We start from the raw sequence: 57,671 nt of genomic DNA on the forward strand, positions 1-57,671 counted from the left end.
CACGGCAGGGGTCGCAGGTTCAAACCCTGCACCGCCCACCAAATAAAATAGCAAGTTACATAACCGGCTCCCAGCCGGTTTTTTATTGAGCGCAGAACTGAGTGCATTTTCCGAAAAAGCACGCTACGGAGCGGCAGATTGCGCCCCCGCTTGCGGGTGCGCTTATCGTCCGGTCATCTTGGTAGACGAGTGCTCAAGAGTATTCGGCTGATGGTGTACTGCGGTGTCCTGACAATAGTGGGCAGTGCTGAGACATGAGGCAAGTGGGGCGCCGTTTGATACTCGGCGGCAAGTGTTTACGTCCGTGAGCGGGCTTTTGCGGCCGATCTCGGCAGGAATTCAAAGCGACGTAGCTGCTTCAAGGTGGCTCACAGCTTAGATTTCGGTTCTGACGTCGGTATATCCTCCTTGGAGGAGGCGCCTTCCGTAGCGATGTACTCCAGAAAAGCCTCAGTAACCGCCGATAGTTGCTTTCCCATAGGATAGACGGCGTACCATTGGCGTAGCAAGGGAAAACCCCGCACATCAAGCACAGCGAACGCGCCGGATGCCACGTCCAGCGCGAGCGTGTGCTGGGACAGCACCGCCAGCCCCAGCCCCCCGGCTACCGTCTGCTTCACCGCTTCGTTGCTGCCAAGTGTCATGCGTACCTTGAGACGAACGCCCTGCTTCTCGAAGAATCGTTCGGCGGCGAGTCGGGTTCCTGACCCTGGCTCGCGCGCAATGAACGGTTCGTCGGCTAACCGCGCGGGGTCAATGTCCCGCTCCCTGGTTAGAGGATGGTCCGCCGGAGCCAGGACGACCAGAGGATTCTCCATGAAAGGTTGCGCGATCACGTTCAGGTTTTCCGGAACTTGGCCCATGATGTAGAGGTCGTCTAGGTTCTGTTTCAGGCGCTCAAGAATGTGATTCCGATTGTCCACATCCAAGGAGATCTCGATACCCGGATGCTGCTTGCAAAAGGCGCCCAGAAGACGGGGGGCGAAATATTTTGCGGTGGTGATGATGGACAATTTCAGGCTGCCGCGATCCAGACCTTGATCCCCGGCCATCTCTATCGATAGTTTTTCCAGCCGTTCAAATACGTCCCGGCAGGCTGCATCGACCAGTCGTCCAGTGGCGGTGAGAAATAGCCGTTTTCCTATTTGCTCGTGTAACGGCGCACCAACGGCTTCCGACAACTGCTTGATCTGGATAGATAAGGCAGCCGGCGTCATGTGCAACGTCTCAGCGGCGCGGGTCATATTCAGATGTCGCGCTAGCGTCGTGAATATCTTCATTTGGTGCAGGGTTGCGTGGCGCAGTGCCATGTTTATATTCTCATATATCGTAACAACAATAATGTTTTACTTAAGTTAACTTGATTGTTGTTGGGATGTAAAGTGACTTTCGTCCCGTTCGTTCAGGAACGCCCATCCAGAGGTTCTTTACCTTAGCGGGATGTTATGGATGGTCAAACGGCACTCTTAAGGGCGAGACATGAACGTCCGCGAAAAAACGCGATGGGTGTTCCGGGCGATCCGGTTATTACCATATAAAAAGACGTTGTTATGTCTAATTATGGCCCCCTTTAAAAAACGACAGGCGCTTTCGCCATAATTTCCCAAGCTGAGAATGATGAAAAACCACGCGGCAAAGAGTAAGGCTTATGCGTTAATAAAATGTAACATTAAATATATTTAGCTTAACTTAATTAATCCAGGTTTGTAGAGTGCATCGGTCCCGCCTGTTTAAGGCGAGCATCCGCCCGATGTTCAACTCAGGAGAACCGTTATGAGTGTAAAAAAATACGAAGCTGGTGTGAAGGAGTACCGGCAAACCTATTGGTCGCCCGAGTATGTACCCTTGGATTCGGATATCCTGGCCTGCTTCAAGATCACCCCGCAACCGGGTGTGGATCGTGAAGAAGCCGCGGCAGCTGTGGCCGCCGAATCCTCGACGGGGACCTGGACCACCGTTTGGACCGATCTCTTGACCGATCTCGATTACTACAAAGGTCGCGCTTACGCCATTGAAGATGTGCCCGGCGACGATACCTGCTTCTATGCCTTTATTGCCTATCCCATTGATCTATTTGAGGAAGGTTCGGTAGTCAACGTGTTCACCTCGTTGGTGGGCAACGTGTTCGGCTTCAAGGCGATCCGGGCCCTGCGCCTGGAAGACGTACGCTTTCCTCTCGCCTATGTAAAAACCTGCGGTGGCCCGCCCAACGGCATCCAGGTCGAACGCGACAAGATGAACAAATATGGCCGACCGCTGTTGGGTTGCACCATCAAGCCGAAGCTCGGCCTATCCGCCAAGAACTACGGCCGTGCCGTGTACGAATGCCTCAGAGGCGGCCTGGATTTCACCAAGGACGACGAAAACGTCAACTCCCAGCCATTCATGCGCTGGCGCGACCGTTTCCTGTTCGTCGCCGATGCGATCCACACCGCCGAGGCCGAAACCGGAGAGCGCAAGGGGCACTATCTCAACGTCACCGCCCCGACTTGCGAGGACATGATGGAACGTGCAGCGTTCGCGAAAGAACTCGGCATGCCCATCGTCATGCATGATTTCCTGACTGGTGGCTTTACCGCCAACACCAGCTTGGCCAATTGGTGCCGCAAGAACGGTGTGCTGCTGCACATCCACCGCGCCATGCACGCCGTAGTGGATCGCAACCCGCACCATGGCATCCACTTCCGCGTGCTGACCAAGGCACTGCGTCTGTCGGGTGGTGATCACCTGCACTCCGGCACCGTGGTGGGCAAGTTAGAAGGGGACCGTGGTGCAACACTGGGCTGGGTAGATTTGATGCGTGAATCCTTTATTCCTGAAGACCGCAGCCGCGGCATTTTCTTCGATCAGGATTGGGGTTCCATGCCCGGCGTATTCCCGGTCGCATCCGGCGGTATTCACGTATGGCACATGCCTGCGTTGGTCAACATCTTCGGTGATGATTCCGTGCTGCAGTTCGGTGGCGGCACGCTGGGCCACCCCTGGGGCAACGCTGCCGGTGCCGCCGCCAATCGCGTTGCACTGGAAGCCTGTGTGGAAGCGCGCAACGAAGGGCGCGATCTGGAGCGTGAAGGCAAGGAGATACTTACCAGTGCCGCGAAGGATAGTCCGGAGCTGAAAATTGCGATGGAAACCTGGAAAGAGATCAAGTTCGAGTTCGACACTGTGGACAAACTGGACGTAGTGAACCGCTGATCCTGGGGCCGCAATTCCCTATGGTGTAAATGAAAATTCTCGCAACGTGTGGCCGAGCGGCCCACCTTGAGATTAAAGGAAAGGAACGAAAATGGCTGATATTCAAGATTACAACTCGGCTCCCAAATACGAAACCTTCTCGTACTTGCCGGCGATGACGCCGGAAAAACTGCGCCGCCAGATTGCTTACGTCGTGAGCCAGGGCTGGAACCCTGGTATCGAGCATGTGGAGCCGGCGCGCGCCTTCACCTATTACTGGTATATGTGGAAACTGCCCATGTTCGGTGAGCAGTCGGTGGATGCCATTCTCGCCGAACTGGAGGCGTGCCACCGCGCGCACCCCGACCACCATGTGCGTCTGATTGGCTACGATAATTACTCCCAGAGTCAGGGCAGCGCCTTTGTGGTGTTTCGCGGGCGCTAAGCAAGGCTGTAAAGAGGCTGTCCAGCAGATGCCCCTGGCGGGGGGCTGGTTGAATACAGAAGGGTAAAATCATGACCGACGCTATGGCAAACAATATGGCAACTCCACGCTCGACACGTGCCGCAGCATTGGAGCGGAGGCGTGCGCTGTCGCACAGCGGCGGTGCCGTGCTTGGTGCGAAGAAGGCTGCACCGGCGCGGGCGGTAAGCAATCCGACCGCGATGGGGGCAACGGCTTCAGTGGCAAACGTTACGGGTAAGTCACTTTCCCGTGCGCGCCGAGAGGCGTTATCGCAAAGAGGGGCAGGTCTGGCGCAGGCTCCAGTCGCGCCGGGCGCTGATAGTCGCGTGACTGCTCCGGTCATGTCTGCGCCCGCACCCCTTCTATGGAAACAGGATCTGCCACCAGCGCAAGACGCGGCTACCCATGAACGGTGTAGCTGCGGGTGCAAGGAGAAAAAGAACGTAACAGAGATTGCTGAGCGTGAGGAAGCGCTGGAAGCGGTATGCGCGGCTTTGGACGACGAGCCGGCAGCGGTGGAGGGACCCATCACCTCGGCAGTACGCAAACTGTGTCGCGAACGGCGTCGCGCGCTTTCTAGTCAGGGCAAAATGGCATTGAGCGCTTCTTCTCCAGGTGGCAAACGTAGCAAGTGCAGCGGATTGAGTGGACGTGACGCGGCTCGATCTCGCCGCGAAGATCTGTGCCAGAGAGGGCGTGGCGATGGCCCCGCATGCCGACCGGCAGGTAGGGCACGCCCCAAGCCTACTGTTCCCGTTAAAGTGGAGACAGGCACCACGCTGCGCGGCACTGGTGTGACGGGTACTCAGGTAGAGCGTAGCGGCAAGGTGACGGGTAATGAGCCGGGTAGTTGCCGCGCCATCACTGGCACCGAATATATCGGTGCTGAACAGTATGGCGAATGGTGTGCCATGGTACCGGAGCCTGCACCCGCCAAGATTAGCCTCAGTAACACCAGCCGTGGTCAGCGTGTGAGCGGCACGGAAGTCGGCCTCAGCGTAAAAGTGACCGGAGACGAACACGGTGCGTGCAAGACGGTGACCGGCATCGAATATCTCAGTGCAGACCACTTCGAGTCTTTCTGCGGGACCAAGTCGGCACCTGCCCCCGCCAAGGTGAGTGTCGTGACGACTGAAGCGGGGCAATCGGTAAGCGGTGCCGAAGCCGGACGCAGCGCCAAAATGACGGGTGATGAAGCTGGTGCCTACAGCAAGCTTACCGGCAGTCAGTATATTCGGCCTGATCTACCTGCCAACCTGTATGGCAGCCGCGCACCGCGCAAAGTGAGCGTGATGCGCACGGTGAAAGAACACACCGTAACCGGCAGTGAAGTGGGTCGCAGTATGAAAGTGACTGGTGATGAACACGGCGCGTGTACTACGGTGACGGGTACCGAATATGCAGGGCTTGAGCAATACCAAGCGTGCAATCGAGTGCAGGTACCTGTGCCGGAAAAAGTCGGCGTGATGAGCACTTGGCACGGCCAGCCGGTGTCCGGCACCGCGGTCGAGCACAGCAGTAAAGTGACCGGTGATGAATATGGCGGCTGCCAGCCGGTATCCGGCACCGAATATATCGGCCCAGATCAGTACGCCGCGCTGTGCGATGATGAACACCAAGCTGCCTCTCGTGCCCTGACAGCGGGGCACGGCGCTACGACTGGCGCGGCGCCAAGCGGTACACGCGTCGCATCCGGCGGCAAAGTGACTGGTGCGGAACGCGGTGAGGCTCTGGTCTTGAGCGGTACGCCGTACTCCAGCCCCCAGCAGCGCGTGTCGCAGCGTGGCATGAACAGCACCCCGCATCCTCTGGCGCGTGCCCCCTTTGATGCGCCTCGCCAGCCCACAGAAGTGCTGTCAGCGGCGCGTGTTCAGGGTGATTTCAGCATTGCCACACCCGCGCGTAGCGCTCAGGGCAGCGACTTAAACCGCATTACGGGCACAGCCTATGGCGCCATAGGGCGCATCACCGGCCCGGTGAATCTAGCCGCTGGCTTGGTATCCGGCACGCCTGAATTTCGCTATCGGGACGAGGCAGTCAGAGGTGCGCCGATGGCCATGGAACGGGTTCAGGCAGTTGATGCAGCGCGTAGCCGTCTCACCGGTGACGGGCGGGAAGGTGGCTTTGCGATTACCGGCGCGGCATGGCGGCGGAATGAAAGCGTGACCGGCACCGAGGGTGTCTCCACGCGGCGCAATCCCACTTTGCGCGGTGATCAGCGCGGTATCGCGATGGGTGCTGCGCAGAACAAGGATCGCGAACGCCCCGAAGTACCGGTCAGCAAGATCACCGGTAGCAGCGGTAATGACGTCAACGGATCCGCCATCACCTATTCCGGCGGCGCGCGGGGATAGATGGAAAACCGGACCGAGCCATCTATAACGGATAGACAGAGATGAATACGAGAAACCGTCCTGGGCGTAGCATCGGCCCGCTGTCTGGAGCACTTCGTCCGCCATACGGCTTAGGTACGCCTGACGGCGCTCTGCAGGCACGCGCCGGTCAGCCAGTATTCCCAGCGCAGCGCGCAGCACTCCGCATTGGAGTAACGGCGGCGGCGGCCAATCCGGCGTGTTTGACCGACAGCGGCCGGCCGTGCCGTCATCCACTCACCAATGTAGCGGAAAACCAGTGCCTGCTGGCGCACGAGCAGACCGTGAAGGGACGCTTCGATGCCATTGTGCCAGTGATGAGGCGGATTGTCGGGCTGCAGCATGAACCCGATTTTATCGAACGCGCGCAGGCCGTCGCCCGCGAACAGCTGGGCTTCGACTTGCCCTCCAGAATTCTGGAGGACGCCTGGATCGGCAGTCTGGACATGCGTGCCCTATATGGTGAGAGCGTAATGCGGACCTTGCGCCTGATGGCGGAGCATGCGCGCGCGGCCAGAACCCAACAAGCGGGCGATGACGTGGTGTCATTTTTTCTCGACTGCGGCTTCCACGCGGTGGACATCACGCCATGTTCGGACGGACGTTTGAAGGGGCTGGTTCGTTACATCCTGCGCTTACCAGACACCGCAGTGCGCAGCCTTAAGGCCTACGCCGGTGCCATGTTTGACGTGGAGGCCAACGTCAAGCGCTGGATCGAAACCGAACTGATGCGCTACCGCGAAAGTCGTCCGGTGGCTGCCGACGCGGGTACACGTTACCTCAAGATCGCTGTGTATCACTGGAGCAGTTCCGATCCGACCCATGAAGGCTGTGCCGCCCACGCTAGCAACGAGCGCCAGGCTGCGGAAGCTGCCCTGCAGCGCCTGCGTGAATTCCGTCAGGCAATCGAAAACAGTTTTTGTTGTGGGGCCTCGGTGGACACGCTGCTGATCGGAGTGGATACCGACACCGACGCGATCAAGGTGCATGTACCCGATGCAGATGGGGAAATGAGTCTGTACCGGGCGGTGGACAACCTGGAGCTGTATCGCCAGACCGTCGGTGACGAACAGAACGACGCTCGGATCAAGGTGTATCAGGCGATTCAGGGAGCCAGCGCCGCCACCGGCTGGGGTGTGGGCAGGGGTGAGCCGCACGAGGGGATGCGGCGATTGATTGCGACGTTATTGATCAACAATCTATCGCAGATCGAGTATGTATGCGGCACGTGGGGTGGTCGCTATCCGGACATCGGTCATGCCGAGCGTTTCATCAGTGTGGGCGACGGCTTCGAGGAATTTCAATTGCGCAACTTGGCTTATTTCGCCCACCTGCACACGGTGGAAGAAGGCGTGCCGGACATTGACGTGGGCATCAAGATTTTCAATAGACTGAATCTAATGCATGGATTACCGGTGCCGCTGGCGATTCACTTCCGCTACGACAGCCGGGTACCGAGCAGTCGCGAACGCACGGTAGAGCGTTGCCGGCGGGTCAAAGCGGCGATTGAATCACGCTACGCAGATCTGGCGCAAAAGGGTTTGCTGGTATGCACCATGACCGTACAGGACGCTCGCTCCGGCAGTCCGATTGAGTTGGTGGCAACTTATAACGGAAGCGACGCGGAATGAACGTCTGCTGGATAGTTGTTTTTCGGAGCAAATGATGAAGATTTGCGAAGTGGAAAAAACGCTGGTTTCGACCAACCGGATCAAGGAACTTGGGCATCGTCCGCTGCTGGTGGTGAGGGAAAAGGCAGGGGGGGCACGTCAGGTGGCGGTCGATATGATCGGCTGCGTCCCTGGTGACTGGGTGATCTGTGTGGGTTCTTCTGCGGCGCGCGAGGCAGCGGGTAGCAAGGATTACCCCAGCGATCTCACCATTGTTGGCATTATTGATCACTGGATGGAAGAGTGATGGATATCATGCGAGTGGTGTCTGATTTGGTGGCGACGCGCCGCATCCCAGGGCTGAAGAACTCTTCGCTCAGAGTGCTCGCCGATGCCAAAGGAAAACTGAACGTGGCGTGCGATCCAGTGGGTGTGCCTCCCGGGAAATGGGTTATTACCGTAAGTGGTTCGGCGGCGCGTTATGCAGCGGGCAATTACAAGATTCTGACCGACCTGACCATCGCGGGGATTATAGACCGATTGGATGATGGAGAAGCTCGAGCTGATAAGTAGCAATTTTTTAAACGCATCTGACGAAGGAGTGTTGAAATGGCGAATGTAACGGGTATTGCACTGGGCATGATCGAGACCCGGGGTTTGGTGCCGGCGATCGAGGCGGCGGACGCGATGACCAAGGCGGCGGAAGTACGTCTGGTGGGCCGCCAATTTGTGGGTGGCGGTTACGTCACGGTGCTGGTGCGTGGCGAGACCGGGGCAGTGAATGCAGCGGTGCGCGCCGGGGCGGATGCCTGCGAGCGCGTCGGTGACGGCTTGGTGGCAGCGCACATCATCGCCCGCGTGCATTCCGAAGTGGAGGGCATCCTGCCCACCGCAGCAAGTGTTTAAGTCAACGGAAATTCAATCGATCTCGCAAAGGGAGTAGTGAAAATGGCAAATGTAAGCGGAGTGGCATTGGGCATGATCGAAACCCGGGGTTTGGTGCCGGCGATCGAGGCGGCGGACGCGATGACCAAGGCGGCGGAAGTACGTCTGGTGGGTCGCCAATTTGTGGGCGGCGGTTACGTCACGGTGCTGGTGCGTGGCGAGACCGGGGCAGTGAATGCAGCGGTGCGCGCCGGGGCGGATGCCTGCGAGCGCGTCGGTGACGGCTTGGTGGCAGCGCACATCATCGCCCGCGTGCATTCCGAAGTGGAGGGCATCCTGCCCACCGCAGCAAGTGTTTAAGTCAACGGAAATTCAATCGATCTCGCAAAGGGAGTAGTGAAAATGGCAAATGTAAGCGGAGTGGCATTGGGCATGATCGAAACCCGGGGTTTGGTGCCGGCGATCGAGGCGGCGGACGCGATGACCAAGGCGGCGGAAGTACGTCTGGTGGGTCGCCAATTTGTGGGCGGCGGTTACGTCACGGTGCTGGTGCGTGGCGAGACCGGGGCAGTGAATGCAGCGGTGCGCGCCGGGGCGGATGCCTGCGAGCGCGTCGGTGACGGCTTGGTGGCGGCGCACATCATCGCCCGCGTGCATTCCGAAGTGGAAAATATCCTGCCCAGTAGCCCCGACGTCGGCGTAGGTGGCCGCGATGGTGAAGTCAGCTAAGCCTGTTGGTGAGGTTTGGCAAAGGAGTTGCCATGCATGCAGATCCACGTTTGACCGGATATCTGACGCGCGCCCTCGGCCACGAACTGGCGGCGGTGCAGCAATATCTGTTGCAGGCCACGTTGGCTGGCCTGTGGGGCTTGTCGAATATCAGCGCGCGTTTGCGTGAGGATGTGAACGAGGAGCTCGTGCATGCCGAACGGCTGATGGCGCGCATGTTGGTATTGGGTATTCCTTCCAATGGCATCCAACTGCCGCCCATCCGTCCGGGGCGCACCCTGGAGGAGATGGTGTTGATTGACCGCGATCTGGAGATCGAAGCGGTTCGCTTGTACGAGGAAGCGGCCCACTACTGCGCCAGGATGCGTGATGGCGAGACGCAAACTTTGTTCGGAGGTCTGCTGCAAGATGAGATTGGTCACTTGCGCGAGTTGGATCGAATGCTAACGGAAAGTCACCAAGGAGCGACGCCATGAGCAATGCGACTGACCCGAAGGCGGACCCTTCCGCGCCACAGGAACGTCTGTCTACGCTGAACCGGCGCTTTGACTTCGGCAGCTACACCGAGATGCGGTGTTTTCTGGATCATCTGGCGGACCTGTCCAAGCGTGAGGAATACTACCCGAACGTGAGTTTCGGTAAAACCTACGTCAACGTCAGCATTGATGGTGAAGGGCAGGCTGTGCTGAGCGAACGCAAATCCACCTTTCTCTCCGAGATGGATGCGCTGGCCACAGTGGACAAGGCGTAGGCTCGATGGGCCGGCAGCAGCGGACAACCATGGATGACAAGATCATCGCGGTAATCAACCAGAAGGGTGGCACTGGCAAGACCACCCTGGCGCTGAATCTGGCGGCGGGCTTGGCGCAACGCGCTTCCACTCACTTGGTGGACGCCGATCCCCAGCGCTCCATCAGCCAGTGGGTTGAAATGGCACCTGACGGTGCCAGCCTGCCGCCGGTGGCGTCGCTTGGCAGCGACCCTATTGCCACGATTGTGCAACTGGCGCGCACCCACCGTTATGTGGTTGTGGACTGCCCACCTGCCGTGCAGGGTGAGGTGGTTACTGCGGTGATGCGCTCGGTTCATGTGGTGTTGATTCCAGTGCTTCCCTCGCCGATGGATCTGTGGGCGAGCGTAGCCATGGCGGCGGCGGTGGGCGGGGCCAGGCAGCTCAACCCCGGCTTGCGTGCCTGCCTGGTACTGAATCAAATGGAATCGCGCAATGCCCTGTCCCGTGATCTGCGCGAGGCTGTGGCGGAGTTCGACGTGCCGGTATTGCAAGCCTGCATGCAGCGGCGTGCGGCTTATCGCAGCGCCGCGGTGGAAGGGACGAGCGTCTACGGACTGGGCAAACGCGCCCAAACTGCCGTGGCGGACATAGAAGCGATTATTGAGGAGGTCTTATGTCTGTGAACAAGATAGGATCAAAACTTGCGCATGGTGTGCGTCAGGTCAAATCGCAACAGATCAAGCCCGGGCAGCCGGAAGCGGACAAACCTGAGGCACTGCCAGCATCCGCGCCAGCCAGCGATGTTGCCAATAAATCGGACCGAGTGCCAGTGGTTAAGCCTTCGGCACCCCGACCTGCACAGCAGGCAGATCAATCTGGCGGCGAACAGGCGCTCAAGGCCGGTGGCAATCTGCACCCGCGTCGGGTCTGGCCTGATTAGGCCCATCGTTCCCGCTGATAGAGGAGTTAAAAAATGCAACCAGCCATCGAACAGTACCTCATTCGTAGTGCGCCTTATTACCGTACTGTAGCCGACGAAGTCGAGCTCTACGAGGCCGCCTACTCGGTGCGCATGCCCATGATGCTCAAGGGTCCCACAGGCTGCGGCAAGACCCGCTTTATCGAACATATGGCGTGGAAGCTGGGCAAACCACTGATTACCGTGGCGTGCAACGAAGACATGACCGCATCCGATCTGGTCGGCCGCTTCCTGCTCGATGCTTCCGGCACTCGCTGGCAGGATGGCCCTTTAACCCTTGCCGCGCGCTTGGGGGCTATCTGCTACCTCGATGAAGTAGTGGAGGCGCGCCAGGACACCACCGTGGTGATCCACCCGCTGACCGACAGCCGCCGTGTGCTGCCGTTGGAGAAGAAGGGCGAACTGGTGCAGGCGCACCCTGATTTCCAGTTGGTAATCTCCTACAACCCAGGCTACCAGAGCCTGATGAAGGACTTGAAACAGTCTACCAAGCAGCGTTTCGGCGCTCTGGATTTCAACTACCCTGAGCACGCTATTGAGGTCGAGATCGTTTCTCACGAAAGTGGTGTGTCTAGCGACACAGCCGACAAGCTGGTGTCCATCGCCGAGCGGGCGCGCAACCTCAAGGGCCATGGGCTCGACGAGGGTATCTCCACGCGTATGCTGATCTACGCTGGCAACCTAATCGCTAAAGGTGTGGATCCCATGGCCGCCTGCCGCGTGACCCTGGTGCGCCCGATCACCGACGACTCAGACATGCGTGATGCACTGGATGCGGCAGTGACGACTTTCTTTTAACCCAGTATGTATAGCGGTATTACAGAGCTTGACGGAGCATAATGATGGCGGTCGAACTCGAAAAGTATCAGAACATATTGGACGAGCTCGGAGATCACGCTGGCGAGGTGCTGCGCGCGTCTTGGGGGGAGGCCTTGCGGATATTTAGCCCGCGTGGCCTAGAGACCTATCTGCGCGGCGCGGCCAGCCTAAAGTCGCTAGGGCGCGGCACCGACCTTGTGGTGTCCTATATCCAGAGTGCGCCAGCCGTGGCGCGCGAACTGGGTGAAGACGCCGTGAGCGATTTGCTGGCGGCTGCCATCAAGATGTATTCCAAAACCAGCGCCGCAGTGATCTCCCTGCTGTTTTCCTCTAGCCCCGTCGCTGCGGCGCGGCTGGGCGACCTGGATCTGTTCCGGGGCTATCTGCACCTGATCGACATGCTGCTGGCACAGGCCCCGCGTGGTGTGCGCCCGATGCTGGATCACCTTGGTATCCTGCTCGGCCAACTGACGCTGGGTGGCCTGCGGCGCTGGGCGTTGTGGGGTGCGCAGGCGCACAAGACGGATTTCGAAGCCCAAACGAAGTATTTCTCCTTAGAAAGTCCGGAATCCATCGGTGTATTACAACAGGAGCGTAAAGGCACCCTGTTCATCGATGTGCAGCGGCGCATCGGCATGTATCTACGCGCCTTGTGGGGGCGCGATTTCTTCATGCGCCCCACCAGCGGCGATTTCGAGCAACGCGAGGGCTATCAGCCCTATATTGAGGGCTACATCATCCACTTGCCCGACGCCTATGATGACTTGGAGCTTCCTTCCGGCAAGATCGGCGGCGTGGAACTTTATCGTGCAGCCTGCGCTCACGCCGCGGCGCACCAGATGTATACCCGGGAAGCGCTTTCCGCCGAGGCGCTTACACCCCTGCAAATGGTGGTCATCGGCGCCATGGAAGACGCGCGTGTGGAACAACTGGCGATTAGTGCTTTCCCCGGCCTCGCACCTTTGTGGCAAAAACTCCATTTTGTCACGCCCGACCAGAACGCGAGCGTCGGCGATTATCTTAACCGTATCGCACGTGCGCTGCTGGACCCTGACTACGCCGATCCCGACCCGTTGATTGCGAAGGCCAGGCTGATGTTTGCCGAACGGGCGAATCAGCTTGCGAGCAATCAGTTTGCGTGGGACTTGGGGGTGACGCTTGCCCACGATCTGGTGCAGTTGCGGCTGGTATACAGCCCGCATACCGACGTGCTCAGCGCGCCCTATCGCGACGACAACCGCCATCTGTGGGATTCCGCCGAAGTATCGGACTTTGAGCACGCGGTGCCGTGGCAGGACAAGCAGGTGCGCAAGCAGGTTAGTCTCATGGAATTCGTCAACGAGCTCGAGGTCGAGACCGCCGGCGACGACGCGCAAGAAATCTGGGTGCTCTCCAGCGAGCTGTTCCCCTACGAAGACCTCGGCAAGAGCTACAACGAGCTGGAAGGCAAGGCACCACCGCCCCAGCCCTACCACTACGCGGAGTGGGACTACCAGATGCAACTGGATCGCCAGGACTGGTGCACGGTGTTGGAAAAGCACGCCAAAAGCGGTGGCCTGGAGATGATTGAACAGATCGTGACCAAGCACAAACCGATCATCGGGCGGCTCAAGTTCCTGATCGAGGCCATGCAGCCCCAGGGTGTGCAGCGTCTGCGCAAGCAGGAGGACGGCGACGAGATTGACCTGAACGCGGCAATCCGCGCCATGATCGAGATGCGCATGGGCGAGCAGCCCGACCCGCGCATCATGATGCGCAATATCCGCAAGGTGCGCGATCTGTCGGTGTTGCTCCTGATCGACTTGTCCGAATCCACCAACGACCCGGTGCTGGGCTCGGAAAATACCGTGTTGCAGCTGGCGCGCGAGGCCACGGTGCTGCTCGCCGATGCCATGGATAAGATCGGCGACCCCTTCGCCATCCACGGATTCGATTCCAATGGCCGCCATGACGTGGAGTATTTTCGCTTCAAGGATTTTGACGCGCCATACAACGATAAGGCAAAGGCGCACTTGGCGGGCATGACCGGCCAGCTGTCCACGCGCATGGGGGCAGCGATGCGCCACGCTGGCTCGATAGTGAAACGTCAGTCCAGCAACAAAAAGCTGCTGCTTGTGCTCACCGATGGCGAACCCGCCGACAACGACGTGCGCGACCCGCAGTACCTGCGTTACGACGCCAAGAAAGCGGTGGAAGATTTGACGCGCAACGGCATCGCCACTTATTGCCTGAGCCTCGATCCCCGGGCAGACCAGTATGTGTCGCGTATTTTTGGTGCCAAGAACTATATGGTGGTGGACCACGTGCAGCGGTTGCCGGAGAAACTTCCGCTGCTCTATCTGGGTTTGACTCGATGAAGTCGGAAGCCTCATCGAAATCTCGGTCAGGTCACCGCACACTTTTGATTTGGACATGGGGAGTCGTCAGCGGAACAGGCTTCGGAAGCCATGTCTACGGAACGTGCCCATGTTTGCGAACTTTGAGGAGAACAGGATGCCTTTGGTCGATATGACGGACATGTTGCACCACGCTTATTGCCACGGCTACGCGGTAGGAGCCTTCGGCGTGGCCGGCTGGGATATCCTGGAGGGGGTGATCGAGGCTGCTGAGCATCTGCGCGCGCCCATCATTCTGAGTTTATCCAAATCGTATCCCGGAGCAGGTGGCATTGAATCCTTGGCCAAGGCCGTAATCGAAATGGGTCAGCGCGCCACCATTCCCGTGTCGTTTCAGGTCGAAGTGGACAACGACCCCCAATTGGCAGAAGGTGCGATTACCACAGGGTGCGGCGGAGTGGTGTTCAACGCATCGTCCCGCCTGCTGCCGGAAAACGTTGCGCTAACCAAAAAAGTGGTCAATCTGGCTGCTCCAAGCGGCGTACTGGTCGTGGGCCAATTGGGTCATTTGGAGAGCGTGCAGCCCGATGATGCGGCAGAATCTGCGGCGGGTTGCCCGACTTCTCCGCTCGAAGCCAAGCATTACGTCGAGCGAAGCGGGGTAGGCTGCTTGGCGGTGTCCGTGAGCAGAATGAACGGCGGAGGCTCCAAACATGATTTTCCCCGCCTCTCGAAAATTAACCAAGCGGTTGGCATCCCCCTGGCGATTCACGGCAGTGCGGGTTTCACCGATGATCAATTCCGACGTTTGATCCGATCCGGCGCAGCTAAGGTCAATTACTGTGAACCGCTGTTCGAGGTTGCTGCACGACGTATTCGGGAAAACACGCTGGCCCCGGAGGGAGGATATGCCGGTCTGGTGGAGGGCGTCCGGGAAGCGATTTGTATCGAAGCAGAGCGCTGTATCAGGATATGGGGCTGCGGCGGTCGTGCGGCTGAGATCCTGACCCAGTGCCGCACTTGGACTCCTGCGGTGCCGGGTTTAGACCGCAAGCCCGCTGAAACGGAGGCTTCCAGGGCATTCAACGATACGGGAAACGCGAAAGTGCTCTTTGCAAGGTCGCGTCCATGAAACCCCATGCCACCCTTGCATGGTGCCAGTCCCGACCTTTCCCATCGGCGAGCCGGGTAGGGTGCCAGCGCTGTAGAAATCTTTAGCCGGTGCAGAAGCATAATGTAATATTATGTTTATATGATACTATAAGATAATATTCACTATACTTAACTTAACTTAATTAAAATGGACGGTTAAAGTGGTTTCAGTCCAGCGCGTTCAAGGGCGGGGCATCCGGCCGACGTTATGTCCGGGCATCTTATGAATCAGTATTCCGGCTGGCTGGAAAGGAGCGTAACTGGTGAGGAGTTGGCGATGGACCCTCTAGCGATCATCGTACCTTTCGTGCCTGCCCTCGCGGCATTGCTGATCTTTGCCGTCCTGCGGCATAGCAAGACGGGCGCAGCCCGGCTCAGTGTGCTGGCCACCCTGATTACCTTTTTGCTGTCTCTGATTCTGCTTGGCAATTATGTCGCAGTTGGGCTGCCCCGGGTGGAGTATATCGGCCAGATATGGGGGAGCATCTGGCTTGATCCTTTGACCCTGGTCATGTGGGCCTTCGTCTCTGGCATTAGTCTGCTGGTGCATATGTACTCGGTACGCTACATGATTGAGGAGCCCAATTATCCACGTTTCTTTGCCATGCTCGACTTGATGACGGCAACTATCCTCTTCATGGTTTCTGCTGCTGATCTCGTCACCTTGCTCGTGGCCTGGTTCTTGGTCGGAGTGCTCCTCTATTTCCTGCTCGGTCACGATACCGACCGGCCCGCTTCTGGACGCTATGCCTTCTGGACACAGATCACCTATCGGGTTGGCGATCTTCCCCTTTGGTTGGCTGCCTTCATCCTCTACAAGAGCTATCACAGTCTCGCCTTGCCAGTGATCTTCGCCCAAATCGCCGCGGCGCCCAACGCTGTCCAGATTTGGGGGATGACGGTGCCGGCCTGGACAGGGATTCTCGTGGCGCTGGCTGCCTTTGCTCGCTCGGCGCAGTTTTTGCTGCACGGCTGGTTGCCCTACACCATGGATGGGCCGACCCCGGTCTCGGCCCTGATGCACGCCGGTATCGTCAATGCCGGTGGTTTTCTCTTCAACCGCTTCGCACCGATCTTCGAGTACGCAGGCCTTGCCCTGCACGTTGCTTTCGTGGTGGGATTGATCACCGCCGTAGTCGGTTCGGCCCTGATGCTCATCCAGAATGACGTCAAGCGGTCCCTGGGCTATTCCACCATGGGGCAGATGGGTTTCATGGTCATGGAATGTGGCCTTGGGGCCTTTCCTTTGGCGGTTTTCCACCTCATTGCCCATGGCTTCTTCAAGGCCTCGCTCTTCCTCGGAGCGGGTAATGCCATTGGTGATGCCCGTGCCAATGACGGGGTGCCGCCGGACCCAATCTATGTCTACATCGTCGAACGGCGCCCGACTAAGCCTTTACGCCTGCCTTGGCTCACCGCCGCCGCACTGACCATCCTGGTGCCGGTGCTGGTGCTGAGTCTTTCGCACTTCTTTGTGGCCAACCACCTCTTCTTCGAGCAGGGCGTGATCGTGCTGCTCTTCTTTGCCTGGGTCACAGGTGCGCAGGCTCTCTTTGCCGCCCACAAGATGACCCATACCAACCCATGGCAGCTCATGGGGGGGATTTTGGGCTCTTTCGTGCTGGTGGTGATTGGTTACACGCTGATCAGCCATTATTTTGCCAGATTCCTTTATTCGCATGAGGCCAGTCTTCGGCTCTATGCTTCGGCAAGCATCGGGATACTTTCCTACGAAGTTCTGATGATCATCCTCGCTCTGCTCTTCGTGGGTGGCTGGGCCTTGACCTTCTTTGGAGATGCGCAGAATTTGGGAGAGCGCATTAGCCAGCGCTGGCATGGTGGCTATCTGGCCATTTACGCCCTGCTGTCCCGGGAACTCTACATCAACGATCTCTACGTGCGAGTGACGCAGCTCTTGCTTAGTGCTTCTCGTCGTCTCAACGTCTGGCTACGCTGGAGCTGAGGTCATGGAGTGGATCGTTTTGTTGCTTGCCGCCGTCCTGCTCCCGGTCTTCCCCCTGAGCTGGATATTCAATCGTCTGATAGGTTCAGCCCCCGGCCCGTGGGGGCGAGCCCTCGCCATCCTGGTGCTCCCGCAGTTGGGAGTTTTACTGCTCTACCATACAGGTCCCTTGGCCTTGCTCTTGCTACCCCTGTCGCTGCAGCGGATCTGGCTGATGCTGGTGCTCTCTACCAGCGTGTTTTACGCCTTTCGTGCCGTCAGCGCTCGGGAAATCAGTATTTGGTCGCGGCTCATGGCGAGCTCTGGCCTGACCCTGAGTTGGTTGCTGGTGGTCAGTGGCGCCCAGGTGCACAGTGTCGCGCTTTTTGTCTTGGCCTTGTCTTTGCCCGCGGCCCTGCTCATGGTCTGGGCCGGAATGCTTAGTGACCGCATGGGAGGTGCTTATCTGGGTCTGCAAGGTGGGTTGGCTACGGTTCTGCCACGTCTTTCGGCACTCATCACCCTCAGTGCCCTGGCTCTTGTGGCCACTCCGATCTTTCCGAGTTTTTTCGGACTTTTGCAGGTATTTCACCGGCTTGATCTTGCTTGGCTCTGGCCTTTACTCCTGTTGCTCCTGATTTGGGGCTGGTCTGTTGGCCGTTTCCTGCAGGACCTGCTCTTTGGTACCTATCGGGGTGAGCCCATGGTCGACCTAAGTCTGGGAATCACCTGGATCGGGGCCGCGGTCCTGTTTTTCTTCGCATTGTCTGGACTGATTTGGAGTGGAGCATGGACAGGAATCTGACTTTGGGTGACCGGCTCAAGGTCCGGTCGATGATCTATGTGGCCAGCGAGCCGATCCCGCGTTTCTGGCCCATGCGCACCTTCATTCACCACAATCCCCTTTTCGGTCTGGAGCATTTGCCCTTCGAGGAGGCTGTAGAGGAGGGATGTCGCCTTTTTAATGGGCGCGGCTACCTACCTCGTCAGCACTATCAGGGCTACCGTCGAGAAGGAAAAGTGGATGACTCTGCTCTGCGTCGCTATGTGCGCCGCTTCGTTGAAGATCAGACGTTGGATCTGCCAGGCATCGATGTCGAAGCCTGGCTCTGGACACTGATCACAGAGTGTTCGACAGAACGACTGATAGCCAGTCACGACTGGCTCGATGGCGAGGCCCTGGCGGCCGCCCTGCGGGGGCGCTCAGCGAAGCTCGACAGCAGCAGAGTAGTAATCGAGCGGCTCCATACCCTTCTGGCCCGCAAGATCGCTCATGACGGGCCAGTTTACGCCAATGTGGATCGTCTCTTCGGTACGGACATCGGCAGTACCCTCAATGACCTATTGGTAAAAAGCTGCCTCGACTTTTTTGACGAGGGGCAGTCGGCGTGGCAGGCCCCGGGGCGTGAGCAGGGCTTTTACTTTGCTTGGAAGAAAGTGGCATGGCGAAATGTTCGCTTCTTCCTGCGCGGACTGCATCTGCGTGAGTTGCTCGCATCTTCTGAGAGCCCCGAAGGAGTGATCGCCCAAATCCTCGTGCTCCTCAAGATCCCCGAGGAATCCTGGCAGAAATACATCACTCGCCAGCTCACTCGCTTGCATGGCTGGGCTGGCTTCATCCGCTTTCGCAGCATGGCCAAGCACCACTACTGGGCCACGCGCTATCCGGCAGACCTCACGGATTTCCTGGCGGTGCGTATGGTGCTGGGTCTGGCCCTCTTACAGGAGGCGGCCCGACACCATGCTTGCCCGGGCGATGCCGAGGCCGTCCAGGACTTCGTCGAGCAGGACCCTTTCGCAGCCTATCTTCGGCTCGAACTATATGGCGGGACCATCCTGCCCGGCTGGGCGCAGCGGGTGGATGATGCGCTCGCCCGCCGTTCGCGACGGGGCTACGGAGGTCTGGCTCTGGACTACATTCAGGCCAAGCTGGTCCATGAAGCGCGACAGCAGGCCCAGGCCCTGCGGAAACTGGCGCGGCGAGTTTCTCCCACGGCCGAAGAGGCCCTGAGGACCTTGGATAAAACCCAAATTGAGCAGTTCCTGCAACTCTTGCGCAATTGGGAAAAGCGCGAAGGCTTTAACTGGCTGAAGGCGATGGAGTCCCACTACATCACCGATCTGGTGCGCAAGGTGCACTTGCCGGAGTCCAAGCCGAAGAAGCGTCCCTTCGCTCAGGCCTTCTTCTGCATCGACGTTCGTTCCGAACCTATGCGCCGCCATCTGGAGGCCCTGGGGGATTACCAGACCTTCGGCATTGCCGGATTCTTTGGAGTGCCCATTGGCTATCTGGAATACGGCAAGGGCAGCGAAGTCCACCTCTGTCCAGCGGTGCAGACTCCGCGGAATCTCGTCGTCGAAATTACCGTCGATCTGAATCTCGAGGAAGAACCCCTGTATGGGGCTCTGGAGCATGTGCTGCACGACCTCAAATCTTCTGTGCTCTCGCCCTTCGTGGCGGTAGAGGCGGTGGGTTTACTCTTCAGTCTGGGGCTGATCGGCAAGACCGTGGCGCCGGTCACTTATCACGAGATCTACCGGCACCTGCATGCTGAAAAGCCTCCCACCCGCCTGCTGGTGGACAAGCTCAATGCCGAGCAGGCTGACTCCATCATACGTGCGGTGCAGCGGGCGATGATCGTGCGGGCCTTGGGTAAGGAGCTGGGCGTGAGCCGAGATCGCGTTACCGATGACGAGGTCCGGGAGTTACGTGAGATAGTTTTGGGTCACCAGGCGGGCCAGAATTCCTTGGCTAGACGTCTGGGGCTTGCGGCCGCGGCAGAAGCGGAGTTCATCGAAAAGCTGCGCACGGTATATCGGGTGGATCGGCAGGAAACCAGCCTGCAGATGGAACGCATTGGGCGCCTCGGTTTCAGTATCGACGAGCAGGTGCGCTATGTCTCCCAGGCCCTGCTCTCGACTGGACTCAATCGCAATTTCTCGCGCTTCGTTCTGATGGTGGCCCATGAGAGTCAGACCCAGAACAACCCCTACGAGTCGGCTCTCGACTGTGGCGCCTGCGGTGGTGGTAAAGGGCTGCCCAATGCCCGGGTGATCTGTGCCATGGCCAACAAGCCTGAGGTACGGCGGCGCTTGGCGGAGAATGGCGTCGTCATCCCCGATGATACCTGGTTCCTGCCAGCCACCCATAACACCACCACGGACCAGATTGATCTCTACGATCTCGATCTCCTGCCCGCTCGGCACCTGCTCTATCTGGAGCGTTTGCGCAATGGTCTTGCGGCAGCAACCCGACGAACGGCGGCAGAGCGGATGCCCACCTTGGGAGCGACAAGTAAACTTGCCGAGGACCCCTACGCCGCGGCGGCCATGGCACGCCGCCGTGCCCACGATTGGTCGCAGGTGCGACCGGAGTGGGGCCTCTCCCGCAATCTCTACGGCATCATCGGTGGCCGACATCTGACCGAGGGGGTAGACCTACAGGGCCGATCCTTCCTGCAATCCTACGATTATCGCCTTGACCCTAAGGGGCGCTTTCTCGAAAACATCCTGTCGGCACCAGTGGTGGTGGGCGAGTGGATCAACCTCGAGCACTATTTTTCGACGGTCGATGTCCATCACTTTGGTAGTGGGAGTAAGGCATACCACAATGTGGCTGGGCGCTTTGGGGTAATGACCGGCAATCAGAGCGATCTGCGTACCGGTCTGCCTATCCAGTCCATATACAAGGATGGTAAGCCCTATCACGAGCCCGTGCGGCTCATCGCCCTGGTCGAGGCCCCGGCACCTTTCGTCTTGGCCGCCGTAGGTCGCCTGCCCAAGGTCAAGGCGCTAATCATGGGTGGCTGGCTGCGGGTCATAGTCCTCGACCCTGAGGATGGCTACCGCGCCCTGGTGTTGGAAGATGGCGAATTTCAGGTCCACCCGGATTCGGGTCGGCAGCAGAGACTAACCCTTTTGGAGGCCAGTGCATGAATACCCTCAATCTCCATCCCTTGAAGAAGGTCGAAATCATTCTTGAAGGTGCCCATCGTGACTTTGCCACCGATCTCCTCGATCGAGCGGGGGTGAAGGGCTATTCGATCGTGGGCAACCTGTCTGGCAAAGGCAGCCACGGCATCTACGAGAGTCATTTGATGTTCAATGAGGACGATGTTCTCATCATGATAATTGTCGCCGTGCCCGAGGAACTCGTTTCGCCCATCCTCGAGGGTTTCACCCCCTTCTTCGAGAAGCATCAGGGGGTAATGTTCGTTTCTGATATCCAGGTGAGCCGCCTGGTCAAGTTCAAGAATTGCGCCCCGAATGGGCGCTGGCCGGTAACGCCGCCTTCATAGCCGTCCCGCGTACCCGTGCGGCGCACTGCGATCTGGCTGGCTGTGCGTTTTTACATGACGGCCATCGGCATGATGACACCGCAGCAGGCAGTATTGCACGAAAGCGCATCACGCCATGCTTCAGGAAAACGGCCTGATGGCTTCCGCTTCTTTCTTCGCTCGAAAAGTTTTTGATCGTGTAGGGAATCCCTTCCAGATAACCCGCGCTTGCCAGCCGATAAGGTTCTGTTCTTTGTCGTAGCGGGTTGCCAACTGATGCCATGGTCGCCGTTCTTTGCTCAATCGCCTTGCGTTCCATTTGGGCATTTATTGAGCGAAACTTCAAAGAGGCAAAGAAAAAGGGCTTAGGCCGAAGCCTAAACCCTTGTTCTAATTGGTGCCGGCGAGGGGAGTCGAACCTCTGACCTACCGATTACGAATCGGTTGCTCTACCAACTGAGCTACGCCGGCGTGGGCGCGATTGTACCTGTCACCGGGCATGGCGACAAGAATCCATTGCGCTGGGTGATCAGGCGGTCTTTTCTGCCTCTTCGGGTAATTCTTCCCGACGGTGGATGAAAAAGCCCTTGAGGTAGTTGCTTTCGGGCACCGCCGGGTGAACGGGGTGATCCATATCCTGACTGCCTTCACCGATGATCTGGTAGTCCCCACGCTGGGCGCCAAAAGCGATCTGGCTGAGCAGCGTTTCCCGGTTCAGGTGATGCGAGCAGGACGCCGAGAACAGGATGCCGCCGGGGCTCAGCAAACGCATGGCCATATCGTTAAAACGGCGATAGGCGATGCTGCCTTCCTTGAAGTCCTTCTTCGATTTAATCAGGGCCGGGGGGTCCAGGACGATGAGGTCAAACTGCTCACCGCGGTCGCGCAGATTGTGCAGCGTCTCCATGGCATCGCCATGAATGCTGCGCAAGCCTTCAACCTCGTTGCGCAGAGCGTTTTCTTCAAGGATCGCCAGGGCTGGTGCCGAACTGTCCACAGCGGTGACGGCGGTTGCTCCGGCCTTTGCCAGGGGGATGGAAAAGCCGCCGAGATAGGCGAAGCAGTCCAGCACCCGGCGCCCTTGGGCAAAGTCCCGCAAGCGGCGACGATTGGCGCGATGGTCATAAAACCAGCCGGTTTTCTGCCCGCCGCGCGGGTCAACCTGGAACAGGCAGTCGTTTTCCCAAACCTCCAGCCGCTCCGGGATATGCCCGAAGAGGACTTCGACGCGGTCTTCCAATCCTTCCAGTCGCCGTGCCGCGCCGCTGGCCTTCAGCAAAATGCCCGCCGGGCGCAGCAGACCATGCAAAGCCGCCGTGATCAGGGGCAGATCGCGATCCATGCCGAGACTACCTGCCTGCAGCACCAGATGGTCCTCATAGCGGTCGATAATCAGGCCCGGCAAGCCATCGCCTTCACCATGCACCAGGCGGTAAAAAGGCGCGCTGAACAGGCGCTCTCGCATCAGCAAAGCCTGTTGTAAGCGGGTGCGATAAAAGCCCTCATCAATGCTGATATGCGGGTCACGGCTCAACAAACGCGCACAGAGCAGGGTATGGGGATTGACATGGGCGAGCCCCAGGGCCTTGCCTTGGGCGTCTTCCATCCGGCAGACGCTACCTGGAGCAACAGCGGTGAGGGGGGTTTTCTGGACATGGATTTCGTTGCTGTAGACCCAGAGGTGACCGGCGCGGAGGCGGCGATCTTCCTTGGGACGCAGGCGGAGAACCGGGTATGGGCTGGCAGAGGACATGAGTGGACCTGATAATGAAAGCGGGAGTGCCCCGGAAGCATGGGGTCTGGACGTCCCGGCGCATTTTACAGTCTTTTCAACTGCCCGTATATTGAGCACACCATACGTGCGGTGTTCCGCTCCCGATTGACCCGGTATCTTGCCGAGGAGGATATGTGTCCAGTGCCGACCAAATTCGTGCCATCCGTTGGGAGGAGGGTCAGCTCTGCCTTCTCGATCAAAGACTGTTGCCGCAGCAGGAAACCTGGTTAAAGCTCAGTGATTATCGCGCGGTGGCGGTGGCGATTCGGCAGATGGTAGTACGTGGTGCCCCGGCAATCGGCATTGCCGCCGCTTATGCCATGGCGCTTGCCGTGAGCGAGGTGAGCACGCATGCGGACTGGGAGGCGCGCCTGCTGAGTGCCGCCGACGAGATCAAGGCGGCGCGACCGACGGCGGTGAATCTTGCCTGGGCGACGGATCGGCAACTGGCGTTGGCGCAATCGGCGTCTACCGCAGGGCAGGCCGTCGCCGCACTTTTACAGGCCGCCCATGACTTGCTCCGCGATGATATCGCCGATAACCAGCGTATGGGCCGTTATGGCGCGGAGCTCTTGCCGACGAAGGGTGGCATTCTGACCCATTGCAACACCGGCAGCCTCGCGACCGGTGGATACGGCACGGCACTGGGCGTGATTCGTGCGGGGATTTCTGCGGGTAAGCAGCTCCATATCTATGCTGATGAAACCAGGCCCTGGCTGCAGGGCGCGCGCCTCACCGCCTGGGAGTTGCAGAAGGATGGTATTCCCTTTCATCTCAATGCCGACAGTGCCGCCGCCTATCTGATGCAACAGGGTCTGATCCATGCGGTGATAGTTGGCGCCGATCGTATCGCCGCTAATGGCGACGCGGCCAATAAGATCGGCACTTACAGCCTCGCCGTGCTGGCGCAATATCATCAGATTCCCTTCTACGTCGCGGCGCCGTTGAGTACGGTGGATTTCGCCATGCCCGATGGCGGCGGCATCATCATCGAAGAGCGCCCCGCCGTAGAGGTGCAGCAGTGTGCGGGCCATGCGGTGGCGCCAGAAGGTGTCGAAGTGCGTAATCCGGCTTTTGATGTCACCCCCGCCAGTCTGATCACCGCCATTATCACCGAGCGTGGCGTGGCGCGCCCGGGGTTTCAGGCGGCGCTCCAGGCGCTGGCCGCGGGCCACATGCAGGCTTAGCCCCGCTGTGGCATAATGCCGTGTTGAAAAAATAATCAGGGGTACTCAGTCTCCACATGATCGAATTCGCCAAAGAAACCATTCCTGTCAGTCTCGAAAAGGAGATGCGCCAGTCCTACCTCGATTACGCCATGAGCGTGATCGTCGGCCGCGCCCTTCCCGACGCCCGCGACGGTCTCAAGCCAGTGCATCGTCGTGTGCTCTTCGCCATGCACGAGATGAGCAACGACTGGAATAAGCCCTATAAGAAGTCGGCGCGTGTCGTCGGTGATGTCATCGGTAAATACCATCCCCACGGTGACACCGCCGTCTATGACACGATGGTGCGGATGGCGCAGGACTTTTCCATGCGCTACCCGCTCATCGACGGGCAGGGTAACTTTGGTTCGGTGGATGGCGACAGCCCCGCCGCCATGCGCTACACCGAAGTGCGCATGTCCCGCATTGCCCATGAGATGCTGGCGGATCTGGAAAAGGAGACCGTTGATTTCGGCCCCAACTACGATGAGAAGGAGATGGAACCGCTGGTCATGCCGGCGCGTATCCCCAACCTGCTGATCAACGGTTCCGCCGGCATTGCCGTCGGCATGGCGACCAATATCCCGCCCCACAATCTGACGGAAGTGATCAGTGCCTGTCTGGCGCTGGTGGATGATCCCGAAACCCCGGATGAAGAATTGTTTATCTTGGTCCCGGCGCCAGATTTTCCGACGGCAGGCTTTATTCATGGCCGTGCCGGCAGTATCGAAGCCTACCGCACCGGGCGGGGCCGGGTGGTCATGCGCGCGCGCTGCGAGTTCGAGACGGACAAAAAATCCAACCGGCAGAGCATCATTGTCACCGAGCTGCCCTATCAGGTGAATAAGGCCAGACTCATTGAGCGCATCGCCGAGATGGTCAAGGAAAAGCGTCTGGAAGGCATCAGTGACCTGCGCGACGAGTCCGACAAATCGGGTATGCGTATCGCCATTGAACTCAAGCGGGACGCCAACGGCGATGTGGTGCTGAATAATCTCTACCAGCACACGGTTATGCAGAGCGTGTTCAATATCAATATGGTGGCGCTGCTGGACGGGGCACCGCGGACCCTCGGTCTGCGCGATCTGCTGCAGGCCTTCATCCAGCACCGCCGCGAAGTGGTCACCCGGCGTACCGTCTTCGAGCTAAAGAAGGCACGCGACCGCGCCCATATCCTCGAGGGCCTGGCGGTGGCGTTGGTCAATCTGGATCCGCTCATCAGCCTGATTCGGGCGGCGGCCAACCCGGCAGAAGCCAAGGCGCAAATGTTGGCGAAGTCTTGGGAGCCGGGCATGGTCGCGGCGCTGCTGGTCGAGCGTGGCGAACCCTCGGAGGGGATGCAAACGGACGGATATCATTTGTCCGAGCCGCAGGCCCAAGCCATTCTCGATTTGCGTTTGCACCGTCTGACCGGGCTGGAGCAGGACAAAATCCGCGATGAATACCTGGCCTTGCTGGATCGCATCCGTGAGTTGCTGGAGATTCTCGGCTCAAAGGCTCGGCTGATGGAGGTCATCCGCGAAGAGCTGGTGGCCATCCGCGATCAGTACGGGGATGCCCGACGCAGCGAGATCGTGGCGGACACGGGTGATATCTCGACGGAAGATCTGATTACCGAAGAGGAAATGGTGGTGACCTTCACCCACGCCGGTTATATCAAGGCTCAGCCGGTGACGGCCTTCAATGCCCAGAGACGGGGCGGCAAAGGCAAGATGGCCACTACCACCAAAGAAGAAGACTTTGTCGAACGCATGTTCTGCGCTTCGACCCATGCGTATTGTTTGTTCTTTAGCAATCTCGGTAAAGTCTTCTGGCAAAAAGTGTATCAGTTGCCGCAGGCAGGTCGTGGCGCCAAGGGCAAGCCCATTGTTAACATGCTGTCGCTGGCCCCCACGGAGCGCATCACCGCCGTATTGCCGGTTCGTGACTTTACCGAGGGCCAGTTTGTCTGCATGGTTACCTCCCTTGGCGTCGTCAAAAAGACGCCGGTCATGGAGTATTCCCGGCCGCGCAGTCAGGGGATCAACGCCATCCACCTCGACCCGGGTGATCGTCTAGTGGCTGTTGGCCTCTCCGATGGGCAGCGCGAGTTCATGCTCTTTACTCGGCATGGCATGGCGGTGCGCTTCCCCGAGGCGAAGGCTCGGGCCATGGGTCGCAACGCCCGTGGCGTACGCGGTATCAGTCTGGAAGAGAATGATCGGGTGATCTCGGCACAGTGGGTGGACTCCAGTCAGGTGATCCTCACCACTACCGCCAATGGTTATGGTAAATTGACGAAAGTGGATGAATACCGCCGCACCAACCGGGGTGGGAAGGGCGTTATTGCCATCCAGACCAACGAGCGTAATGGTGATGTGGTCGGCGCCCTGGCGGTAACGGAGCGGGACGAACTGATGCTGGTCTCTGATCATGGCACGCTGATTCGTATGGCGATTAACAGCATTCGTCGCACCGGTCGGAATGCGCAGGGGGTGCGCCTGATTAACCTGGGCGAGGGCGAGCAACTGGCAGGACTGGCATTGATTGCCGATACAGAAGAAGAGGAGGGGGAGCAGACTGATCTGCCCCAGTAACACATAATGAACTATCCTGTTTATAATTTTGGCGCAGGTCCGGCGATGCTCCCCCATGCGGTACTGGAGCAGGTGCAGGCGGAACTGCTCGATTGGCATGGCCGCGGTATTTCGGTCATGGAAATGAGCCATCGCGGTGCCGACTACATGCAGATTATCGCCGGGGCCGAACAGGACCTCCGTGACCTCCTGCAGATTCCCGCCCATTACAGGGTGCTGTTTTTGCAGGGTGGGGCGACCTTGCAGTTTGCCATGGTTCCCATCAACCTGCTGCGTGGTCATGCGCGGGCGAGTTATGTGCAGACTGGTATCTGGTCTGCCAAGGCCATGACCGAGGCCAGGCGTTTTGCGATCGTCGAGGTGGCGGCCAGCAATGCGGATCGTCAGGCCCGTGTGGTGCCTCCGCAATCGGAGTGGCAAGTCAGCGCCGACACCGCCTATGTACACATTGCCGGTAATGAAACCATCGGTGGTCTGGAGTTCGATTTTGTCCCGGAACTGGGTGATATTCCGCTGGTGAGCGATGCCTCTTCCCATATTCTCTCGAAGCCAATAGATGTCAGCCGTTTCGGCCTCATTTATGCCGGTGCCCAGAAGAATATCGGGCCGGCCGGTCTGACTCTGGTTATTGTTCGTGAAGACCTCATCGGTCATGCACCGGCCGGTACTGCAACCATGCTGGACTATGCCGTGCATGCCAAAGAGGGTTCCATGCACAATACGCCTCCTACCTTTGCTATTTATGTCGCCGGTTTGGTGTTCAAGTGGTTGAAACAATTGGGTGGGCTGGGTGCAATGGCGGAGGTCAATGCGCGTAAGGCCGCATTGCTGTATGCGGCGATTGATGGCTCCGGCGGTTTTTATAACAATGCCATAGAGCACCGCAACCGCTCGCAGATGAACGTGCCCTTTACCCTGCATGACGCGGCGTTGGACGCGATGTTTCTGAAAGAGGCGGATGAGCAAGGGCTGCTCCAGCTCAAGGGGCACCGCCTGCTGGGTGGCATGCGCGCTTCTGTCTACAACGCCATGCCAGAGTCCGGGGTACGGGCGCTGGTCGACTTCATGCGGGATTTTGCCCGCCGTCAGGGTTAGGGAGGCAGCTTGTCCGCAACTGTACGAACGCTGCCTGAATTGCGCACCGCTATTGATGCCGTAGATGGAGAAATTCTCCATTTGCTGGCAGAGAGAGGCCGCTTGGCGGCCGAGGTGGGTGAAGTCAAACGCGCGGCTGATGAGACAAATTTCTACCATCCCGATCGGGAATCCGAAATTCTCCGTCGATTGATGGCCGAGAATCCCGGGCCCTTTTCTGCGGAGCAAATCGCCACTATTTTTCGCGAAATCATTTCTGCTGGCTTGGCCCTGGAAGAGCCGTTACAGGTGGCTTATCTCGGTCCGGCAGGCACCTTCACGCAAATGGCTGCGCAAAGGCATTTCGGGCGGGCTGCGGTGTTGCAACCCACCACTGGCATTGCCGAGATTTTCCGCTTGGTGGACAGGGGGCAGACACAGTTCGGCGTGGTTCCGGTGGAAAACAGTACCGAGGGCTCTGTCAATCTCAGTCTTGATCTGCTACTGGATTATCCGCTGCATATTTGCGGTGAGGTGCAATTACGCATCGTCCATAATCTGGTGGCTAAATGCTCTATGGATGTGATCCAGCGGGTCTATGTGCACTACCAGACCCGTGCCCAGTGTCGCCAATGGCTTGCCGCACATCTGCCGCAGGTGCAATTAGTAGACGTCCCCAGTAATGCCGTGGCTGCTGAGCGCGCCTCGGCAGATGCCGAGGGTGGTGCTATTTCCACTACGGTGGCTGCGGAGGCTTACGACCTCGAGATTCTGGCCGCCGGTATTGAAGACAATCCCGAGAACACCACGCGCTTTATAGTGATCGGTAAGATCAATACCCGCTCCACAGGGAACGACAAGACCAGTCTGGTAGTGGCCGCAGCCAATCGCCCAGGGAGCCTGCATGCGCTGTTGTCGCCCTTGGCCGATGCGGGGATCAGCCTCACGCGCATTGAGTCGCGACCGACGCGCTCCGCTGTTTGGGAGTATGTCTTTTATCTCGATCTGCTCGGTCATCGTCAAGATGCCGCCATTGCACCGGTACTGGATGCCCTCGCGCAACAGGCGTCTTTCTATCGTTGTCTTGGTAGTTATCCCAGGGCGGTATTTTGATGCGCAATAAATATCTGGAATATGCGGCAGCGGGGGTGTCTGACTTGCGTCCTTATCAGCCGGGTAAGCCCTTGGCGGAACTGGAACGGGAACTGGGCATCCGCGATGCCATCAAGCTGGCCTCCAATGAAAATCCACTGGGACCGAGCCCCGCGGCGCTGGAGGCTATCCGCGATGCGCTGCCCTCCCTGGCCCTGTATCCCGAGGGATCAGCGCCGGAATTGCGCGCACTGCTGACACAACAGTTGGATCTGGACCCGCGGCAATTTATCTTCGGCAATGGTTCTGATCAGGTGGTGGAGTTTGCGGTACGTGCTTTTGCTGGGCCGGGTACCGAGGTGATCGTTTCCCAGTATGCCTTTGCTGCTTATGCCATTGCCGCGCAGGCGAGTGGAGCGACCGTGCGGGTTGCCCCCGCGAGGGATTACGGTCATGACCTGGATGCCATGGCGGGTTTGCTCAACGCAAACACCCGGCTGGTGTTTATCGCCAACCCCAACAATCCCACCGGCACCCACCTTGCAGTTGATGCACTGGAGACCTTTATCGACAGCGTGCCCGCGCATGCCCTGGTGGTGCTGGATGAGGCTTACCTGGAATTGATGGAAAGTGCGGATTATCCTGACGGTAAGCTGTGGTTGCGGCGCTTCAGCAATCTGATGGTTACTCGCACCTTTTCTAAGGCCTATGGGCTGGCAGGCCTGCGTTGCGGTTACGGCATCGGCCACCCTGACCTGATAGCGGTGCTGGAGCGGGTTCGTCAGCCCTTTAATGTGAATACGTTAGCGCAGGTGGCGGCGCACGCTGCGCTCACCGATCGCGCCCATTTACAGGCCACCTTGGCCAACAATCGCCAAGGAATCGTGGCCCTCCGTGACGGATTACATAATCTTGGATTGACAATCCTGCCGCCTGCAGGCAACTTTATCGCCTTTGCCGTACCGGGGGGTGGTCAGCGTGTCTACGACGCGCTGTTGCATCGGGGCGTGATCATACGACCGCTTACCCCTTATGGCATGCCGGATCATCTGCGGGTCAGTGTTGGTCTGCCGGTGGAAAATCAACGTTTTCTAAAAATGCTGGGCGAGGTCCTGTAATTTCATGATCGTCATTGTTAAACCACAAGCCACCGCAGAGCAGATGGAGCAGTTGCTGGAGCGTATCCGCCAGTTTGGCCTGCAGCCTATGGTTAGTACCGGTTCGGAGCGCACGGTGGTGGGCCTGCTAGGAGATGAACGGTTGTTGCCCGAGGGAGCCTTGGAATCATTGCCCGCTGTGGAACAAGTTATGCCCATTCTGAAGCCTTACAAGCTCGTTAGTCGCGAGTTCAAATCCACCGACACCGTGATTGAGGTGCGTGGTATTCCCATCGGCGGCAGGCAGATTCAAGTGATCGCTGGCCCCTGCTCGGTCGAAACACCTGAGCAGATGCGCAGCTCCGCGGAGGCCGTTAAAGCGGCGGGCTGTCGCCTGATGCGCGGCGGCGCTTTCAAACCCCGTACCAGCCCCTATACTTTTCAGGGCGTGGGCGATGAAGGTCTGGATTATTTTCGGACGGCTGCGGATGCCTGCGGTTTGCCCATCGTCACTGAGCTGATGGATGTCCGCAAGATTGATCTTTTTCTCGAAAAAGGGGTGGACATCATTCAGATCGGCACGCGCAACATGCAGAATTTTGATCTCCTCAAAGAGGTCGGTCGTCTGGATGTGCCGGTTATTCTTAAACGTGGACTGAGTGCCACCATCAAGGAATGGCTCATGGCGGCAGAGTATATAGCTGCTCACGGCAATCACCGGATTATTTTCGCCGAGCGTGGTATCCGCACTTTTGAAACGGCCTATCGTAATGTCCTTGACGTCACCGCTATTCCGGTCCTCAAGCGGGAGACGCATCTGCCGGTTATCGTCGACCCCAGCCACGCGGGTGGCAAGGCTTGGCTGGTGCCGCAGTTGTCCAAGGCAGCGATTGCGGCTGGTGCGGATGGTTTGCTGGTGGAGTCGCATCCCTGTCCAGAAGAAGCCTGGTGCGATGCCGATCAGGCCCTGAGCCCAGAGCAACTCATGGCGCTGATGGGTGATCTGCGCAAGATCGCTGAGGCCATTGGCCGCGAGCTTTAGCATGACAGACGTTCCATTCCATCGGGTCGCCATTGTCGGCCTTGGCCTGATAGGTGGGAGTGTCGCCAAAGCCCTGCGCGCGACGGATTTCAGTGGAACAATCCGGGGCGTGGTTGCGGATAAGGAAGAAGCAAGGCGGATTCGTAGGGCAGCAGGTAAGTGGCAGATCACGCTGAGTCATGTCCTTGCCCCGGCACTGCAGGACGCTGACCTGGTCATTTTGGCCACGCCTCCACAGATGCTCATGGCGCAGTTGCCAGAGGTGGCGCGTCTGGTGTCTCCAACGGCAGTGGTTAGTGATGTCGGGAGCATCAAGGTGCCGGTGGCGCAACTCGGTGCCGAGCTTTTAGGCGATCGTTTTGTGGCGGCCCATCCCTTGGTGGGTGGTGAAAAAACGGGCTTCAGTGCAGCTCGGAAGCGACTCTATCAGGGCGCACGAGTGGTTTTGACACCGTCGCCGGGTCAGGCGGGTGGGTCCCTGGAGGTTATGCGCACATTCTGGCAAATGCTTGGAGCCACGATCGTCCAAATGACGCCGGAAGCCCACGATTATGCTCTGGCGGCCACCAGTCATGTGCCGCATCTGCTGGCCTTTGCCTACATGGCTGGTTTGGAGGGACAGGCCGCTGCGCTGCAGCAATTAGCGGGTGGTGGTCTGCGCGACTTTTCCCGTATCGCCGCCTCGGATCCCCGACTTTGGGCCGATATCCTCTGGGAGAATCGTGCCGCTGTCCGCCAGCATTTGAGCACGGTGCAAAGAACTCTTGGCGCCGCCGAGCGGATGCTGGCGGGTAACGACGCCCAGGCACTGAACGATCTGCTGGGGCGCGGCCAGAGTTGCCGACGACAATTTCAATTTCCTCCGGTGCATTCCTGAATTATGTCCAGATATCTTGTACATCCAGGTGGTCAACTCAAAGGTCGTTTTCCGGTCCCTGGCGACAAATCCATTTCCCATCGTGCCGTTATTCTTGGTGCGCTTGCGGAAGGTGTGACCGAAATAGTGGGATTGCTGGAGGGTGCGGACGTGCTCGCCACCATCGCTGCATTTCGCGCGATGGGCGTCGAAATGGAAGGGCCGGATAACGGGCGTTTGCGTATACACGGTGTGGGCCTGCATGGGTTGCGTGCGCCCGCTGTCCCGTTGGATTGTGGAAACTCCGGCACGGCCATGCGTCTGCTGGCGGGAGTGCTGGCCGGGCAGGTTTTTCCCAGCACGCTGATTGGCGACACCAGTTTGCAGAAGCGACCGATGGGCCGCGTGCTGAACCCGTTGCGTACCATGGGTGCGGAAATCACCGCGCAGGAGGGTAGGGCACCCTTACATATTCATGGACGGCCCCTGCATGGTATCGAGTATGCGCTACCGGTGGCTAGCGCCCAGGTCAAATCTGCCGTGCTGTTGGCCGGACTGTATGCCGACGGGGAAACCTGCGTGGCCGAGCCCGCCCCCACCCGCGACCACAGCGAGCGGATGCTGCAGGGTTTTGGCTACCCAGTGGAGCGTCAGGCTCTACGCGCCTGTCTGCATAGCGGGGGCCAGTTGCGCGGGCAGTCGTTGCAGGTGCCGGGTGACATTTCTTCGGCGACGTTCTTCCTACTGGGTGCCACTATCGCGCCGGGCTCCGATCTCATCCTGGAAGGTGTTGGTATCAATCCGACCCGAACCGGCGTCATCGAAATCCTTACCCGTATGGGTGCCCGGATTGACCTGACCGCCTTGCGCGAAGTGGGCGGTGAGCCGGTCGCCGATATCCGCGTCCGCTATGCACCGTTGCAAGGCATCGTTATCCCTCCCCATTTGGTACCTCTGGCTATTGATGAGTTTCCCGCGCTATTCATAGCGGCGGCGTGTGCGACGGGGCAGACGGTGATTACCGGCGCCGAAGAACTCCGTGTCAAGGAAAGTGACCGTATCGCGGTGATGGCTGGGGGGCTGCAGGCACTGGGTGCCACCATAGAAGAGCGCACGGATGGAGCCGTTATTAGCGGATCACCGTTGTTGGGTGGTCGGGTAAACAGTCACGGGGATCATCGTATCGCGATGGCCTTCGCTATGGCGGCACTCGTGGCGCAAGGCGCTATCGAAATTCTCGACTGCGCCAACGTGGCCACGTCTTTTCCGAGTTTCCCCGTTCTAGCGCAGCAGGCCGGGCTGTTGCTGGAGGTGGCGGGCGCATGAATATCATCCCCGTCATCACCTTGGATGGCCCCGGCGGGGTCGGTAAGGGCACGCTGGGCCGCCTCTTGGCCCATGATCTGGGTTGGCATTTGCTGGATAGCGGCGCTATTTATCGGGCGCTGGCGCTGGCGGCTCGGCGGGCCGGGCTTCATGCAGATGACGAAGCGGCACTGTCCGATCTTGCCCGCGCCTTACCGCTGAGCTTTCGTGGTGCGGTGGACCAAACCCACGTACTACTCGGGGCGGAGGTCGTGGATGCGGCAATTCGCAGCCCCGAAATCAGTGCGTTGACCTCACAAATTGCCGCGCTTCCCACGGTTCGCGCCGCATTATTGCAGCGGCAGAGGGATTTTCGTCAGGCGCCAGGACTGGTGGCCGACGGCCGCGATATGGGGACCGTGGTTTTTCCGGACGCAACACTCAAGGTGTTTCTGACTGCGAGCGCCGAAGTCCGTGGCAAGCGGCGTCTGAATCAGTTGATGGAACAGGGTAGTAGTGCTAATCTCGCCACAGTTGTGGCGGAAATTGCGGAACGCGATGCCCGGGATCAGCAGCGCAGCGTGGCACCGCTCCGGCCCGCGTCCGATGCGCGCCTCCTGGATACCAGCGAACAAAGCGTTTCCGACACATACAGGGTTCTGCAAAGCTGGGTTCAAGCTGTTTTGCAGGAAAATTGAAACCGCCATTTATGGCATCGAGCAGTGATTCAAGGGGCGCCCATGGCGTACCCGGTAAATGAGGCCTACTGAAATTTATGACCACCCCTAACGCTGAAATGCTTATTGAACCCAGTTTTGCCGAGATGTTTGAAGAAAGCCAGAGCACCCAGGGCCTCAAGCCTGGTGAGTTGCTCACCGGCATCGTGACCCGCGTCGATAACGACTTTGTCATCGTCGATGTAGGTCTCAAGTCTGAAGGACCGATTCCCGCCGAGCAGTTCCGTAATGCGGAAGGCGAAATAGAGGTGAAGGTTGGTGACTCTGTAGAGGTCTGTCTGGAACTGGTGGAAGACGGCATGGGCGAAACCCGCCTCTCCCGTGAAAAAGCCCGCCGCGCCAAGACCTGGGTCGATCTGGAAAAGTCTTTCAATGACAATGCCGTGGTGCATGGCTTCCTCACCGGCAAGGTGAAGGGTGGTTTCACGGTCAGCATCGACGGTGTGCGTGCCTTCCTGCCTGGCTCTCTAGTCGATGTGCGCCCGGTACGGGATGTGGCTTATCTCGAAGGTAAAGACCTAGAGATGAAGATCATCAAGCTGGACCGCAAGCGCAACAACGTGGTGGTTTCCCGCCGTGCGGTGGTCGAGCAGGAACAGAGCGCGGAGCGTGGGGTGCTGCTGGAAAGCATCCAGGAAGGGGCCATTCTCGAGGGTGTGGTCAAGAATCTCACCGATTACGGTGCGTTCATCGACCTGGGTGGTATCGACGGCCTGCTGCATATCACCGATATGGGCTGGCGCCGGGTCAAACATCCCAGCGAAGTGGTCACGGTGGGTGGCGAAGTGCGTGTTCTGGTCCTTAAGTTCGACCGCGAACGCGGCCGTATTTCTCTCGGCATGAAGCAACTCGGCGAAGACCCCTGGCGCGATATCGCCCGCCGTTATCCCGAGGCCACCCGTATTTTCGGTAAGGTTACCAACGTTACGGATTACGGCGCGTTCGTTGAGATCGAAGAAGGCGTCGAGGGTCTGGTACATGTCTCCGAAATCGACTGGACCAACAAGAACATTAATCCGGCCAAAGCCCTGCATGTCGGTCAGGAAGTCGAAGTGATGATCCTCGATATCGACGAAGAGCGTCGCCGCATTTCGCTGGGCATCAAGCAGTGCTTGCCCAACCCGTGGGATGACTTTGCGCAGAACTTCCAGAAGGGCGATCGCGTCTCCGGTCAAATCAAGAGTATTACCGACTTTGGTGTATTCGTCGGTCTGGATGGCGGTATCGACGGGTTGATTCACCTATCCGATCTGGCCTGGGATCGCAGCGGCGAAGAAGCGGTGCGGGACTTCAAGAAGGGAGATACTCTGGATGCTGTTGTCCTGAGCATTGATCCAGAGCGGGAGCGTATCAGTCTCGGCATCAAGCAGATGGAAACTGATCCGTTCATCCAGTTTGTGGTGGCCAATGAAAAGGGCGCCCTGGTCGAAGGTGAAGTCATCTCGGTGGACAGCCGTGGTGCCGAGATTCGGCTTGGCGAGGGGGTGGAAGGGTTCCTGCCTCAACGTGAATTGGGCCGTGGTCTGACCTTGTCAGCCGGGGAGAAAATTGAGGTCAGCATTGCGATGGTAGATCGCAAGAACCGCACCCTGACCCTCAGCACCAAGGCTCGGGAAGTGACTGCTTCTCAGGAAGAACAGACGACGGCAGCGGTGCAGCAATATGCGCGTAGCGCGGCGACGGGCACCACCAGTCTGGGTGATCTGATCAAGGAACAGCTCAAGCGTAAGCAGGAAGAAGAAAGCTAAGCGTGACCCCTCTCCTTCCTGGTCGTGTGCTGATCGGGAGGAGAGGTGAATGAGACGGCGTCAGGTAAAGGCCTTTTTTGAATCGTCGACCTGCCGCTTATCTTTTTAATTTTAGGATGTCCCGCCAGTTCACCATTCTTTGTAAGAAGCTAATAAACTATGACTAAATCGGAATTGATCAAAAACATCAGCGCACAATATCCGCATTTGAGTGTGCGCGATATCGAAATGGCCACCCGTCAGATGCTCGATTATCTAAGCGACGCACTGGCCGAGGGTGAGCGTATTGAAATTCGTGGTTTTGGAAGCTTTTCCATGCATGTACGGCCTGCCAAGCAGGGACGTAATCCGAAAACGGGAGAGCCGGTGCTGGTGCCTGAAAAGCGGGTCCCGCATTTTAAACCGGGTAAGGAGCTCCGTGAACAGGTTGATTACCCTGGAGCGGTTGTGGGTGGCAAGGCTTAATTGACGGTTCCCGGCGTGGATACCGTAGTTGTCCTCGTCCTGCTGTTGACGATCGCGCTGGGTGTCTGGATTGGCCGGGTTACCTCTCCGCGAAAACCTGCGCCGAATGCCTCCGACACGATTCCCGAAATTTATATTCAGGGGCTCAACCATCTCCTCAGTGAGCGCAATGATGAAGCGGTAGAGGTTTTTCTCGATGCGCTGCGGCAACATCCAGAGAGCATTGACATCTTGCTCGCCCTGGGACGCCTCTTCCGGCGGCGCGGAGAGTTGGAACGTGCGTTGCGGGTACATCAGCATCTTCTGGATCAACCGGCACTGGCGCTTGACCTGCGGCAAAGTGTGCTTTTCGAGATCGCGCAGGATTACCTCAAGGCAGGGATTCTCGATCGGGCGGAATCCATCCTCAAGGAATTATTGGATTGTCAACCCGATCATCTAGAGGGCCTTGCTACGCTTGCCGAGCTGTATGAACTGGGCAGTGAGTGGGCGCAGTCTATTGCGATACGTCAGCGCTTACATAAAGCGGGTAAGCGCGGCCAGCGTCCGGTGATTGCCATGCTCTATGGTGAACTGGCCGAGCAATCGCTCCTCTTAGGAGATGCAGGGCAAGCGAGAGTTTTTTTGGAGTTGGCCCAGAGGGAGGATCCAGAAAATCCGCGGGCCTTGGTGATTGGCGGACGCATCGCCTTCGATCGGCAGGACTGGGGTGGTGCATTAAACCTTTGGGAAAGACTTCTTGACTCTCCAGTGGAATCTGTAGTTCTGCTTATTTTGGAACCCTTTCTGAGCGTTTTACGATACGCTGCGAACCGCACGGATGTGCAGGACGCACGAGAACGCCTGTTGAAGATGTGTAATTCGCCGTTGGCCGTCAAGCTTTTGGCGCATGCCTTGCAGGCGGTTGAAGGAACCCCTGCGGCGACGGCATATTTAAGACGTGTTCTGTTGCGGCAGCCAGATATGCGGGTGATGCAGGTTTTGCTGGAACTGGATCCTGATGCACCCGATCCCGCGTTGTATCCCGTTATGGCGCTAGCAGTGAGGGGGTTGTCGGTGGAACCAGCGGTTTTTCACTGTCAGTCTTGTGGTTATCAAAGTCCCCAGTATTATTGGCGCTGCCCTAGCTGCCGTCAGTGGGGCACCTTTTCCGGAGGGTATAGTTTGTGATTTCACCGCTCATCGTTGCGCTGGATTATGCGAACGAACGCGACGCCCTGGTTTTGGCAGATCAGCTTGATCCTACCGCGTGTCGGGTTAAGGTAGGCAAGGAACTTTTTACCGCCTGTGGCCCCGCCATTGTGGAGCGTCTGCAGGAGCGCGGATTTGACGTATTTCTTGACCTCAAGTTTCACGATATTCCGCAGACCGTCGCCAAAGCTTGCCGGGCGGCGGCGCGTCTCGGCGTATGGATGCTCAATGTACATGCGAGTGGTGGTAGCGCCATGCTGCGCGCTGCACACGAAGCGGTGAACGATGCTGATGGGACACGGCGGACTCTCCTGGTTGCGGTGACGGTACTCACGAGTATGAACGACGTCGCTTTACGCGAAGTTGGCGTCAACAGCTCGGTACAGGATCAAGTTGGACGTTTGGCGACGCTTGCAGCGGCATGTGCCTTGGACGGTATCGTCTGTTCCGCACTGGAGGCGAATCATCTACGGGAGACCGTGCCGGAACTCTTGCGTGTGACTCCGGGGATTCGTCCGGCGCAGTATGCGGAGGATGACCAGAAACGTATTATGGCGCCGGCAGCGGCACTGGCGGCGGGATCAAACTTTCTTGTGGTAGGCAGACCTATTACGGCTGCCGAGGACCCGGCACAGGCCCTTAGGCAGATATTGAGTGAGTTGCCAGGGAGCGCCGCAGGTTCTCAGAAACCCGACTAATATGCCCCTTTAATAAAGGGGGCAAGGACTGTGCTCCGCGTAACACTGATCATGGAGAAGAAACCTGCTGTGACTACAGATGAAGTGGTGACGTTGTACAAAGAAGATGGAGCGCTGCTCCAGGGGCACTTTCTGCTATCCTCGGGATTGCATAGTGATACCTACCTGCAGTCGGCCAGGGTGCTGCAACATCCCGAGCACGCAGCGCGACTGTGTGCGGCGATGGTGGCAGGTATTCCTGAAGGTCTGCGGCAGCGTATCTCCTGTGTCGTGGGACCAGCTATGGGTGCGGTTCTGGTATCCTACGAATGCGGCCGCGCGCTTGGAGTACGCAGCCTGTTTACCGAGCGGGAAGCCGGGCAGATGGTGTTGCGCCGTGGCTTCGCGCTGGCACCGGGTGAAGGCGTGTTAGTGGTTGAAGATATTACGACGACGGGCGGCTCGACGCGGGAATGTATAGCGGCCATTACCGCAGCAGGCGGGCAAGTATTGGCGGCATCGGCGATTATTGATCGCAGCTCAGGATTCAGCGATTTTGACGGTGTACCATTTTTTCCGCTGTTGACGCTCACGGTACGTACCTGGGAAGCTGTTGATTGTCCGCTCTGTGCAGTTGGCGGGACGCCCGTTAAACCCGGGAGTCGCGGTCTGCGTTGACCTTGAGGGGCAGGTGGCTTGTGTTTATTATTAACGTTTAGGCTTAGACAAAATGAAAAAGAAGGATCAGTTCATGCAAATTTCGACGCCAGAGGCCACGCCTTTGGAAAGACACATCCATGTGACCATTCCCGCCAGTGAGGTGGAGAGTGGGGTATCCCAGCGTCTGCGTAACAAGGCGCGCTCCGCACGTTTCCCCGGATTTCGGCCCGGCAAGGCGCCCATGGCTCTCATTGAACGCCATTATGGTTCGGATGCCCTCATGGAGACCTTCGACCATCTCATCAATGAACGTTATTCTCAGGTCGTGCGTGACGAATCCTTACGTCCGGTGGGAAGACCGGAAGTGCAGGTTGAGAAAGGGGGGCGCGGTGAGGACCTCGTGTTTACGGCCGTGGTAGAGGTATATCCCGAATTTGATCCGCAGGTGCCGGACGCCACCGTTATCCGCAAGACGGCTGAAGTAACGGATGCGGACGTGGATGCCACGATAGACATTATGCGGCGGCAGCGGCGTTTTTATGTGTCTGCCGAGCGTCCTGCCCAGGACGAAGACCGGGTCACCGTGGATTTTCAGGGGACCATTGATGGTGTCCCCATGGCGGGCGGCGATGTGACCGACTACCCCGTGGTGCTCGGCTCCGGTCGTCTGCTGCCGGACATTGAGCAGGGACTGCTGGGAATGTCTGCGGGGGAAGACCGGACTGTGCCAGTACAATTTCCGGCGGAATATCATGTTCCGGAACTCGCTGGTCAGGCCGCCCAGTTCCATCTTCAGGTCAAGGAAGTGGCGGCCCCTCAATTGCCCGAAGTGGACGCGGCTTTCGCCTTGGCGCTCGGCATTGAGGATGGAGATGTAGCCATATTGCGGCAGGAAGTACGGGAAAATCTAGAACGTGAAGCACAGCGGATGAGCCGAGGTCAGGTGAAAGCGCAGATTCTGGAACTGGTAGCGGAAAGCAACCATCCCGATTTGCCCAAGCAAATGATCGGACAGGAATTGGAGCGTTTGCAAAAAGATGCCAATGCAGCCGCTGGCGGTGGTGATCTGGACGCGCTGGCCAGGCGGCGTGTGGTACTTGGCTTGGTATTGTCGGAAATTGTCCGGCGCGAAAAGCTGCGGGCATCCCCGGTGGAAATCACTCAGGTTATTCAGGATATGTCCGAGCAATATGAGGACCCTGAGCAGTTCATGCGCTGGTACCGCAGTAATCCCGAGCAGATGGAGCAGGCCGAGGCTATGGTGCTGGAAGACAAAGTGGTGGCGTGGCTTCTGGAGCGTGTTAAAGTGACCGACGAGGCGGTCAGCTTTAACCAGCTCATCGGCCGGGCGCCGGTAGCCGAAGCAAACGCGGTATAACCGATGTCTGACACGGGACCGTGTCAACAGACAGGAGCATGGATTATGTGGAAACAGGCAGGAGACCAGTTGGCACCCGCCGTACAGGGCTTGGGGTATGTGCCCATCGTGGTTGAACAAACCGGACGCGGTGAGCGATCCTATGATATTTACTCCCGTCTGCTCAAGGAGCGGGTGATCTTCATGGTGGGCCAGGTGGAAGATATGATGGCCAACCTGGTGGTCGCTCAGCTACTTTTTCTGGAAGCAGAGAATCCTGATAAGGATATTGCGCTGTATATCAATAGTCCCGGTGGTTCTGTCACGGCTGGCATGGCGATTTATGACACGATGCAATTCATCCGTCCGAAGGTCAGCACGGTCTGTATCGGCCAGGCGGCGAGCATGGGCGCGGTATTGCTGGCAGCCGGTGCCGAAGGCAAGCGTTATGCGTTACCTAACGCACGGATTATGCTGCATCAGCCCTCTGGTGGTTTTCAGGGGCAGGCGCATGATATCGAAATCCATACCAAAGAGATTCTGCGTATCCGTGAGCGGCTCAATGATATTCTGGTCCATCATACCGGGCAGGACCGTGAGCGCATTGAGCAGGATCTCGACAGAGACTTTTTCATGTCGGCCGAAGAGGCCCAAACCTACCATCTTGTGGACGCTGTGATTAGTCATCGCGGTGAAAACGAGACCGCCTGAACAGGGCAGGAGAACAGCTATGGCTGGAAAGCATGAGGGGAGTGGTGAAAAGACGCTCTATTGTTCGTTCTGCGGCAAAAGCCAGCATGAAGTGCGCAAGCTGATTGCCGGTCCTTCGGTATTCATCTGTGACGAATGCATCGAATTGTGCAACGACATCGTCAAGGACGAGATACTGGACGACCACAACGAGGGCCAGAACAATCTGCCCAAGCCTATGGAGATCCGCAAAACGCTGGATGAGTACGTCATTGGTCAGGACATTGCCAAAAAAGTCTTGTCCGTGGCCGTTTACAATCATTACAAGCGACTGGAACATGGCGGCAAGGATAATGAGGTGGAGCTGGACAAGAGTAATATCCTGCTCATCGGCCCCACCGGTTCGGGCAAGACCCTGCTGGCGCAGACTCTTGCGCGGCTCCTGAATGTGCCATTTGCCATGGCCGACGCCACGACACTCACAGAAGCTGGCTATGTGGGTGAGGATGTCGAGAACATCATTCAGAAACTGCTGCAGAAATGTGATTACGATGTGGAAAAGGCGCAGACCGGCATCGTTTATATCGATGAGATCGACAAGATCACTCGTAAGTCCGAGAACCCCTCCATCACCCGCGATGTTTCCGGTGAAGGCGTGCAGCAGGCGTTACTCAAGCTGATTGAAGGGACCGTGGCCTCGGTTCCGCCACAAGGCGGCCGCAAGCACCCGCAGCAAGAGTTCCTGCAGGTGGACACGCGGCATATCCTCTTCATCTGTGGGGGTGCCTTTGCGGGTTTAGAGAAATCCGTCTCTGCGCGTCTGGAGAAGGGCGGTATGGGCTTCAATGCGCCCCTCAAGCGCCGCGATAGAGAAGCGACCGCAGCCATGCTGATGCAGAATCTGGAGCCGGAAGATCTGGTTCGGTATGGTTTGATTCCCGAGTTTGTCGGACGGTTGCCCATTCTGGCGTTGCTGGAAGAACTGGATGAAGAAGCACTGATTTCCATTCTTACCGATCCAAAGAATGCTTTGGTGAAGCAATACCAGAAACTTTTCGCACTCGAAGGTGTGACCCTGGAGTTCCGCACCGAGGCATTGCGGGCCATTGCTAAAAAGGCACTGATCCGCAAGACCGGTGCACGCGGCTTGCGCTCTATTCTTGAGCAAATTCTGTTGGATACGATGTACGAATTGCCCTCTATAAGTGGCGTAAAAAAGGTGGTGGTGGATGCCGCCGTCGTGGAAAGCGGCACCAAGCCGCTGCTGGTTTATGATGATGCTGCCAAGGTGGATATGTCTCATCCCGCATGACGTAGAGCGTGGTCGTCATTGAAAAGCACTGTCGACGACCCCATCTGCACTGTTATTGGTAGTAATCACCTACTTTTGGAGTAGACTCCGTGGCCCAAATCGATAAAAGTCTCCTGGTGGAAGAGGAAGCGCAGATGGTACCGGTGCTACCTCTGCGCGATGTTGTGGTATTTCCGTTCATGGTTATCCCTCTTTTCGTGGGGCGAATGAAGTCGATTCGCGCACTGGAAGAGGCGATGTCTGGCGAAAAGCAGATTCTGCTGGTATCCCAAAGAAATGCCGCGGACGATGATCCACAACCGGAAAATATTTATCGGATCGGCACACTGGCAACGATTCTACAGTTACTCAAACTACCTGATGGTACGGTCAAGGTGCTGGTTGAAGGTACGGACCGGGCTAGAATTGTCTCCTTTCTGCCTGCGGAGGAGTCCTTGCGCGCCCAGGTGCAGATCGTGGCCAGTGGTGCGGCAAACGATCGTGAGCTGGAGGCGCTCATGCGTTCGGTCAGTGCCCAGTTTGAGGCCTACGTCAAGCTGAACAAAAAGATTCCCCCCGAGATTCTGTCTACCCTGGCAAGCATGGATGATCCTGCACGACTGGCCGACACGGTAGCCGCCCATCTTAGCCTCAAACTCGAAGAAAAGCAGGAAATTCTGGAGAAGGCGGACACCCGCGCCCGGCTGGAGCATCTGCTGGGCATGATGGAGTCCGAGATTGACCTGCTGCAGGTGGAAAAGCGCATCCGTGGCCGGGTCAAACGGCAGATGGAGAAGAGTCAGCGCGAGTATTATTTGAATGAGCAGATGAAGGCTATTCAGAAAGAGCTCGGTGATCTGTCGGAAGAGGGCGGTAGTGAGCTGGATGAGTTGACGCGTAAAATCGGCAAATCCGGAATGCCCAAAGATGTGCGGGCCAAGGCTGACGCGGAGCTGAAAAAGCTACGGATGATGAGTCCCATGTCCGCAGAGGCGACGGTCGTACGTAACTACATCGACTGGCTGGTGGGGGTGCCATGGCGCAAACGCAGCAAAATCACCAAGGATCTTAAGCGGGCTAAGGCCATTCTCGACGCCGACCATTACGGTCTGGAGGACGTCAAGGAGCGTATTCTCGAATATCTCGCCGTACAGGAACGGGTTGGCAACAGCCGCGGCCCCATCCTGTGTCTGGTAGGTCCGCCTGGCGTGGGTAAGACTAGTCTGGGACGATCTATCGCGGCGGCGACCGGACGTAAATTCGTGCGGATGTCCCTGGGTGGCGTGCGCGACGAAGCGGAAATTCGCGGGCATCGGCGTACGTATATCGGTGCCCTGCCGGGTAAAATCGTCCAGAGTCTGGCAAAAATTGCTACGCGCAACCCGCTGATGCTACTGGATGAAGTGGATAAAATGGCGATGGATTTCCGCGGTGACCCGGCTTCTGCCCTTCTGGAAGTGCTGGATCCCGAGCAGAACGCGACATTTAACGACCACTACCTGGAAGTGGATTTCAATCTCTCCGAGGTGATGTTTGTCACCACGGCGAACACGCTCAATATCCCGGCACCGTTGATGGACCGTATGGAAGTGATCCGGATTTCCGGCTACACCGAGGACGAAAAGATCCACATCGCCACCAAGTATCTTCTGCCCAAACAGATAGAAAAGGCGGGGCTTTTGGATGGGGAAATGCAGGTTTCACAGACGGTCATCCGGGACATCATTCGTTACTACACCCGGGAGGCCGGTGTGCGTAATCTGGAGCGGGAGCTCGCACGTATCTGTCGCAAGGTAGTGAAAGAACTTCTGCTCGACAAAAAACGCACGCGGGTGCAAGTCTCTGATCGCAATTTGGACAAATATCTCGGGGTGCGTCGCTTCGACTTCGGCAAGGCGGAGAAGGAAAACCGTATTGGTGAGGTTACTGGTCTGGCCTGGACCGAGGTGGGCGGTGAATTGCTTAGTATTGAGGCTGTCGTCGTTCCGGGTCGCGGCAAACTGCTGATCACCGGTAAGCTGGGAGATGTGATGCAGGAGTCTATCCAGGCTGCCATGAGCGTGGTTCGTGCCCGCTCACGAGCTCTGGGTATACCCGCAGATTTTTACCAGAATCGTGACGTGCATATCCATGTGCCGGAAGGCGCCACGCCTAAAGATGGGCCAAGTGCTGGTATTGGCATGGCCACTGCCTTGGTATCGGCGCTGACCAATATTCCGGTGCATGCCACGGTCGCCATGACCGGGGAGATTACGCTGCGAGGTGAGGTGTTGCCCATTGGTGGGCTCAAAGAGAAGCTACTTGCGGCGCATCGCGGTGGGATCAGCACAGTCTTGATTCCGGCGGAGAATGAAAAAGATCTGCAGGAAATTCCAAAAAATGTGCGTGACGCGCTGACCATCAAACCGGTCCGGTGGATTGACGAAGTTCTGGCTATCGCGCTGGAGTCTTCACCGATGCCTCTGCCTGACAGCGGAGAGCCGATGGTTGGCGTAGTAGCGGTTAATGAGCCTTCTGAGGACAAGGCAATGGCACATTAAAGGATGTGGTGCGACAACTGTCGCTATAGTTTTTTAGTTATGTAGAATAGGTGTAAGAATACGACGACATTTGTGTCGTCGTGCTCCCGGTAGTGATGATTCATTCGCGAAGGCCAGCCTATGATTCGTGATCCAGGCTATTTTTTGTACTTTCTTGACAAGTCTTTTTTTACCCTGCTATAACGTTTTCTGGATAGAGTTGATGCGCAGTTATACCTAGTAACCGAGTCCATAACAGGAGAAAGAAATATGAATAAATCGGAGTTGATCGAGAAGATCGCAGAAGAAGCCGGCGTGACCCGTGCCGCCGCTGGCCATACTCTGGATGCGGCAGTCAAGGTGATTACAGAGGCACTGAAGGCTGGTGATCAGGTAACTCTGGTCGGTTTCGGTTCGTTCCTTGTTTCCAGTCGTGAGGCGCGTAAAGGCCGCAACCCCGCTACTGGCGCAGAAATCATGATCGCCGCGAGCCGTACACCTAAATTTAAGGCTGGTAAAGCACTGCGTGATGCAGTAAACTAGTGCGTCTGGTTTGGGCGGTTAGCTCAGTTGGTAGAGCGTCGGCTTTACACGCCGAATGTCGGGGGTTCGAGCCCCTCACCGCCCACCACAAAATTTATTGGGGTGGTAGTTCAGTTGGTTAGAATGCCGGCCTGTCACGCCGGAGGTCGCGGGTTCGAGCCCCGTCCGCCCCGCCAATGCGAGTAAGGCGACCCTTGTGGGGCGCCTTTTTTTATGCCTGATTTTTGTATAACGAGGCACTGTGGCGGCCATTATGGCTTTCTGAGGGATATTAATCCTTGATGGTAGAGCGCTAATATACACACCCCGTTACATTGGTGCTCTGGCTTTGTGGAGATGTACTTATGATGGATGCATTTCGGAATTTTGGTCAGTCCTGGGTAGCAAAAGTACTCATGATCTTAATCGCATTATCTTTCGTGCTTTGGGGAGTAAGTGGGTATTTATTCTCGGGGGGTTCAAGTTCGTCGGCCATAGCGACGGTGGATGGCCAGAAGATTAGCGATGCCGTATTTCAGACACGTATGAAGGATGCTCAGGCGCGTTATAGTCATATTTTCGGTGCAGCAACCGCAGCGAAGATGGTAGCGGATAAGAACTTTGGGCGAGATGTACTGAATGGTTTGATTGACAACATGCTCTTAGGCGCAGAGGCGGGACGTCTGGGATTACTGGTGCCCGATGCGGCGTTAGCGAAAAAAATCGAATCCATTCCGTCCTTTCAAGAAAAGGGTGTTTTTTCTAAAAGTCATTATCAGAAATTGCTGGTCGCTAACGGAATGACACCAGCACAGTTTGAAGGTATGTTGCGAGAAAGTATGCGCCTGGAGCAGTTACAAGTCATTCCTCAGGTTATAGCCACAGCCTCGAACACCGACGCAACCGAGGTTTGGGCCTGGTCACAGGAATATCGGGATATCAGTGCGGTGGACATCCAGGATGCAGACTTTGCGCCAGCGGCCAAGCCAACAAGTGCCGAAGTGGCTGATTACTATCACGCCAATATCGAGCAATTTCAGTTGCCAGCGCAGGTGCAAGTGCAATATGTCGTGCTGGGGCCGAAGAATTTTGTCGATAAGAGTACGGCACAGACGAGTTCGGCCATCAGTTCTTCCGCAGTGGCGGTGGGACAACGCGCTACACCTTTTAATAGCCAGGCCGAGAATGCCTTCCAAGCCCAGGTGGAAAACTTTAAGGATCGTCTATTCAGCAGCCCTGACGGTTTAGGTACGGTTGCCAAAGCCTATGGTCTGGAGGTCCAGGAGAGTGGGATACTCACTGCCGGGAAGTTACTAGCCCAGGGGCCTTTTGCCGACGCCAAAGCACTTGACCTTGCCTTTAGCAAGGCTGTGCTTGCCGGTAAAAATAGTACAGCGCTCACATTGGCGAATGGGAATTTGCTGGCTGTGCATTTGCTCCACTATAAGCCGGGTAGCGTGCAACCCTTGAATACCGTTGCGGGAACCATTGCCGCAAAATTGACCTCGGAAAATACGTCGCGATTGGCTAAAAACAAAGCGCAGGCACTGCTGGCGGCGGCACGGCTAGCGAAGAATATGGATGTGTTGACAGATCGTGGCGCCTACCCGCTGCACGCATATCTCGATGTAACCCGGCGTAACGGGCAAGGGCTGGATAATGCGGCGTTAGTGGCTGCTTTTACGACACCCGCACCAGTAGACGGAGTCCCCTCCATGGATATGGTGAAGACGTCGTCAGGCTATCAGATTTTTGCCGTCACCCGCGTAATCGCACCCTCGGCAGCGGCAATAAACCCCAAAGTAGCGACGCAAATCCGTGCATCTCTGGAGGAGCAAAGAGGTCGTTTGCTGTCGACAGCTTATCTGAAGGACTTGCGGGAGCATGCTAAGGTGAAGATCAACGACGCGCAGTTGGCCCAGATTTCTCACTGATCAATGGGGTTCGGAGTTCGTCGCGCTGGTTTTAATTGGTCGAAACCCGGGTCCAGATAGTGTCGCCACCGAGCCAGGAAAAACCGATATAGCCGTATACTTTAAGTTCATGGGGATCTAAGGCCGTCAGCGTACCATGAAAATAGGTTTTGTTGTTCGGGTCGTAAATGCGGCCATGTGCCCATTCTCCTGGGCGCTTGGGTACGAAGTCGGCCAGAATTTGTGGCTGGCCCTTGGCACGCGCCTGCTGCACCGTATCTTGCGATTGTCCCACGCTTTGCCCAAATAGTGCGCCATTTTTTTCATAAATACGGATATAAGCGTTGCCACTTGCAGTTTGCCATAGGCCAATAATGTCCCCACTGCTCGTACTTGCGGAAGCGATACTAGTGCTCCCAAGAAGCAGTCCGACGAGGGCGAAGTAACGAGTTAAAAGATGCTTCATTTTTCTGGCCTCTCCAGCTGTGCATTCTTGCTGCACATGATTGTTGTAAAATTTTAACAAAGTAAGAGTTGTTAATCAAAGAAGCGGTGATGCCGAAAACCGCTAGCTGCCAAGTCATAATCAAAGTGCAGCGCCGGGACGGGGTAGCGACGCTGCACTGAACCACCCTCTTGCATTCTGCCGTGGTACTGTATAAAAATATACCTATCGCCAACGATGATAACCCGCTGGCTCTCAGGAGATATTGCATGGACGAACTCACCCCCCGACAGTCCGAAATTCTCGCCTGGATTCGCGCCCGCATGGCGGAAGACAGTCTGCCACCCACCCGTGCGGAGTTGATGCGGGCCTTTGCCTTCCGTTCACCTAATGCCGCTGAAAGTCACTTGCGGGTACTGGCGCGTAAGGGACATATCCTGCTGCAGAGTGGTACGGCCAGGGGTATCCGCCTCTGTGCGGACGAAGAAGAGGAAATCGGTTTGCCGCTGATCGGACGGGTGGCCGCCGGGCAACCCATGCTGGCCGAAGAGTTTCGGGAGGGGCAGTTGCCTGTCGATCCAAAGCTCTTTTCGCCAGGGGCCGATTATCTGTTACGGGTGCAGGGCATGAGTATGCGTGATGCCGGCATTCTCGATGGCGATATCCTCGCCGTTCGCCACGAAGCCTCGCTCACTCCCCAGGACGGGCAGATGGTAGTGGTCCGGGTTAACGGTGAAGTGACGGTCAAACGCTGGAAGCGGGACGGCAATCAGGTCTGGCTCTTGCCGGAAAACCCCGACTTTTCACCTATTTCTGTGGATTTGCAGCGCGATAGTTTGACGATTGAAGGTGTGGTGGTCGGGCTCTTGCGTATTGGAGGCAAATTATGACCCCATCTGCACATAAGGCTGTCGTCAACACCCTGTTGACCAAGCATCCCCAGCGCTTGTGGCAGGGGCTGAATAATCCGCGGACGCCGGGTGTGGCGGTCCATTGGCCGGAGCTGGAGCTGTTGGTAGGTGACTGGCCACGGGGCGCCATCACTGAAGTGGTGAGCGCTCAGGACGGTATCGGCGAATTGCGTCTGGTGCTGCCCGCCGTGGCGGAACTCAGTCAGCGCGAGGCACGCTGGATACTCTGGGTCGCGCCTCCGCATATCCCGTATCCGGCAGCGCTGGCGGCTGCAGGCGTCGATCTTTCACGGATGCTCGTGCTGCATCCACGCAAAGATCAGGATACGCTCTGGGCACTGGAACTGGCCCTGCGTTCTGGCAGTTGCAGCGCGGTGCTGGCCTGGCCACCGGCTTTGCAGGATACCCAGTGGCGTCGCTTGCAACTGGCGGCCGAGGCGGGCAACAGTCTGGCCTTCTTCTTTTTCCGTCAAGGCAGCATCGCTACCGTGCCCGTCGCCTTACGTCTGGAGCTACATCCCGCCCGGCAGGGAGTCGACGTAGACGTCCGTAAACGCCGTGGTGCCATGCCAGCACGGGGTATGGTGGCGCTCAGCGATCAACTGACGCTGGCGCTCTGAGATCACATGCCCTGGCTGGCGATACAATTCCCGCATTTGGGTGTGGAGCTTCGGGAACGGGCGCAGGCAGAAGCGGTCGCGCTGGCGCTGGTGGACGCGCAGGGCAGTGCTGGGACCTTGTTGCAGGTCAACGCGATAGCGCTTCAGGCTGGCTTGCGGGCTGGCATGACGACGGCGCGGGCCCTGGCCATGCTCCCGGAACTGCAGCTCTGCACCCGTGACCCGGCTTTAGAGGCACAGGCGCTCAGCCACTGGGCCCGGCTGCTTTATAGTCTGGCGCCACAGGTGGTGCTACTGGAAGAAATTTCACCCGCACTGGCGGTGGAGATCACCGGTAACACCCGCCTGCAGCAGGGCAGGGCTCTGTTAGAGGACGTGGCGGCATGGGCTGTTGCGACGCGGCTGAGTGTTAATGCCGGGGTGGCTCCGACCCCCCTGGGCGCCGCCTTACTGGCGCAATGGCAAGGAGCTAGTTCCGGTCCCAGCTTCAGCTTTTGCCCTGGGGCTGTCGACTGGGCGCTGCTCTGGCCACAAATCCCCATAAGTTTGCTGCCTTGTGCCACCACCACCCGTGCGGCCCTGCTGGCCTTGGGTGTTTGCCATTGCGCCCAGCTTCAGGCCCTGGACCGCGCGGACCTGGCCAGACGCCTTGGTCCCGAACCTTTTCGTGTGCTGGATCGTCTGAGCGGCAGGGTAAGCGATCCGCGTTCCGCACTGTCCTTTCCGGCGGATCTGGAAGCTTCTATCCCCCTGCACAGTGAAATCAGTCACTGGGAGGGTCTGCGCTTCGCCTTGCACCGCGCTTTGCAGGACATTCATCTCCTGCTCAGAACGCAGGCGCAGGCCAGCCGCTTCTGGCTACTGCAGTTGCAGGGCCGGGGACGACAATGGTCCTCCACACTGGAGGTGCGTGATCCCGCCACGGATGTGGAGATGCTGTTGACGCTCTGGCAATGGCGGCTGCAACAACAGCCTCTGGATTTTGCTGTGCATACCCTGCGCTTGCAGGCACTGGCGCCGCAACACTGGTCCGGGCGTCAGGCAGCCTGGTGGCAGGATGGAGCAGAGGCGGCGTGCTGGCAGTTGGTGGAACAACTACGCCAGCGTCTGGGTGCTGTTGCGGTGCATGCCATCGCCGGGGTCGCTGATCATCGTCCGGATTATGCCTGGCAGAGGGTACCGCCGGGGGCGGGGCAGGGGGAGGCCAACGCCAACGTCAACGCTATTCGTCCCCTCTGGTTGCTGGCGCAGGCACGGCTACTCACTGCACCATCGTTACATCTGCCTGCGCAGGTGGAGCGCATTGAAGGCGGCTGGTGGGATGGCCGAGATCAGAGCCGGGATTACTTCCGCTGGCGGCATCCTGCCGGGGGCCAGTGCTGGGTCTATCGGGACCGACGTCAGGCGAGTTTCTATTTGCATGGCTACTTTGCCTGAGTATGCCGAACTCCACTGTCTGAGCGCACTGAGTTTTTTGCGGGGTGCCAGCGTCGTGGAAGACCTGCTGGACCGTGCCCAATCTTTGGAATATCGCGCTCTCGCCATTACCGAGGAATGCTCCATGAGCAGTGCGGCGCGGGCCCATAGCCATGCCCGCAGTATTGGCTTTCCGTTGATACTCGGCAGTGAAATCGCTCTGGCCGATGGCCCTCGCATCGTCTTGCTGGTGCGGGATAGTGACGGTTACGCCGCGCTATCCCGTTTCATCACCCGCGCCCGGGGACGGGCGGAAAAAGGCAGGTATCAGGCCCTGCTGGCGGACTTGCAGGGACTTGCGGGTTGTCTGGCCATCATTCTCCCCGATCCGCAAGGTCTGCGTTTTGATACTGCCAGCGCCATCGCCGTAAGGGATTGTCTTGGCGCGGGGAATGTCTGGCTCGGCGTCGAACTCCTGCGTAGCGGCGATGATACGGCGCAACTTCGGGAGGCGCTGGAGCAGGGCCGTGCGCTGGATATTCCCTGTCTGGCTTGCGGGGATGTCCACATGGACCGGCGCAGCCGTCGTTTTTTGCAGGATGTGCTCACTGCCATCCGCCTGCGTCGTCCACTGGCAGATCTGGGCTGGGCACTGGCCCGCAATGGTGAGCGTCACCTGCGCCAGCGTCCCGTACTGGCAGAACTTTACCCTCCGGAGTTGCTGGCCGAAACCCTGCGGGTGGCAGAGCGTTGTCAGTTTTCTTTAGATAGTCTCGTTTATCGCTACCCCGATGGCACCTGTCCCGCAGGCCAGCAGCGGGATGATTATCTCGCCGAGCTGGCTAGGCAAGGCCTGCAACGGCGTTATCCCGAAGGCATCACCCCGGCGGTCGCTGCACAACTGGAAGAGGAACTGGCACTGGTGCGGGAACTGGATTATGCCAGCTATTTCCTGACCGTTCATGACATCGTCCGGTTCGCCAAAGAGCGTGGTATTCTCTGTCAGGGCCGGGGCTCGGCGGCCAATTCAGTCATTTGCTATGCCCTCGGTGTTACGGAAGTCGATCCCAGCCAGATGCAGTTGCTCTTCGCGCGCTTCATTTCCCGCGACCGCCGCGAGCCGCCGGATATTGACGTGGATTTCGAGCATGAGCGCCGCGAAGAAGTCATCCAGTATGTGTTTCAGCACTACGGACGGGATCATGCCGCGCTGACCGCCACCATCATCCACTACCGACCGCGCAGTGCCATGCGCGATGCCGCCCGTGCCCTCGGTTTTGCGCCAGTCGAGATTCAGCGCCTTACCCAGGGTCTGGCTTGGTGGGATGGTCGTCAGATTCTCCCGGAGCGTTTGCAGGAGCAGGGCTTCGACCCCGCCAGCCCGACCATCCAGCGCCTGATCACCGTAGTCAATGCACTGGTCGGCTTCCCGCGCCATCTCTCCCAGCATGTTGGTGGTATGGTGCTCTCTGCTACCCCCCTCAATGCCCTGGTACCTATCGAACCAGCCGCCATGGCAGAGCGTACGGTGATCCAGTGGGACAAGGACGATCTCGACGTCCTCGGTATCCTCAAGGTCGATATGCTCGCGCTGGGGATGCTGAGTGTGCTTCGCCGCGCCCTGAGCCTTTTGCATCTGACCCTGGCCGATATTCCAGCCGAAGACCCGGCGACCTATGCCATGCTCCAGCGCGGCGAGAGTCTGGGCGTTTTTCAGGTGGAATCGCGGGCGCAGATGAGCATGTTGCCACGCCTCAAACCCCGCTGTTTTTACGATCTGGTAATCGAAGTAGCCATCATCCGCCCCGGCCCTATCCAGGGCGATATGGTGCATCCCTATCTGCGCCGCCGCCAGGGGCTGGAGCCGGTGCGCTATCCCGGCCCGGAAGTAAAAAAAGTGTTGGGGCGCACCCTGGGAATCCCTATTTTTCAGGAGCAGGTGATGCAGGTTGCCATCGAGGCTGCCGGTTTCAGTGGCGACGAAGCCGATGGCCTGCGCCGAGCCATGGCGGCCTGGCGACGCAAAGGGCATCTTGGCCCTTACAGCGAGCGCCTCATCGGTGGCCTCCATCAGCATGGTTATTCCGAGGCCTTTGCCCAGCGTCTTTGCCGACAGATTCAAGGCTTCGCTGAATATGGTTTTCCCGAATCCCACGCCGCGAGCTTTGCCCTGCTGGTTTATGCCTCTGCCTGGATCAAGTGCCACTACCCGGCGATTTTTACCGCCGCGTTGTTGAACAGTCAGCCCATGGGTTTTTATGCCCCTGCGCAGATTGTGCAGGAGGCGCGCCGCCGTGGTGTTGAGGTATTGCCCGTGGATATCTGCCACAGCGACTGGGACTGTAAGGTGAAGGATGGCGTGCTGCGTCTGGGGCTTAGTCTAATCAAAGGCCTGTCCTCCAAAGAGGCTGAAAAACTCCTGCACTGGCGAGCGCAGGGCGGTGTATTGCACTGCGAAGTACTCCGCCATGGCCTTGACTTGTCCGCCACCACTTTGGACAAGCTGGCACGTGCAGGGGCTTTGTCCAGCCTGCACGGGGACCGTCATCAGGCCCTGTGGGCGGTGCAGGGCAGTCTGCCTGAACCCACTGTATTGCCAATGCCGGAGGTGCCGGAACAAGCGCCTGCCCTTCCCATCGAAACGCCTGCCGCCGCCTGTGTCGCCGATTATCAGCAACTGGGCCTGAGTCTCGGTCCCCATCCCCTGCATTTTCTGCGCACGCGGCTCGGCCAAAGTGGCTATCGTAGTATCGCCGAGGTGCGTATGCAGCGCCACGGCCGCCAGGATCGTCTCGCGGGTCTGGTCACCCACCGGCAGCGTCCCGGTACAGCCCACGGTACGGTATTCCTGACCCTAGAAGATGAGTCCGGCATGGTCAATGTCATCATCTGGCCGCAAAGGGTCGAGGGCTGGCGCCGGGCGCTGCTGCAGGGCCGCCTGCTGGGTGTCGGCGGCCGACTGGAGCGCCAGGGTGCCAGTCTTCATTTTATCGCCGACACCATGGAGGACCTCAGTCTCTGGCTGGGTACACTGAGTACACGTTCCCGGGATTTTCATTAGTCCTGCTACCGTAATCAGTGGGAATGCTCTGTGGTCATTTTTCCTGACGGGAATCAGTGCCTGGATACAGGCTATCTTTAGGCCGGAGCGGCCTTACTGATGGGGCGTCTGGCTTTTACCACGGACACCGGTTTAGAATCTCTGTATGTCGTCATTACATCTCACCAAAACATAAGGACAGTATTCATTCATGGAGAAAAAATCCATCGTGTTGGCCGTAAGCCTTTTCATCATCGGAGGCCTCACCGGCGCCGCTGTGGAACGTTTCGCGGTCCTGCCTCATATGGGAAGGGAAGTCAGTCTCAGCGCTGTGGGGAGCTTGCTAGAATCCGTGACTCATGGGCAAGCCAAGGCCGAAAAGGTGTTTCCCGGCCCCGGCGGATTAACTGGGATCGAAGTGACTCTGGAAGGACATCCGACTATTGCCTTTGCCACTGCGGATGGCAAATATCTGGTTGCTGGCCCGGTTCTGAATACGCAAGGTGAAGATGTAGCGCACGCGGCGATGATGCAGCTCGGCCTGATTCCCAAGTCGGCGAGTGCGGCGACCATGGCCCGGAAGGCTGCTCATGCTGATAGCTTTGTTCTGGGTACGACCGGACCGGAGATAACCGCTTTTATCGATCCTAACTGCATTTTCTGCCACAAGTTCTATGAAGAAGCCAAACCGCTGATTGACGCTGGCAAGCTCAGGGTGCGTTATGTGGTGGTAGCGTTTCTCAAAAGGAGCAGTGGCCCCAAGGCGGCCGCCATTCTCGGTGCCAAGAACCCCGCTATCGCCATGGTGGAGAACGAAAAGGGCTTTGATGAAGGGACGGAAGAGGGGGGTATCAAACCGGCTCAAAATCCTGGTGCCGCCATTATTAGTGCAGTAGAAAATAACACCAGGCTGCTCAGTGAGAGCGGTGAAATGGCTACCCCCACCTTGATCTACTGTGATCAAAAAGATGAGCCCACATTGGTACATGGTTTGGACAAAGAAAGCCTTCAGGATTTTGTTGCACACATTGGTAATTTGCAAAATGGAGCATGCCAGAAGTGACTATGTCCGGGACAAACGCGGCAGTGATTCAGCGTGGTGACTACAAAGCACCTAGCTATCGGATTTCTGAAGTTGCTCTCAATGTACGTCTGGACCCGGAAAATACCGAGGTGTATGCCCGTCTCCATCTGCACCGTACCGCACCGGCGCCTGTTGCCGAATTGCATCTGGACGGTGAGTCTCTGGAGTTGTTGAATCTCCAACGGGATGGCCAGGTGCTGGCAGAAAGCGAGTACCGACAGACCGACGCTGGTTTAGTGCTGCTGAATCCTCCGGAAGCCTTCATTCTGGAGAGCTGGGTACGCATTCATCCTACAGCTAACACCGCTCTTTCTGGACTCTATCATGCGGACGGACAGTTCCTGACCCAATGTGAGGCGGAGGGTTTTCGGCGCATCACCTATTATCTGGATCGTCCTGACTGCCTCGCGCGCTTCACGGTCACTCTGCACGCTCCGCAAAAAATTTGCCCGGTGCTACTCGCCAATGGCAACTGTATGGCCACGGGTGATGAAGAGGGCGGCTGGCACTGGGCCCGGTGGGAAGACCCCTATCCCAAGCCTGCCTATCTCTTCGCCATGGTAGCTGGTGATCTGGAGGTGGTCCGCGATCAGTACCGTACCGCTTCCGGACGGGGCGTGGTACTGGAAATCTACGTGGCTGAACGCGACACCGGCGCTTGTGCACAGGCCATGGACAGCCTCAAGCGCGCCATGCGCTGGGACGAAGAAACCTATGGCCGGGAATACGATCTGGATCGCTACATGATTGTCGCTACCGACAGCTTCAATATGGGCGCGATGGAAAACAAAGGCCTCAACATTTTTAATGCTAAATATGTGCTCGCCAGCCCGGAGACCGCTACGGACAGCGACTATCAAGGCATAGAGTCGGTCATTGCCCACGAATATTTCCACAACTGGACGGGTAACCGGGTGACTTTGCGTGACTGGTTCCAGTTGAGCCTAAAGGAAGGCCTGACCGTGTTTCGCGATCAGGAGTTCAGCGCCGATCAGAACTCCCGCGGTGTCCAACGCATTGGCGATGTGCGTCGCTTGCGTGCTGCTCAGTTTCCAGAAGACGCTGGTCCGCTCGCTCATCCGGTGCGGCCCGATGCCTATTCCGAGATCAACAATTTTTACACTGCCACGGTCTATGAAAAGGGCGCCGAACTGGTGCGGATGATTCATACCCTACTGGGCAAGGTGCAGTTTCGGAAGGGAATGGATCTCTACTTCGATCGTCACGACGGCCATGCGGTTACTATCGAAGACTTTGTTGCCGCCATGGAAGACGCTAACCAACGTGACCTTTCTGCTTTTCGCCGCTGGTATAGCCAGGCGGGCACTCCGCAGTTGCGGGCCATTGGCAGCTACGATCCCGCCCGGCACAGTTATACCCTCACCCTGCATCAGAAAACCCCGGTAACGCCCGGCCAGCCCGTTAAGGAGCCGGTGCCGATTCCGGTACGTATGGCGCTGCTCAATACGCTGGGGCAACGTGTACCGCTGGATAGTGTCGGGGGTGGCTCCGAAACCGTGTTATTGCTGGATCAGACGGAGCAGTCATGGGTCTTTTCGAATTTGCCTGATCCGGTGATCCCGTCTCTTCTGCGCGGTTTCTCCGCTCCGGTGCGTCTGGAAAGCCCCTTGGATGACGAGGCCCGCAATTTTCTAGCGCGCCACGATGACGACCCCTTCAATCGCTGGGAGAGCACTCAGGACCTCGCCGTAAAAGCCTTACTGACTGCGGTGGCGGATTCGACAGCCACCCCATTACCCGGCGCCTTGCGGAATGCCATTGAGTCGACGTTGGCTGACCGTCAGGTGGACCCTGCCTTTTGTGCCGAGCTGCTAACTCTCCCCAGTGAGGATTACATCGGCGAACAGATGCCGATAATCGCTGTTGAGGCCATCCATCGCGCCCGTGACGGGCTGATGCGTGCCATCGGCACGCTGTTCGCAAAGGAATGGATGGGCCTGTATCACGATCTTGCCGCAGTTTATCGGCGCGACGGTTTGTCTATCGGCCGCCGACGTCTGCGCAATTTGTCCCTGAGTTACCTCATCGCCAGTGAGAGCGGCAGCCACGAAGAGATGACCCTGCATGCCCGCCAGCAATATGCGCAGACCGACAACATGACCGACCGATTGGCGGCGTTCCAGTTGCTGGTACAACACCCGCACCATGATGCCGAGGATATCCTGCTCGACTTTTACCGAAAGTGGCACAAATACCCGCTGGTAATTGATAAGTGGTTTGCCGTACAAGCTGCCGCGCCACGTCCTCAAACTTTGCGTCAGGCAGAACATCTGCTGGTACACCCCGCTTTCGACTGGCGGGTGCCCAACCGGGTGCGTGCAGTACTTGGTGCTTTTGCCGCTAATCCCACGGTTTTTCATGCAGCGGATGGTTCCGGTTATGCTTTCTATGCCGAGCAAATCCGCCGTCTGGATGACCTTAACCCACAGACGGCGGCGCGCCTAGCGACACCTCTCAGTCGTTGGCAGCGCTATGATGCCCCTCGTCAACAGGCGATGGGCGCCGCCTTGAAAATGCTGGCTAGCAAGCCCAGGCTTTCCCGTGATCTGGCAGAGGTCATACAGCGTTCCTATCCAGGTAACGATTGAATTTATCGACCATAACCCCAGGGAGACTGAAAAGATAGCCATAAATCGTCAACGTGACCGAACGGCAAATTTGCCCGGCCCACGGAATTGCCTTGACCGGAAGGCATCAACCCCACGGCCGTGGGGCGTTCTCCAGCCGTTCCCAATACTTTGAGAATTTTTTGCGTTGCCGGCTTTCACGGGCATGGAGATAGCCCATCAGCATCCCCGCACTAAAGGCGAGCCCCTGTTTGCGGCTGGTCGCCAGCCCCGCCAGATGCTCTCCTGCCATGTCGGCGTCA

51 protein-coding genes and 4 tRNA genes (2 of these 55 only partly in view) are annotated in these 57,671 nt (G+C 58.0%); 50 read left to right on the plus strand and 5 right to left on the minus strand.

The features are described from left to right. Positions 1–41, plus strand: a tRNA-Val gene (locus M0P56_RS00940) (it extends 34 nt beyond the left edge of the window). A gap of 327 nt (positions 42–368) precedes the next feature. Here M0P56_RS00940 and M0P56_RS00945 read toward each other — a convergent pair. Next, complete coding sequence (locus M0P56_RS00945; RefSeq protein ID WP_291508179.1) at positions 369–1,310, minus strand: LysR family transcriptional regulator; 942 nt, start codon at positions 1,308–1,310, stop codon at positions 369–371. 463 nt (positions 1,311–1,773) lie between these two features. Here M0P56_RS00945 and M0P56_RS00950 point away from each other — a divergent pair, with 463 nt between their 5' ends. The 21 genes from M0P56_RS00950 (at position 1,774) to M0P56_RS12360 (ending at position 21,632) form a co-directional block, all read left to right on the plus strand. Next, complete coding sequence (locus M0P56_RS00950) at positions 1,774–3,195, plus strand: form I ribulose bisphosphate carboxylase large subunit (RefSeq protein WP_291508180.1); 1,422 nt, start codon at positions 1,774–1,776, stop codon at positions 3,193–3,195. 91 nt (positions 3,196–3,286) lie between these two features. Next, positions 3,287–3,619, plus strand: coding sequence for a ribulose bisphosphate carboxylase small subunit (locus M0P56_RS00955; RefSeq protein ID WP_291508181.1), 333 nt, complete (start codon positions 3,287–3,289; stop codon positions 3,617–3,619). A gap of 71 nt (positions 3,620–3,690) precedes the next feature. Further along, entirely contained in the window at positions 3,691–5,994 is a 2,304-nt protein-coding gene (locus M0P56_RS00960) for a CsoS2 family carboxysome shell protein (protein WP_291508182.1), read from the plus strand. Between the two features lie 41 nt (positions 5,995–6,035). Further along, complete coding sequence (locus M0P56_RS00965) at positions 6,036–7,643, plus strand: carboxysome shell carbonic anhydrase (protein ID WP_291508183.1); 1,608 nt, start codon at positions 6,036–6,038, stop codon at positions 7,641–7,643. A 31-nt stretch (positions 7,644–7,674) separates the two neighbouring features. Next, the gene (locus M0P56_RS00970) at positions 7,675–7,929 is read left to right on the plus strand and encodes a carboxysome peptide A (protein WP_291508184.1); all 255 of its coding nucleotides are present in this window, start codon (positions 7,675–7,677) and stop codon (positions 7,927–7,929) included. Then, positions 7,929–8,195 (plus strand): carboxysome peptide B, encoded by a 267-nt coding sequence (locus M0P56_RS00975; protein ID WP_291508185.1) that lies wholly within the window; start codon positions 7,929–7,931, stop codon positions 8,193–8,195. The genes M0P56_RS00970 and M0P56_RS00975 overlap by 1 nt, the downstream gene beginning before the upstream one ends. Before the next feature lie 36 nt (positions 8,196–8,231). Then, the gene (locus tag M0P56_RS00980; RefSeq protein ID WP_291508186.1) at positions 8,232–8,528 is read left to right on the plus strand and encodes a BMC domain-containing protein; all 297 of its coding nucleotides are present in this window, start codon (positions 8,232–8,234) and stop codon (positions 8,526–8,528) included. A gap of 42 nt (positions 8,529–8,570) precedes the next feature. Further along, positions 8,571–8,867 carry a BMC domain-containing protein gene (locus M0P56_RS00985; protein WP_291508187.1) on the plus strand — a complete coding sequence of 99 codons (297 nt, stop codon included), beginning with the start codon at positions 8,571–8,573 and terminating at the stop codon, positions 8,865–8,867. Between the two features lie 42 nt (positions 8,868–8,909). Next, the gene (locus tag M0P56_RS00990) at positions 8,910–9,236 is read left to right on the plus strand and encodes a BMC domain-containing protein (RefSeq protein ID WP_291508188.1); all 327 of its coding nucleotides are present in this window, start codon (positions 8,910–8,912) and stop codon (positions 9,234–9,236) included. A 32-nt stretch (positions 9,237–9,268) separates the two neighbouring features. Then, entirely contained in the window at positions 9,269–9,712 is a 444-nt protein-coding gene (locus M0P56_RS00995; RefSeq protein ID WP_291508189.1) for a ferritin-like domain-containing protein, read from the plus strand. Continuing rightward, positions 9,709–9,987, plus strand: a complete 279-nt coding sequence (locus M0P56_RS01000) for a hypothetical protein (RefSeq protein ID WP_291508190.1) — start codon at positions 9,709–9,711, stop codon at positions 9,985–9,987. The genes M0P56_RS00995 and M0P56_RS01000 overlap by 4 nt, the downstream gene beginning before the upstream one ends. A 29-nt stretch (positions 9,988–10,016) precedes the next feature. Continuing rightward, the gene (parA, locus tag M0P56_RS01005; RefSeq protein WP_291508191.1) at positions 10,017–10,652 is read left to right on the plus strand and encodes a ParA family partition ATPase; all 636 of its coding nucleotides are present in this window, start codon (positions 10,017–10,019) and stop codon (positions 10,650–10,652) included. Continuing rightward, positions 10,643–10,909, plus strand: a complete 267-nt coding sequence (locus M0P56_RS01010; RefSeq protein ID WP_291508192.1) for a hypothetical protein — start codon at positions 10,643–10,645, stop codon at positions 10,907–10,909. The genes parA and M0P56_RS01010 overlap by 10 nt, the downstream gene beginning before the upstream one ends. Before the next feature lie 33 nt (positions 10,910–10,942). After that, positions 10,943–11,746 carry a CbbQ/NirQ/NorQ/GpvN family protein gene (locus tag M0P56_RS01015; protein WP_291508193.1) on the plus strand — a complete coding sequence of 268 codons (804 nt, stop codon included), beginning with the start codon at positions 10,943–10,945 and terminating at the stop codon, positions 11,744–11,746. A 41-nt stretch (positions 11,747–11,787) separates the two neighbouring features. After that, positions 11,788–14,124: a nitric oxide reductase activation protein NorD gene (locus tag M0P56_RS01020; RefSeq protein ID WP_291508194.1), complete on the plus strand. Its 2,337-nt coding sequence runs from the start codon at positions 11,788–11,790 to the stop codon at positions 14,122–14,124. Positions 14,125–14,260: 136 nt separating this feature from the next. Continuing rightward, positions 14,261–15,235, plus strand: coding sequence for a class II fructose-bisphosphate aldolase (locus M0P56_RS01025; RefSeq protein ID WP_291508195.1), 975 nt, complete (start codon positions 14,261–14,263; stop codon positions 15,233–15,235). Between the two features lie 297 nt (positions 15,236–15,532). Next, positions 15,533–17,218: a proton-conducting transporter membrane subunit gene (locus M0P56_RS01030; RefSeq protein ID WP_291508196.1), complete on the plus strand. Its 1,686-nt coding sequence runs from the start codon at positions 15,533–15,535 to the stop codon at positions 17,216–17,218. 4 nt (positions 17,219–17,222) lie between these two features. After that, a complete protein-coding gene (locus tag M0P56_RS01035; protein WP_291508197.1) occupies positions 17,223–18,002 on the plus strand; it encodes a hypothetical protein in 780 nt (259 codons plus the stop codon). Next, complete coding sequence (locus M0P56_RS01040; RefSeq protein ID WP_291508198.1) at positions 17,987–21,133, plus strand: DUF2309 domain-containing protein; 3,147 nt, start codon at positions 17,987–17,989, stop codon at positions 21,131–21,133. The genes M0P56_RS01035 and M0P56_RS01040 overlap by 16 nt, the downstream gene beginning before the upstream one ends. Continuing rightward, on the plus strand, positions 21,130–21,495 hold the full coding sequence (locus M0P56_RS01045) for a P-II family nitrogen regulator (RefSeq protein WP_291508199.1): 366 nt from the start codon (positions 21,130–21,132) through the stop codon (positions 21,493–21,495). Before M0P56_RS01040 ends, M0P56_RS01045 begins: the two co-directional genes overlap by 4 nt. Continuing rightward, on the plus strand, positions 21,453–21,632 hold the full coding sequence (locus M0P56_RS12360) for a putative inorganic carbon transporter subunit DabA (RefSeq protein ID WP_366109875.1): 180 nt from the start codon (positions 21,453–21,455) through the stop codon (positions 21,630–21,632). Before M0P56_RS01045 ends, M0P56_RS12360 begins: the two co-directional genes overlap by 43 nt. Before the next feature lie 237 nt (positions 21,633–21,869). Here M0P56_RS12360 and M0P56_RS01050 read toward each other — a convergent pair. Both M0P56_RS01050 and M0P56_RS01055 read right to left on the minus strand, forming a co-directional pair. Continuing rightward, positions 21,870–21,945, minus strand: a tRNA-Thr gene (locus M0P56_RS01050). Positions 21,946–22,003: 58 nt separating this feature from the next. Then, positions 22,004–23,227, minus strand: a complete 1,224-nt coding sequence (locus tag M0P56_RS01055) for a class I SAM-dependent rRNA methyltransferase (protein WP_291508200.1) — start codon at positions 23,225–23,227, stop codon at positions 22,004–22,006. Positions 23,228–23,382: 155 nt separating this feature from the next. Between M0P56_RS01055 and mtnA the strand changes: the two genes are divergently transcribed. The 22 genes from mtnA to M0P56_RS01165 all read left to right on the plus strand — a co-directional run bounded on the left by mtnA (position 23,383) and on the right by M0P56_RS01165 (position 47,286). Next, the gene (gene mtnA / locus M0P56_RS01060; RefSeq protein ID WP_291508201.1) at positions 23,383–24,435 is read left to right on the plus strand and encodes an S-methyl-5-thioribose-1-phosphate isomerase; all 1,053 of its coding nucleotides are present in this window, start codon (positions 23,383–23,385) and stop codon (positions 24,433–24,435) included. A 56-nt stretch (positions 24,436–24,491) separates the two neighbouring features. Continuing rightward, on the plus strand, positions 24,492–27,029 hold the full coding sequence (gyrA, locus tag M0P56_RS01065) for a DNA gyrase subunit A (RefSeq protein ID WP_291508202.1): 2,538 nt from the start codon (positions 24,492–24,494) through the stop codon (positions 27,027–27,029). A gap of 6 nt (positions 27,030–27,035) precedes the next feature. Next, positions 27,036–28,124, plus strand: coding sequence for a 3-phosphoserine/phosphohydroxythreonine transaminase (gene serC / locus M0P56_RS01070; RefSeq protein ID WP_291508203.1), 1,089 nt, complete (start codon positions 27,036–27,038; stop codon positions 28,122–28,124). 9 nt (positions 28,125–28,133) lie between these two features. Further along, entirely contained in the window at positions 28,134–29,216 is a 1,083-nt protein-coding gene (pheA, locus tag M0P56_RS01075) for a prephenate dehydratase (RefSeq protein ID WP_291508204.1), read from the plus strand. Further along, entirely contained in the window at positions 29,216–30,313 is a 1,098-nt protein-coding gene (gene hisC, locus M0P56_RS01080; RefSeq protein ID WP_291508205.1) for a histidinol-phosphate transaminase, read from the plus strand. Before pheA ends, hisC begins: the two co-directional genes overlap by 1 nt. Before the next feature lie 4 nt (positions 30,314–30,317). Beyond that, positions 30,318–31,334, plus strand: coding sequence for a 3-deoxy-7-phosphoheptulonate synthase (gene aroF, locus M0P56_RS01085; protein WP_291508206.1), 1,017 nt, complete (start codon positions 30,318–30,320; stop codon positions 31,332–31,334). A gap of 1 nt (position 31,335) precedes the next feature. After that, positions 31,336–32,211: a prephenate dehydrogenase/arogenate dehydrogenase family protein gene (locus M0P56_RS01090; RefSeq protein WP_291508207.1), complete on the plus strand. Its 876-nt coding sequence runs from the start codon at positions 31,336–31,338 to the stop codon at positions 32,209–32,211. Positions 32,212–32,214: 3 nt separating this feature from the next. Then, complete coding sequence (aroA, locus tag M0P56_RS01095; protein ID WP_291508208.1) at positions 32,215–33,516, plus strand: 3-phosphoshikimate 1-carboxyvinyltransferase; 1,302 nt, start codon at positions 32,215–32,217, stop codon at positions 33,514–33,516. Continuing rightward, complete coding sequence (gene cmk, locus M0P56_RS01100) at positions 33,513–34,193, plus strand: (d)CMP kinase (protein ID WP_291508209.1); 681 nt, start codon at positions 33,513–33,515, stop codon at positions 34,191–34,193. The genes aroA and cmk overlap by 4 nt, the downstream gene beginning before the upstream one ends. Before the next feature lie 104 nt (positions 34,194–34,297). Next, positions 34,298–35,980 carry a 30S ribosomal protein S1 gene (rpsA, locus tag M0P56_RS01105; protein WP_366109960.1) on the plus strand — a complete coding sequence of 561 codons (1,683 nt, stop codon included), beginning with the start codon at positions 34,298–34,300 and terminating at the stop codon, positions 35,978–35,980. Positions 35,981–36,139: 159 nt separating this feature from the next. Continuing rightward, on the plus strand, positions 36,140–36,445 hold the full coding sequence (locus M0P56_RS01110) for an integration host factor subunit beta (RefSeq protein WP_291508211.1): 306 nt from the start codon (positions 36,140–36,142) through the stop codon (positions 36,443–36,445). A 15-nt stretch (positions 36,446–36,460) separates the two neighbouring features. Beyond that, entirely contained in the window at positions 36,461–37,615 is a 1,155-nt protein-coding gene (locus M0P56_RS01115; RefSeq protein WP_291508212.1) for a tetratricopeptide repeat protein, read from the plus strand. Then, positions 37,612–38,334, plus strand: a complete 723-nt coding sequence (gene pyrF / locus M0P56_RS01120) for an orotidine-5'-phosphate decarboxylase (RefSeq protein ID WP_291508213.1) — start codon at positions 37,612–37,614, stop codon at positions 38,332–38,334. The genes M0P56_RS01115 and pyrF overlap by 4 nt, the downstream gene beginning before the upstream one ends. A gap of 69 nt (positions 38,335–38,403) precedes the next feature. Next, on the plus strand, positions 38,404–38,991 hold the full coding sequence (pyrE, locus tag M0P56_RS01125; RefSeq protein WP_291508214.1) for an orotate phosphoribosyltransferase: 588 nt from the start codon (positions 38,404–38,406) through the stop codon (positions 38,989–38,991). A 73-nt stretch (positions 38,992–39,064) separates the two neighbouring features. Beyond that, on the plus strand, positions 39,065–40,351 hold the full coding sequence (tig, locus tag M0P56_RS01130) for a trigger factor (RefSeq protein WP_291508215.1): 1,287 nt from the start codon (positions 39,065–39,067) through the stop codon (positions 40,349–40,351). A 45-nt stretch (positions 40,352–40,396) separates the two neighbouring features. Then, on the plus strand, positions 40,397–41,041 hold the full coding sequence (clpP, locus tag M0P56_RS01135; protein WP_291508216.1) for an ATP-dependent Clp endopeptidase proteolytic subunit ClpP: 645 nt from the start codon (positions 40,397–40,399) through the stop codon (positions 41,039–41,041). 19 nt (positions 41,042–41,060) lie between these two features. After that, a complete protein-coding gene (gene clpX, locus M0P56_RS01140; RefSeq protein ID WP_291508217.1) occupies positions 41,061–42,332 on the plus strand; it encodes an ATP-dependent Clp protease ATP-binding subunit ClpX in 1,272 nt (423 codons plus the stop codon). 134 nt (positions 42,333–42,466) lie between these two features. After that, the gene (gene lon, locus M0P56_RS01145; RefSeq protein WP_366109962.1) at positions 42,467–44,851 is read left to right on the plus strand and encodes an endopeptidase La; all 2,385 of its coding nucleotides are present in this window, start codon (positions 42,467–42,469) and stop codon (positions 44,849–44,851) included. Positions 44,852–45,100: 249 nt separating this feature from the next. Then, positions 45,101–45,373: an HU family DNA-binding protein gene (locus tag M0P56_RS01150; RefSeq protein WP_014028811.1), complete on the plus strand. Its 273-nt coding sequence runs from the start codon at positions 45,101–45,103 to the stop codon at positions 45,371–45,373. A gap of 12 nt (positions 45,374–45,385) precedes the next feature. Continuing rightward, positions 45,386–45,461 (plus strand) — tRNA-Val (locus M0P56_RS01155). A gap of 11 nt (positions 45,462–45,472) precedes the next feature. Then, a tRNA-Asp gene (locus tag M0P56_RS01160) sits at positions 45,473–45,549 on the plus strand. 168 nt (positions 45,550–45,717) lie between these two features. Then, the gene (locus tag M0P56_RS01165) at positions 45,718–47,286 is read left to right on the plus strand and encodes a peptidylprolyl isomerase (protein WP_291508219.1); all 1,569 of its coding nucleotides are present in this window, start codon (positions 45,718–45,720) and stop codon (positions 47,284–47,286) included. Positions 47,287–47,317: 31 nt separating this feature from the next. Here the strand turns inward: M0P56_RS01165 and M0P56_RS01170 are convergent, their stop codons facing one another. Continuing rightward, positions 47,318–47,731 carry a DUF2147 domain-containing protein gene (locus M0P56_RS01170; RefSeq protein ID WP_291508220.1) on the minus strand — a complete coding sequence of 138 codons (414 nt, stop codon included), beginning with the start codon at positions 47,729–47,731 and terminating at the stop codon, positions 47,318–47,320. A 248-nt stretch (positions 47,732–47,979) separates the two neighbouring features. Here M0P56_RS01170 and lexA point away from each other — a divergent pair, with 248 nt between their 5' ends. The 6 genes from lexA to pepN all read left to right on the plus strand — a co-directional run bounded on the left by lexA (position 47,980) and on the right by pepN (position 57,390). After that, positions 47,980–48,600, plus strand: coding sequence for a transcriptional repressor LexA (lexA, locus tag M0P56_RS01175; protein ID WP_291508221.1), 621 nt, complete (start codon positions 47,980–47,982; stop codon positions 48,598–48,600). Next, positions 48,597–49,241 carry a translesion DNA synthesis-associated protein ImuA gene (gene imuA / locus M0P56_RS01180; RefSeq protein ID WP_291508222.1) on the plus strand — a complete coding sequence of 215 codons (645 nt, stop codon included), beginning with the start codon at positions 48,597–48,599 and terminating at the stop codon, positions 49,239–49,241. The genes lexA and imuA overlap by 4 nt, the downstream gene beginning before the upstream one ends. A gap of 6 nt (positions 49,242–49,247) precedes the next feature. Continuing rightward, positions 49,248–50,678, plus strand: coding sequence for a DNA polymerase Y family protein (locus tag M0P56_RS01185; RefSeq protein ID WP_291508223.1), 1,431 nt, complete (start codon positions 49,248–49,250; stop codon positions 50,676–50,678). After that, entirely contained in the window at positions 50,662–53,718 is a 3,057-nt protein-coding gene (locus M0P56_RS01190) for an error-prone DNA polymerase (RefSeq protein WP_291508224.1), read from the plus strand. Before M0P56_RS01185 ends, M0P56_RS01190 begins: the two co-directional genes overlap by 17 nt. A gap of 190 nt (positions 53,719–53,908) precedes the next feature. Beyond that, positions 53,909–54,760 (plus strand): thiol:disulfide interchange protein DsbG, encoded by an 852-nt coding sequence (gene dsbG, locus M0P56_RS01195; RefSeq protein WP_291508225.1) that lies wholly within the window; start codon positions 53,909–53,911, stop codon positions 54,758–54,760. A gap of 2 nt (positions 54,761–54,762) precedes the next feature. Beyond that, on the plus strand, positions 54,763–57,390 hold the full coding sequence (gene pepN / locus M0P56_RS01200) for an aminopeptidase N (RefSeq protein WP_291508226.1): 2,628 nt from the start codon (positions 54,763–54,765) through the stop codon (positions 57,388–57,390). 106 nt (positions 57,391–57,496) lie between these two features. Here the strand turns inward: pepN and M0P56_RS01205 are convergent, their stop codons facing one another. Beyond that, positions 57,497–57,671: the end of a CYTH and CHAD domain-containing protein gene (locus tag M0P56_RS01205; RefSeq protein ID WP_291508227.1), read on the minus strand. Its footprint extends 1,292 nt past the window's final position; 175 of the gene's 1,467 nt are visible here — the last part of the coding sequence; the start codon falls outside the window, past its right edge; the stop codon is at positions 57,497–57,499.

This window comes from Acidithiobacillus sp. (assembly GCF_023229925.1).
Taxonomy (GTDB): domain Bacteria; phylum Pseudomonadota; class Gammaproteobacteria; order Acidithiobacillales; family Acidithiobacillaceae; genus Acidithiobacillus.

Excerpts from the sequence above, each read along its gene's own strand:
- M0P56_RS00945 (WP_291508179.1), bottom strand. The coding sequence starts at position 1,310 with ATGGCACTGCGCCACGCAACCCTGCACCAAATGAAGATATTCACGACG.
- M0P56_RS00950 (WP_291508180.1), top strand. The coding sequence starts at position 1,774 with ATGAGTGTAAAAAAATACGAAGCTGGTGTGAAGGAGTACCGGCAAACC.
- M0P56_RS00955 (WP_291508181.1), top strand. The coding sequence starts at position 3,287 with ATGGCTGATATTCAAGATTACAACTCGGCTCCCAAATACGAAACCTTC.
- M0P56_RS00960 (WP_291508182.1), top strand. The coding sequence starts at position 3,691 with ATGACCGACGCTATGGCAAACAATATGGCAACTCCACGCTCGACACGT.
- M0P56_RS00965 (WP_291508183.1), top strand. The coding sequence starts at position 6,036 with ATGAATACGAGAAACCGTCCTGGGCGTAGCATCGGCCCGCTGTCTGGA.
- M0P56_RS00970 (WP_291508184.1), top strand. The coding sequence starts at position 7,675 with ATGATGAAGATTTGCGAAGTGGAAAAAACGCTGGTTTCGACCAACCGG.
- M0P56_RS00975 (WP_291508185.1), top strand. The coding sequence starts at position 7,929 with ATGGATATCATGCGAGTGGTGTCTGATTTGGTGGCGACGCGCCGCATC.
- M0P56_RS00980 (WP_291508186.1), top strand. The coding sequence starts at position 8,232 with ATGGCGAATGTAACGGGTATTGCACTGGGCATGATCGAGACCCGGGGT.
- M0P56_RS00985 (WP_291508187.1), top strand. The coding sequence starts at position 8,571 with ATGGCAAATGTAAGCGGAGTGGCATTGGGCATGATCGAAACCCGGGGT.
- M0P56_RS00990 (WP_291508188.1), top strand. The coding sequence starts at position 8,910 with ATGGCAAATGTAAGCGGAGTGGCATTGGGCATGATCGAAACCCGGGGT.
- M0P56_RS00995 (WP_291508189.1), top strand. The coding sequence starts at position 9,269 with ATGCATGCAGATCCACGTTTGACCGGATATCTGACGCGCGCCCTCGGC.
- M0P56_RS01000 (WP_291508190.1), top strand. The coding sequence starts at position 9,709 with ATGAGCAATGCGACTGACCCGAAGGCGGACCCTTCCGCGCCACAGGAA.
- parA (WP_291508191.1), top strand. The coding sequence starts at position 10,017 with ATGGATGACAAGATCATCGCGGTAATCAACCAGAAGGGTGGCACTGGC.
- M0P56_RS01010 (WP_291508192.1), top strand. The coding sequence starts at position 10,643 with ATGTCTGTGAACAAGATAGGATCAAAACTTGCGCATGGTGTGCGTCAG.
- M0P56_RS01015 (WP_291508193.1), top strand. The coding sequence starts at position 10,943 with ATGCAACCAGCCATCGAACAGTACCTCATTCGTAGTGCGCCTTATTAC.
- M0P56_RS01020 (WP_291508194.1), top strand. The coding sequence starts at position 11,788 with ATGATGGCGGTCGAACTCGAAAAGTATCAGAACATATTGGACGAGCTC.
- M0P56_RS01025 (WP_291508195.1), top strand. The coding sequence starts at position 14,261 with ATGCCTTTGGTCGATATGACGGACATGTTGCACCACGCTTATTGCCAC.
- M0P56_RS01030 (WP_291508196.1), top strand. The coding sequence starts at position 15,533 with ATGGACCCTCTAGCGATCATCGTACCTTTCGTGCCTGCCCTCGCGGCA.
- M0P56_RS01035 (WP_291508197.1), top strand. The coding sequence starts at position 17,223 with ATGGAGTGGATCGTTTTGTTGCTTGCCGCCGTCCTGCTCCCGGTCTTC.
- M0P56_RS01040 (WP_291508198.1), top strand. The coding sequence starts at position 17,987 with ATGGACAGGAATCTGACTTTGGGTGACCGGCTCAAGGTCCGGTCGATG.
- M0P56_RS01045 (WP_291508199.1), top strand. The coding sequence starts at position 21,130 with ATGAATACCCTCAATCTCCATCCCTTGAAGAAGGTCGAAATCATTCTT.
- M0P56_RS01055 (WP_291508200.1), bottom strand. The coding sequence starts at position 23,227 with ATGTCCTCTGCCAGCCCATACCCGGTTCTCCGCCTGCGTCCCAAGGAA.
- gyrA (WP_291508202.1), top strand. The coding sequence starts at position 24,492 with ATGATCGAATTCGCCAAAGAAACCATTCCTGTCAGTCTCGAAAAGGAG.
- serC (WP_291508203.1), top strand. The coding sequence starts at position 27,036 with ATGAACTATCCTGTTTATAATTTTGGCGCAGGTCCGGCGATGCTCCCC.
- hisC (WP_291508205.1), top strand. The coding sequence starts at position 29,216 with ATGCGCAATAAATATCTGGAATATGCGGCAGCGGGGGTGTCTGACTTG.
- aroF (WP_291508206.1), top strand. The coding sequence starts at position 30,318 with ATGATCGTCATTGTTAAACCACAAGCCACCGCAGAGCAGATGGAGCAG.
- M0P56_RS01090 (WP_291508207.1), top strand. The coding sequence starts at position 31,336 with ATGACAGACGTTCCATTCCATCGGGTCGCCATTGTCGGCCTTGGCCTG.
- aroA (WP_291508208.1), top strand. The coding sequence starts at position 32,215 with ATGTCCAGATATCTTGTACATCCAGGTGGTCAACTCAAAGGTCGTTTT.
- cmk (WP_291508209.1), top strand. The coding sequence starts at position 33,513 with ATGAATATCATCCCCGTCATCACCTTGGATGGCCCCGGCGGGGTCGGT.
- M0P56_RS01110 (WP_291508211.1), top strand. The coding sequence starts at position 36,140 with ATGACTAAATCGGAATTGATCAAAAACATCAGCGCACAATATCCGCAT.
- tig (WP_291508215.1), top strand. The coding sequence starts at position 39,065 with ATGCAAATTTCGACGCCAGAGGCCACGCCTTTGGAAAGACACATCCAT.
- clpP (WP_291508216.1), top strand. The coding sequence starts at position 40,397 with ATGTGGAAACAGGCAGGAGACCAGTTGGCACCCGCCGTACAGGGCTTG.
- clpX (WP_291508217.1), top strand. The coding sequence starts at position 41,061 with ATGGCTGGAAAGCATGAGGGGAGTGGTGAAAAGACGCTCTATTGTTCG.
- lon (WP_366109962.1), top strand. The coding sequence starts at position 42,467 with ATGGTACCGGTGCTACCTCTGCGCGATGTTGTGGTATTTCCGTTCATG.
- M0P56_RS01150 (WP_014028811.1), top strand. The coding sequence starts at position 45,101 with ATGAATAAATCGGAGTTGATCGAGAAGATCGCAGAAGAAGCCGGCGTG.
- M0P56_RS01165 (WP_291508219.1), top strand. The coding sequence starts at position 45,718 with ATGATGGATGCATTTCGGAATTTTGGTCAGTCCTGGGTAGCAAAAGTA.
- M0P56_RS01170 (WP_291508220.1), bottom strand. The coding sequence starts at position 47,731 with ATGAAGCATCTTTTAACTCGTTACTTCGCCCTCGTCGGACTGCTTCTT.
- lexA (WP_291508221.1), top strand. The coding sequence starts at position 47,980 with ATGGACGAACTCACCCCCCGACAGTCCGAAATTCTCGCCTGGATTCGC.
- imuA (WP_291508222.1), top strand. The coding sequence starts at position 48,597 with ATGACCCCATCTGCACATAAGGCTGTCGTCAACACCCTGTTGACCAAG.
- M0P56_RS01185 (WP_291508223.1), top strand. The coding sequence starts at position 49,248 with ATGCCCTGGCTGGCGATACAATTCCCGCATTTGGGTGTGGAGCTTCGG.
- M0P56_RS01190 (WP_291508224.1), top strand. The coding sequence starts at position 50,662 with ATGGCTACTTTGCCTGAGTATGCCGAACTCCACTGTCTGAGCGCACTG.
- dsbG (WP_291508225.1), top strand. The coding sequence starts at position 53,909 with ATGGAGAAAAAATCCATCGTGTTGGCCGTAAGCCTTTTCATCATCGGA.
- pepN (WP_291508226.1), top strand. The coding sequence starts at position 54,763 with ATGTCCGGGACAAACGCGGCAGTGATTCAGCGTGGTGACTACAAAGCA.